The 57671-nt window shown below is 73.2% G+C and carries 27 protein-coding genes (1 of these 27 cut by a window edge); 18 read left to right on the forward strand and 9 right to left on the reverse strand.

Going from position 1 to position 57671, the window contains the following annotated elements; genetic code table 11:
• Positions 1-25: 25 nt before the first annotated feature.
• The 7 genes from ACLVWQ_RS02630 to ACLVWQ_RS02660 all read left to right on the forward strand — a co-directional run bounded on the left by ACLVWQ_RS02630 (position 26) and on the right by ACLVWQ_RS02660 (position 11259).
• Positions 26-1786, forward strand: a complete 1761-nt coding sequence (locus ACLVWQ_RS02630; protein WP_414106494.1) for a discoidin domain-containing protein — start codon at positions 26-28, stop codon at positions 1784-1786.
• Positions 1787-1874: 88 nt separating this feature from the next.
• The gene (locus ACLVWQ_RS02635) at positions 1875-4391 is read left to right on the forward strand and encodes a glycoside hydrolase family 3 C-terminal domain-containing protein (protein ID WP_414106459.1); all 2517 of its coding nucleotides are present in this window, start codon (positions 1875-1877) and stop codon (positions 4389-4391) included.
• Between the two features lie 59 nt (positions 4392-4450).
• The gene (locus tag ACLVWQ_RS02640; protein WP_414106460.1) at positions 4451-5491 is read left to right on the forward strand and encodes a LacI family DNA-binding transcriptional regulator; all 1041 of its coding nucleotides are present in this window, start codon (positions 4451-4453) and stop codon (positions 5489-5491) included.
• 225 nt (positions 5492-5716) lie between these two features.
• Complete coding sequence (locus ACLVWQ_RS02645; RefSeq protein ID WP_414106461.1) at positions 5717-6622, forward strand: glycoside hydrolase family 16 protein; 906 nt, start codon at positions 5717-5719, stop codon at positions 6620-6622.
• Between the two features lie 103 nt (positions 6623-6725).
• Complete coding sequence (locus tag ACLVWQ_RS02650) at positions 6726-7076, forward strand: hypothetical protein (RefSeq protein WP_414106462.1); 351 nt, start codon at positions 6726-6728, stop codon at positions 7074-7076.
• A 59-nt stretch (positions 7077-7135) separates the two neighbouring features.
• Entirely contained in the window at positions 7136-7858 is a 723-nt protein-coding gene (locus ACLVWQ_RS02655) for a vWA domain-containing protein (protein WP_414106463.1), read from the forward strand.
• 938 nt (positions 7859-8796) lie between these two features.
• The gene (locus tag ACLVWQ_RS02660) at positions 8797-11259 is read left to right on the forward strand and encodes an ATP-binding protein (RefSeq protein WP_414106464.1); all 2463 of its coding nucleotides are present in this window, start codon (positions 8797-8799) and stop codon (positions 11257-11259) included.
• Between the two features lie 87 nt (positions 11260-11346).
• Here the strand turns inward: ACLVWQ_RS02660 and ACLVWQ_RS02665 are convergent, their stop codons facing one another.
• Entirely contained in the window at positions 11347-13581 is a 2235-nt protein-coding gene (locus ACLVWQ_RS02665) for a pyridoxal-phosphate dependent enzyme (RefSeq protein WP_414106465.1), read from the reverse strand.
• Between the two features lie 136 nt (positions 13582-13717).
• The gene (locus ACLVWQ_RS02670; protein ID WP_414106466.1) at positions 13718-13933 is read right to left on the reverse strand and encodes an MbtH family protein; all 216 of its coding nucleotides are present in this window, start codon (positions 13931-13933) and stop codon (positions 13718-13720) included.
• A gap of 358 nt (positions 13934-14291) precedes the next feature.
• On the opposite strand from ACLVWQ_RS02670, the gene ACLVWQ_RS02675 reads away from it, so the two are divergent.
• From ACLVWQ_RS02675 to ACLVWQ_RS02685, 3 genes are all read left to right on the forward strand, one after another.
• On the forward strand, positions 14292-14906 hold the full coding sequence (locus ACLVWQ_RS02675) for a TetR/AcrR family transcriptional regulator (RefSeq protein WP_414106467.1): 615 nt from the start codon (positions 14292-14294) through the stop codon (positions 14904-14906).
• A gap of 109 nt (positions 14907-15015) precedes the next feature.
• Positions 15016-17826: an AAA family ATPase gene (locus ACLVWQ_RS02680; protein ID WP_414106468.1), complete on the forward strand. Its 2811-nt coding sequence runs from the start codon at positions 15016-15018 to the stop codon at positions 17824-17826.
• A 225-nt stretch (positions 17827-18051) separates the two neighbouring features.
• The gene (locus tag ACLVWQ_RS02685) at positions 18052-20955 is read left to right on the forward strand and encodes an AAA family ATPase (RefSeq protein ID WP_414106469.1); all 2904 of its coding nucleotides are present in this window, start codon (positions 18052-18054) and stop codon (positions 20953-20955) included.
• Between the two features lie 24 nt (positions 20956-20979).
• Here the strand turns inward: ACLVWQ_RS02685 and ACLVWQ_RS02690 are convergent, their stop codons facing one another.
• Positions 20980-22185 (reverse strand): cytochrome P450, encoded by a 1206-nt coding sequence (locus tag ACLVWQ_RS02690; protein ID WP_414106470.1) that lies wholly within the window; start codon positions 22183-22185, stop codon positions 20980-20982.
• 386 nt (positions 22186-22571) lie between these two features.
• Between ACLVWQ_RS02690 and ACLVWQ_RS02695 the strand changes: the two genes are divergently transcribed.
• Positions 22572-23999, forward strand: a complete 1428-nt coding sequence (locus ACLVWQ_RS02695) for a tryptophan 7-halogenase (RefSeq protein WP_414106471.1) — start codon at positions 22572-22574, stop codon at positions 23997-23999.
• A gap of 55 nt (positions 24000-24054) precedes the next feature.
• On the opposite strand, the gene ACLVWQ_RS02700 is transcribed toward ACLVWQ_RS02695, so the two are convergent.
• From ACLVWQ_RS02700 to ACLVWQ_RS02725, 6 genes are all read right to left on the reverse strand, one after another.
• Positions 24055-24987: a kinase gene (locus ACLVWQ_RS02700; RefSeq protein ID WP_414106472.1), complete on the reverse strand. Its 933-nt coding sequence runs from the start codon at positions 24985-24987 to the stop codon at positions 24055-24057.
• Positions 24984-26471 carry an argininosuccinate lyase gene (locus ACLVWQ_RS02705; RefSeq protein WP_414106473.1) on the reverse strand — a complete coding sequence of 496 codons (1488 nt, stop codon included), beginning with the start codon at positions 26469-26471 and terminating at the stop codon, positions 24984-24986. Before ACLVWQ_RS02705 ends, ACLVWQ_RS02700 begins: the two co-directional genes overlap by 4 nt.
• A complete protein-coding gene (locus tag ACLVWQ_RS02710; RefSeq protein WP_414106474.1) occupies positions 26468-28090 on the reverse strand; it encodes a condensation domain-containing protein in 1623 nt (540 codons plus the stop codon). The genes ACLVWQ_RS02705 and ACLVWQ_RS02710 overlap by 4 nt, the downstream gene beginning before the upstream one ends.
• Positions 28087-31350 carry a non-ribosomal peptide synthetase gene (locus ACLVWQ_RS02715; RefSeq protein WP_414106475.1) on the reverse strand — a complete coding sequence of 1088 codons (3264 nt, stop codon included), beginning with the start codon at positions 31348-31350 and terminating at the stop codon, positions 28087-28089. Before ACLVWQ_RS02715 ends, ACLVWQ_RS02710 begins: the two co-directional genes overlap by 4 nt.
• Before the next feature lie 207 nt (positions 31351-31557).
• Positions 31558-32769: a cytochrome P450 gene (locus ACLVWQ_RS02720; RefSeq protein ID WP_414106476.1), complete on the reverse strand. Its 1212-nt coding sequence runs from the start codon at positions 32767-32769 to the stop codon at positions 31558-31560.
• 70 nt (positions 32770-32839) lie between these two features.
• The gene (locus tag ACLVWQ_RS02725) at positions 32840-51781 is read right to left on the reverse strand and encodes a non-ribosomal peptide synthase/polyketide synthase (protein ID WP_414106477.1); all 18942 of its coding nucleotides are present in this window, start codon (positions 51779-51781) and stop codon (positions 32840-32842) included.
• A 488-nt stretch (positions 51782-52269) separates the two neighbouring features.
• On the opposite strand from ACLVWQ_RS02725, the gene ACLVWQ_RS02730 reads away from it, so the two are divergent.
• From ACLVWQ_RS02730 to ACLVWQ_RS02760, 7 genes are all read left to right on the forward strand, one after another.
• Entirely contained in the window at positions 52270-53256 is a 987-nt protein-coding gene (locus tag ACLVWQ_RS02730; protein ID WP_414106478.1) for a methyltransferase, read from the forward strand.
• A 67-nt stretch (positions 53257-53323) separates the two neighbouring features.
• Positions 53324-54115 (forward strand): 2-keto-4-pentenoate hydratase, encoded by a 792-nt coding sequence (locus ACLVWQ_RS02735; protein ID WP_414106479.1) that lies wholly within the window; start codon positions 53324-53326, stop codon positions 54113-54115.
• A 133-nt stretch (positions 54116-54248) separates the two neighbouring features.
• Positions 54249-55151 (forward strand): acetaldehyde dehydrogenase (acetylating), encoded by a 903-nt coding sequence (locus ACLVWQ_RS02740; RefSeq protein WP_414106481.1) that lies wholly within the window; start codon positions 54249-54251, stop codon positions 55149-55151.
• The gene (dmpG, locus tag ACLVWQ_RS02745) at positions 55148-56239 is read left to right on the forward strand and encodes a 4-hydroxy-2-oxovalerate aldolase (RefSeq protein ID WP_414106482.1); all 1092 of its coding nucleotides are present in this window, start codon (positions 55148-55150) and stop codon (positions 56237-56239) included. Before ACLVWQ_RS02740 ends, dmpG begins: the two co-directional genes overlap by 4 nt.
• Positions 56240-56286: 47 nt before the next feature.
• Positions 56287-56535, forward strand: coding sequence for an acyl carrier protein (locus tag ACLVWQ_RS02750; protein WP_414106483.1), 249 nt, complete (start codon positions 56287-56289; stop codon positions 56533-56535).
• A gap of 41 nt (positions 56536-56576) precedes the next feature.
• Positions 56577-57668: a histidinol-phosphate transaminase gene (locus ACLVWQ_RS02755; RefSeq protein WP_414106484.1), complete on the forward strand. Its 1092-nt coding sequence runs from the start codon at positions 56577-56579 to the stop codon at positions 57666-57668.
• On the forward strand, positions 57665-57671 hold the 5' portion of the coding sequence (locus tag ACLVWQ_RS02760) for an LnmK family bifunctional acyltransferase/decarboxylase (protein ID WP_414106485.1). 980 nt of this gene lie beyond the right edge of the window; the window shows 7 of its 987 coding nt (coding positions 1-7); it begins with the start codon at positions 57665-57667; its stop codon lies off the right edge, out of view. The genes ACLVWQ_RS02755 and ACLVWQ_RS02760 overlap by 4 nt, the downstream gene beginning before the upstream one ends.

Here is a 57671-nt window from a genome sequence, read left to right on the forward strand (position 1 = left end):
CCACCCGCACACCGGAGACCCCCACATGAGCCCGACTCTCACTCGTACGCGTACCCGTACGCGCCGTATCGCGGCGCCCCTCACCGCAGGGCTGCTGGCCGCCGGCGCCCTCTCCCTGCCCGCGCAGCAGGCGCACGCCGCCGGCAGCGTGGTCAGGGTGACCGGCTCCCAGGGCAACTGGCAGCTGACCGTGGACGGCAGTCCGTACCAGGTCAAGGGACTGACCTGGGGCCCCGCCGTGGCCGACGCCGGCCGGTACCTGCCCGACGTCAGATCCATGGGTGCCAACACCATCCGCACCTGGGGCACGGACGCCTCCAGCAAGGCCCTCTTCGACTCCGCGGCGGCCAACGGCATCAAGGTCGTCGCCGGGTTCTGGCTGCAGCCCGGCGGTGGTCCGGGCAGCGGCGGCTGTGTGAACTACCTGACGGACACCGCGTACAAGAACCAGATGCTCGACGAGTTCCCGAAGTGGGTCCAGGAGTACAAGGACCACCCCGGTGTGCTGATGTGGAACGTCGGCAACGAGTCGGTGCTCGGCCTGCAGAACTGCTACAGCGGCGACGAGCTCGAACGGCAGCGCGACGCCTACACCACCTTCGTCAACGACGTCACGAAGAAGATCCACGGGGTCGATCCCGACCATCCGGTGACCTCGACCGACGCGTGGGTCGGCGCGTGGCCCTACTACAAGAGGAACGCGCCCGACCTCGACCTGTACGCCGTCAACGCCTACAACGCGGTGTGCGACATCAGGTCGGCCTGGGAGCAGGGCGGTTACACCAAGCCGTACATCGTCACCGAGACCGGGCCCGCGGGCGAGTGGGAGGTGCCCGACGACGCCAACGGGGTCCCCCAGGAACCCACCGACCGGGCCAAGGCCGAGGGGTACACCAAGGCGTGGGGCTGTGTCACCGGGCACCGGGGGGTCGCGCTCGGCGCCACGATGTTCCACTACGGCACCGAGTACGACTTCGGCGGTATCTGGTTCAACCTGCTGCCCGCGGGACAGAAACGGCTGTCGTACTACGCGGTGAAGCGTGCCTACGGCGCCGACACCTCGCGCGACAACACGCCCCCGGTCGTGAGTACCCTGTCCGTCGAGGGCGACGCGGGCAAGGTGCAGGCGGGGCGCGACCTGACGCTCGCGGTGAGTGCGAGCGACCCGGACGGGGACGCGATCTCGTACGAGGTCCTGGCCAACAGCACGTACATCGACCAGGGCAAGCAGCTGACCACGCTGGCGCACACCGACCTGGGCGGCGGCCGGCTGAAAGTGACCGCGCCCGACCGGCCCGGGGTCTGGAAGATCTACGTCAAGGCCACGGACGGCAGGGGCAACGTCGGCGTCGAGACCCGCTCCGTCCGGGTGGTGCCGCCGGCCGTCGACGGCACCAACCTCGCCCTGGGCAGGCCGGCCACGGCCTCCTCGTACCAGACGGGCGGCGGCGACTGCCCCTGCACCGCCGCGGGCGCCGTGGACGGGAAGAACGACACCCGCTGGGCCAGTGACTGGAGCGACCCGCAGTGGCTGCGGGTCGATCTCGGCACGAGCAGCACGTTCCGGCATGTGCAGCTGGTCTGGGAGACCTCGTACGCCAAGGCGTACACGATCCAGACGTCCGACGACGGCGAGAACTGGCGGACCGTGCGCGAGGTGACCGACGGCAACGGCGGGGTCGACGACTTCGACGTCGCGGGCACCGGACGCTACGTCCGCGTCAACGGCACGGCACGCGGCACCGGATGGGGCTACTCCCTCTACGAGTTCGGCGTCTACAACTGACCCGCCGGCTCCGACCCCGCGGGCGGCCGGCTCCGAGAGCCGGCCGGTCCCGTGGACGTGGACCACAGGAAGGGACGAACGGGCGGGAATGACCGATGACGATCTCGACCGGCTGCTCGACAAGCTGACGCTCCGGGCCAGGGTCCGGCTGCTCAGCGGGGCGAGCACCTGGCGCACCCACGCCGAACCCGCGCTCGGCCTGCGGGAGTTGGTGATGTCGGACGGTCCCGCGGGGGTACGCGGTGAGTCGTGGGACGAGCGGCGCACGGCGCTGCTGCTGCCGTCGGCGTCGGCGCTCGGCGCCACGTGGGACGACGACCTGGTCGAGCGGCTCGGGTCACTCCTCGCCGCTGAGGCGCGGCGCAAGGGCGTGGACGTGGTCCTCGCGCCGAACCTCAATCTGCACCGCAGCCCGCTCGGCGGGCGGCACTTCGAGTGCCTCTCCGAGGATCCCGAGCTCACCGGCCGCCTCGGCGCCGCGCTGATCCGCGGTGTCCAGGCCCGGGGTGTGGCCGCCGCGGCCAAGCACTACGTGGCCAACGACTCCGAGAGCGAGCGCCTCACCGTCGACGTGCGGGTCGGTGAGCGGGCCCTGCGAGAGGTCTATCTCGCCCCGTTCGAAACCGCCGTCGCCGCCGGGGTATCGGTCGTCATGGCCGGTTACAACGCGGTCAACGGCCGTACGATGACGGCGAGCCGGCTGCTGACGGACCCGCTGCGGGACGAGTGGGGCTTCGACGGCGTGGTGGTCTCCGACTGGGGGGCCGTACGCACCATGCCCGACACCGCTCGGGCCGGTCTCGACCTGGTGATGCCGGGACCGGAGAGTCTCTGGGGCGAGGCGCTCGTACGGGCCGTGGAGGACGGCGGCGTGCCGCAGACGGCCGTCGACGACAAGGTGCGGCATCTGCTGCGGCTCGCGGCGAGGGTCGGGGCGCTCGGTGAGCCGGACGGGCGCGGCCCTGACGAGCGGGGACTGCACGGACACGCACCGCGGGAACGGGGAGCGGCTGAACGCGGTCCGGCCGGCCGGCGTCCCCGTCCTACGACCGGGTCCCGCCCGCGTGACGACCGGGCCCAGCTGCGCCGCACGGTCGCCGCCGGTACGGTCCTGCTGGCCAACCGGGGTGTTCTCCCGCTGGGGCCCGAGCTGCGGACCGTCGCCCTGGTCGGCGCGCACGCCGCGCACACCCGTACGCAGGGCGGAGGCAGTGCCGGTGTCTTCCCGCGGCACGAGGTGTCCGTGCTGGAGGGACTGCGGTCCCTGCTGCGCGGGCGGGCCGAGGTCGTCCACGTACCCGGGCCGGCGTCCGGGGGGCCCGCTCCGGCGCTGGGCACGGACCTGTGCGCGGATCCGCGCTCCGGCCTGCCCGGGGTCCTGCTGCGCGTACTCGACGCGTCCGGGTGCGAGCTGTACGCCGAACGCCGGTCAACCGGACGGCAGTTGGAGCCGCCTCTCCGCGCGGGCGCCCATACCGTCGAGATCCGGGCCCGGTTGCGGCCGCGGGTGACGGGCCGCTGGACGCTGGGTATCGCGGGCTTCGGGCGCATGCGGCTCAGCCTGGACGAACACGTCCTGCTGGACGAGGAGTTCAGCAGGCGGACGGACGATCCGGCGCTCGTCCATGTGACTCCGCCGGCGCACCACGTCGTCGCGCACCTCACGGCGGGGCAGGACGCGCTGCTCGTGGCGCGGCGCCGGCTCGCGCCCGGCACCGGCAGGGCGACGATCGTGAGCGCGGCCCCGCCGCGGGCCGACGGCCGGCGGTCGATCGCCGCCGCGGCCCGTGCCGCCGGTGCGGCGGACGCGGCCGTCGTGGTGGTGGGGACCACGGAGCACAGCGAGTCGGAGGGGTACGACCGCCGCGACCTCGCGCTGGGGGACGCCCAGGACGCCCTGGTCCGTGCGGTGGCCGCCGCCAATCCCCGGACGGTGGCCGTCGTCAACAGCGGCGGGCCGGTCGAACTCCCCTGGCGCGAGGAGGTCGGCGCCCTGCTGCTGGCCTGGTTCCCGGGGCAGGAGGGCGGCGGCGGTCTGGCCGACGTGCTCCTGGGACGGGCCGAACCGGGCGGGCGGCTGCCCACCACCTGGCCGGTCACACTCGCCGACGCGCCGGTCAGCCGTACGCAACCGGTCGGGGGCCGGCTCGACTACGACGAGGGCCTCCACGTCGGCTACCGCGCGTGGCTCCGGCACGAGCGCGCCCCCGCCTACTGGTTCGGCCACGGACTCGGCTACACGAGTTGGGCCTACGAGAAGCTGACGGGGCCTCACGAGGTCGCCGCCGGGGCGCCGTTCACCGTGCGGGTCAGCGTGCGCAACACCGGGGCGCGGGCCGGGCGCGAGGTCGTCCAGGTCTATCTGGCGCGGGCCGGGGCCGAGGTGGAGTACCCGCGCCGGTGGCTCGCGGGATACACGGCGGTACGCGCCGGGCCCGGTGAGACGGTGACCGCGTCGGTGTGCGTCCCGGCCAGGGCGCTGCGCCACTGGTGCGCCGAGGACGGCGCGTGGCGTACGGAACCGGGGCCGTGCCAGGTGCTGGCGGGACGCTCCGCGGGGGACCTACCGCTGACCCTCGGGGTGGAGGTGCGGGTGAGGGAGTGATCCGGTGCTCCGGGAGAGCGCTCTATGCCGTCCATGACCTGTGCCGTTAGGGTGCGGGCATGAGCAGACAGGCCCCGACCCTGGAGGATGTGGCCCGGGAGGCGGGTGTCTCCCGGGCGACCGTGTCCCGCGTCATCAACGGGGTCCGCAACGTCGACCCCGCCATCCAGGAGACGGTCCGGCGGGCGATCAGCAGGACGGGTTACGCGCCCAACCAGGCCGCCAGATCGCTGGTGACCCGGCGTACCGAGACCGTGGCGCTCGTGGTGTCCGGCGCCGGTGAGGTCTCGGACGAGGAGCAGAACGCGTTCGCCGCGCGGGCGTTGGCGGATCCGTTCTTCGGCCGGGTGGTGAGCGGGGTCGTCGGTCATCTGCGTCCGCGGTCGATGCATCCGGTGCTCATGTTCGCCGAGACCGCCGAGGCGCGGCAGGAGGTCGTGACGTATCTGCGGCAGGGCAGTGCGGACGGGGCCCTCGTGGTCTCGACACACGCCGACGATCCGCTGCCCGCGCTGCTGGCCGGTGCCGGGCTGCCCGCCGTGCTGTTCGCCCGGCCCTCCCGGCCGGTCGCGCTCAGCTATGTCGATCTCGCCCACCGGGACGGCGGGCGGCTCGCGGCCGAGCATCTGCTCGGCCGGGGCTGCCGGCGGATCGTCACCGTGTCCGGGCCGCTGGCCGTGCTCGCGAGCCAGGAGCGGCTGGCCGGGTTCCGCGACGCGATGGCCCGGCACGGGCACGCGTACGTTCCGCTCGCGCAGGGGGGCTTCACCGTCGACAGCGGCATGGCCGCGATGACGGAACTGCTCGCCGAACACCCGGACGTGGACGGGGTGTTCGCGGCCAACGATCTGATGGCTCAGGGGATCTGCCAGGTGCTGCGGGAGCGGGGGCGCCGGGTGCCGCACGACGTCGCGGTCGTCGGGTTCGACGATTCGAGCGTGGCGGTCACCTGCCGGCCACCGCTGACCACCGTCCGCCAGCCGGTCGAGGACATGGCGGCGGCGATGGCCCGGCTGCTCGCCGAGCACATCAGAGGTGTCCGCACCGAGCCGACCTCGATCATCTTCGACCCTGAACTGGTGGTCCGGGAGTCGGCGTAGGGCCGTCCGCGAGGGCGGTCCGCGCAGGGCCGTCCGACCAGCGTGTCCGGCCGGATCCTTGTGGTGCGGCCGCGTTCGGGGCGGTACCGGGGATGGCGCCGGCCGGTCAAACCGGCGAGGATGTCCTCTCGTGACGCGGCGTCCTCCCGGGCGGCCCCAGGCGTTCGACGGCCGGCCCCGCACGCGGGTGGACACCTCCGGTGGTCCGGACGCGAGGAGTCTGTGATGGGTTCGCACGCAGCGCCGCACCGCGCACGGCCGGTCCTCCTGGTGTCCGCAGTGGTCGTGCTCGTGGCCGCGCTCCTGTGGCTCCCCCGCGCCGACGGCGCGCCCGCGCCGGGCGACGCCTGCGGCTCCCCGGCGGTACGTCTGCCCCGTGGTGACTGCGGCCCCTTCTGGCAGGTCCTCGCGGAGGACTTCGACGGCGACCGCGTACCGCTCGGTTCGTTCAGCGACTGCGACCACCGTGTCGACACCTCCGCCGCCCACTGCGGAGGGCTGCGCGGCGCGTTCCGCGACAACTGGTGGGCCTACCCCACCGGTTGGCCCGACACCGCCGAGAGCCGGGGCCGTGACGTGGTGGGTGTGCACCACCCCGAGGACACCGTGAGTGTGGGGCCCGCGTCCGACGGCGACGGGCGGATGTTCATCCGGATGTGGCGGCCCGCCGACGGCGGCCCGGTCCACTCCGCGGCGGTGGTGCCCCGCGCGACGATGGAGATGGCCTACGGCAAGTACTCGGCCCGCATCAAGGTGACGAGGGCGGAGCCCGGGTACAAGTCCGCCTGGCTGCACTACGGCGGAGGATGCGAGATGGACCATCCCGAGGGCGAGTGGACCGGTACGCTCTCGGCCTTCCACCATCCGTGCGGGGGCGGCGAGCAGGGGTACTTCCCGGGCGCCGACAGCTGGACCGAGTGGCACACCGTGTCCACGGAATGGACGCCCGGCCTGGTGAGGTTCTTCGTCGACGGCCGTGAGACCGGGCACGACACCCGCGGGGTGCCCGACGGCCCGCTCTCCTGGGTGCTCCAGAACGAGAGCGCCCTGGAAGGTCCGGGGGCTGCGCCCGGCAGCAGCGCGCAGCTCGACATCACGTGGATCGCGGCGTACGCGTACGGCTGGAAGTAGCCCGCGGACCGGCGCGGTGGCGGCCCCCGTCTGAGTACGTCGGCCGAACCGGCTGAGTAGGTGCTCCGATGCCCGAGGTCCCGGCGGCTGCTGAACTGTCGTCATGGTCAAGGACATCCCGCGAGATCGCCCCCTGCGCACCGCCACCGGCACGGCGGTCGCGACCGGTTCGGCTCTCGCGGTCGTGCTGGTCCCCCTGGTGGTGGGGGCGCTGGCCTCGCGGGCGGTCGGGGGCGACCCCATGGCGTCGGTCAACGCCATGATCACGGGCGGTGGACAACGCGCCCGGCTCTCCCGCGGACAGTTGCGCACCTACCGCGGCGAGGCGCTCAGCACGGCGCGGCACGCGTGGGACCGGTCGGCCCAGTGGACGAGCAGGAGGCCGTTCCGCACCCGCGGCGCCGCCCGTGCCCACACAATGGTGGGCGCACCCCTCACCGAACGGCGGCCATGACCCGAGCGACCGAAGCACCCACAGCGGATGACGCCACCGCGGCGATCAGCCTGTCCACGATGCGGACCAGAGCCCCGGAGCTCGTGAGCCTCTACAAGGCGGCCGGCTCCGGCCTGCGCGCGCACGGCCTCGAAGGGGTGCGCGCCGCGGTGTACCTGGTCCTCGACCGGTCCGGGTCGATGCGGCCCTACTACAAGGACGGCACCATGCAGCACCTGGGCGAACAGGTGCTCTCCCTGTCGGCCCACCTCGACGACGACGGCACCGTACCCGTGGTGTTCTTCTCCACCGACGTCGACGGGTCCACCGACCTGCGCCTCGGCAATCATCCGGGCCGCATCGACAAGCTGCACGAGAACCTCGGCCACATGGGACGCACGAACTACCACTGGGCGATGGACGAGGTCATCGACCACTATCTCGACTCCGGCAGCACCGATCCCGCCCTGGTGATCTTCCAGACGGACGGCGGGCCCACCAGCGGGCCCGCCGCCGAACGCTTCCTGTGCAAAGCCGCCCGCCTGCCGCTGTTCTGGCAGTTCATCGGCTTCGGCGACCCCGACGACAGCGAGTTCGCCTTCCTGCACCGCCTCGACACCCTCGACGTGCCCGCGCGCCGCATCGTCGACAACGCCGGCTTCTTCCACGCGGGCCGCGACCCCCGCACGGTGGACGACGGTCTGCTGTACGACCGGCTGCTGCGGGAGTTCCCCCGCTGGCTGTCCGCCGCTCGCGCCGCGCAGGTCATCGGGCCCCCGGGTGGCACACGCTCCGGGGAATAAATCCAATTGCTGTTGAATATTTCGCGACGTTTTCAAAACGGGCTCGAACCGGGCTCGTCCGACAAGGAAACGGGCGCTCCGCAACCGAACCTCCGAACCACAGTCTTTTGACACTGTGCAAAACATTGCTTGACCCGCCGACAACACCATTCCTAGGGTCGAAGTAATCGCACGGGAGCGGGACAGCGGCCCCGCATCGTCACCATTCGCTCCACGGTGACGATCCCCCACATCTCAGTGCAGAAAGACGGTATCCAGTAGTGACCGACCCCATTGCAGATACCCCGCACACCGACCGCCCGGCCTTCGGGCGGTCCGCGTACGTGTCGCCCTGCGCGCCCAGGTTCCGTGCGTCCAGAGCCCCCGTCCGGGCGGCTCTGGTCCCCCGCGGCCACTCCATGGGGACTACGCCGGTGGGCCGCCGGCCACCACGGATGCGACCCAAGGCCGTCAAGTAGCCCTCGGGCCGCCCACCCTGACGCCTCGCCGGAGCACCGGCCCCGCAGCAGGCGGCGCGCCCCCTCCCGGCCCGGCCGTAGTCGTACCGGGCCGAATCCGTCACTCTCACCGCGGGCATGTGAACCACAGCCCCTGAATTGACGCGCACTGGAAAGTTTCTTACCGATTACGCTAAACCCCTTGGCCGTGCTTCACCCGGTACAGGTATCCGGTGCGTGACACTGAAATTGGCCAAGGATTCCTCTGGTTCACCGGGAGATTTCGCTCTCCCGGATGCGGCGGGGTACGGATTCGGCAGGCCCTCGCGTCGCCGTTCCCCGTGAACGACCCCGCCACACGTTCAACAGGTCACAGCCGAACGTGTTCCCGCGCGGCCGACTCCGGGTCGCCCACCACCGTCCGTACCGAACGGAGTGGACCCCCGTCTGTCGGGTTGCCTCGCGCCGCTGTCCCTGTCGACACCACGAAAGGTGTGTGCCATGTCCACCCCCACGACTGCCACGTGCGACACCTGCGACGAACCACTGACCCGTCCGAAACAGACCCGTACCTCGCCACCCCGGGCCCGCTACTGCTCCAACGCCTGCCGCCAACGGTCCTACCGGCTGCGTCAGCAGTCCGGGGGCGTGGAGGCCGCGCTGGGCGGCGGGCCGCTCACCCAGCTCAGCAGCTTCGTCGGGCGCACCGACGAACTGGTGGAACTGACAAGGCTGTTGCACGAGGTGCGGCTGCTGACGCTGACCGGCCCCGCCGGGGTCGGCAAGTCCCGCCTCGCGTTGGAGCTGGCCGGCCAGGAGGCGCGCAGCCGGCGCTGCGAGGTCTCGGTGGTGAAGCTCGGCGGGACCACCGAGTCCGGTGAGATACGCCGGCGGATCCTGGCCGCGCTCGACGAGGTGCGGGACGCCGGCGACGGGGTGGGGGCCTCCGACCGGAACAGACTGCTCGTCCTCGACGACTGCGAGCACGTCCTGGACAGCTGCGGAGCGCTGCTGAGCGAACTGCTGCCCGGACGGCCCCGGCTCAGGGTGCTGGCGACCAGCAGGGAGCCGCTGCGCCTGCCGGGCGAGTCGGTGTTCTCCGTCACCGGTCTGGCGCTGAGCGACCCGGAGTCCGGCAGCACGCTCGCCGACTGTCTGCGCTCGGACGCGGTCGCCCTGTTCATGGACCGGGCCCGGGCCGTCGCCCCCGACTTCCAGCTCGACGGGGACAACGCGGCGCACGTGGACGAGATCTGCGTGCGGCTGGACGGGCTGCCGCTGCCCATCGAGATGGCCGCCCGGCTGATCCGGGTCTTCCCGCCGGCGGAGATCCGCTCGCGGCTGCACGACCGCTTGGCGCTTCTGACGAACGGGTGGCGGCTCGCCGACGACCGCCACCAGAGTCTGCGCGCCTCCCTGGAGTGGGGTTACGGTCTGCTGAGCCCGGTGGAACAGGCGTTGCTGCGCCGGTTGTCGGTGCTGCCGGGCGGCTTCGGACCGGCCGCCGCCGCGGCGGTCACCGCCGACGTGCCGGAGGCCGCGGCCGTCCTGCCGGAGCTCCTCGTCGCCCTGGAGTCGAAGTCCGTCATCACCCCGCTGGCCCGCACCGGCGGTCCGACCCGGTTCGGACTGCTGGAGTCCATGCAGTGCTTCGGACAGGAACGGCTCGTCGCCGAGGAGGAGGACACCGGGACGTACGAGCGGCTGGTCGCCTGGTTGACATCGATGTCCTTGCCCCTGCACGGCGAGGCGGTGGTGTCGGTCGCGACGCTGGAGACCCTGGAGGTGGAGCGCGTCAATCTCGCGCACGCCGTGCGCCGGCTCGGATCGGGCTCCGACGAGCGCCAGTTGCTGCTGGCGGGGGCGCTGGCCGCGGTGGAGGTGGCGCGGGGACAGGGCGCGGGGGTGGCGGGGCTCGTGGAACACGCCCTGGAACGCACCGCGCCGGACTCGGTCTACCGCTCCGTCGCACTGGAGGCGATGGCCCTGGCGATCCGGGACACCGAACCCGAGCGGGCGGCACTGTACGCCGACGAGGCGGTACGGGTGGAACGCGGGCGGGGCTCGTCGGCGCTGCTGGGCCGGCTGCTGCTGGTGCGCGGCACGATCCGCCAGACACGGGACGAACGGGAGGCCTCGCTCAACGATCTGGAGGAGTCGCTGGAGACCGGGCTGCGGCTGCGGCACGACATCCTGACGGCGTTGAGCCTCGGTGTGATCGCCCGGCACCAGGTGGAGAACGGCGAACTGGGCAGTGCGGAGCGGGAGATCGGGCGGGTGCTTCCGGTGCTGCGCCGGCGGGTGGCGCCTCGGTGGCTGAGCTCGGTCCTGGTCACCGCCGGGGCGCTGGCCCTGGAGAAGGACGACCTGGTGCGGGCCGAGGAGTGTTTCGCCGAGTCGCTGCGCGGTCAGTCGGAGCCGCACGCGGACGCCGCGCGGGCGCTCGAGGGCCTGGCGCTGGTCGCGGCGCGCGGCTACGGGTTCGACCGGGGGCTGCGGCTGCTCGGCGCGGCGGAGCGGGTCTGCGGCGGCGGGCAGCGGGGCAGCGCGTGGTGGCGGCAGCGGGTCCTGGCGACGCGTGAGGCCGCGCTGCGGGCGCTGCCCGCCGGCCGTGCCGAGGCGTGGCTGGAGGCCGGCCGTGCCATGCCGTGGCGGCAGGCGCTGTCGTTCTCGCTCGGCGACGACACGGCGGGGCCCCGGGACGAGGGGGCCGCGCATCCGCTGAGCCGGCGGGAGCGGGACGTGGCCGCGCTGGTCGTGGAGGGGCTGACCAACCGTCAGATTGCGGCTCGGATCCATGTGTCGGTGCGCACGGTGGAGACGCACATCCGGCACATCCGCACCACGCTGGGGCTGCGGTCCCGGGCCCACATCGCGGCGTGGGCGGCGCGGGAGCGGCCGGGCTCCGCGGCGGCCCCCGGACCCGGCGAATTCGAGTGGCCCCTGCAGCGCGTGGTCGGCTGACCGGGCAGCGTGCGCAGGCGCTCGGCCGGGGTTCCCGGCCGAGCGCCTGCGCGTGGGCGGCTGTACGTGGGCGGCTGTCGGGCCGTCTCACCGGGCGGGGGCGGTCTCCACGCGGAGCAGGCCCATCGCGGTGTCGAGTGCGGCCTCGACCTCCCGCGGCGTGGCGGCGACGGCGACGACATGGCCGAGACGGTCGTACGCGTCCTGGGGCGGGCGGACCGTGCGGCCCGGGGTGCCGGTGACGACGACGGCCTCGACGCCGGGGACGCGGGCGGCCTCGGCGGTCCCGCTGACGCCGGTCAGCCGGCCGGAGTCCGCGGCGGTGAGGAACCGTAGTCCGGCGTGGCGGGCACGGTCGGCGGTGAGCCTGAGGGGGCGCCCGGTGGCGGCCCGCACCTGCTGGTCGAGCAGGTCGATCCCGGTGGCGGCGCGGACCAGTTCGGGAATCATCCCGCCGGCGAGGCGCCCGTTGATCTCGATGACGGCGGGGCCCGCCGGTGTCAGCCGGGCCTCGATGTGGGCCGGTCCCCGTTCGAATCCGATGGCCTTGAGCGCCTGCCGTGCGGTCTCGGCGAGCTCCGCCCGCGCCGTGGCGGGCAGTTCGGCCGGGAAGAGGTGTCCGGTCTCGACGAAGTACGGCAGCGCCGTGGTGGTCCGTTGGGTGACGCCCACGCACACGGCCTCGCCGTCGGCGCAGAACATCTCCACGCTGTACTCCGGTCCGTCGACAAACTCCTCGACGAGCACCTTCCCGGCGCGGGCCTGACCGCGCGCGTTCTCGGTGCCCGCGAGGATGTGCGCCGCCTGCGCGAGGGCGGTGGCGCCGTCGGCGCACCAGCGCACGTCCTGCGAGCCGGAGCCGTCGGCCGGTTTGACCACACAGGGCAGTCCGACACGGGCGACGGCCGCGGCGACACCGTCGACGGAGCCGACCACCGCGTGCGCGGGCTGTGGCACGCCCGCGTCACGCAGGGCGGCGCGGGTCAGGGACTTGTCGCGGCAGGCGGCGGCGGTGTCCGGAGCGTGTCCGGGGACGCCGAGCCCCCGGGCCAGGCGTGCGGTGTGCGCCAGGTAGAAATCGCTGGTCGTGGTGGCCCCGGCGATGGTGCGTCCGGCGGCCGCCGAAAGCGCCGCGGCGCGCACGGCGGTGTCGTCCTCGGTGTCGCAGACGACGGCCGGGCAGCCGGTGGCGTCCAGACCCTGGTAGCGGCCGGGGTCCTTGGCGAGCAGGACCGGGGCGAAGCCGAGCCGGGTCGCGGTGTGCAGCGCGAGCATGCCGGTGCCGGTGGTGTTGGACTCCACGAACACGAGGACGGGGCGGTCGGCGCGGGGCAGCGTCGCGTAGGACCAGCTGTCGACGGTCGTGCCGAAGGGCACCTCGGCGGGGGTGGTGGCGACCGGTCCCGACGCCTCGTGCCGGTAGACGGTGTCGGCGTACCGGTCCCCGCGGTCCGGCATGATGCCGACGAGCCGGGTGCCCGGGGCCGCGTGGGCGGCGAGGTGGGTGAGGACGCGGTAGACGGAGCCCGAGGTGTTGCCGGCGAAGATCTTCTGTTCGCGGGCGAGGCTCCGCGTCGCGTCGAACGCCTCGTCGTCGGAGAGCCAGTGCACCTCGTCGAAGAGCCGGTAGTCGATGTTCTCGGGGTAGAGGCTGTTGCCGAGTCCGCTCTGTTTGCGGGTGGCGACGTCGGGCTGGCCGAACAGGACGCTGCCCACGCAGTCGACACCCACCACCCTCAGGTCCGGCAGGTGTTCCAGGAGCGCGGCCGAGGTGCCGCAGAGCGAGCCGCCGCTGCCGACCGAGCCGACCAGGACGTCCACGGTGCCCAGGTCGTCGACGAGTTCGGTGGCGAGGGTGCGGTAGGCGGCGGGGTTGTCCGGGTTGCTGTACTGCTGCGGCCACCAGGCTCCGGGCAGGTCCCGCATGAGGTCGGCGAGGCGTTCGAGGCGGGCGCTCTGCCAGCCCTGCGCGGTCATCGACTCCACGACGTGCACGCTGCAGCCCATCGCCTCCAGCTTGGCGAGGGTGACGGGGTCGATGCGGGGGTCGGTGACGATGTGCACGGGATGCCCGAGATAGGTGCCGACGAGGGCGACACCGAGGGCCATGGTCCCCGAGGAGCTCTCCACGATCGGCGCGCCCTCGCGCAGCACACCGGTGCGGCGGGCTTCGAGGATGATGCGGCGGGCGACGCGGTCCTTCATGGCGTACGGGTTGAGCAGTTCGAGTTTGGCGTAGACCTCGACGTCGTCGGGGGCGTCCACGCGCAGTCGGACGACCGGGGTGTTGCCGATGGCGTCGACGAGGGTGTCATGGCGCATGAGCGCTCCCTGGGGCTGTGCCGCGGCGGTTCGGCGGGCGTTCGACGGGCGGGGACGGCGCCGGGCGGCCGCGCACGGCGGGCCGGGGCGGCTGGGGGTGAACGGGGGCCCGGCCGGGCGGGAACGGGGTGGCCGGTCAGCCTTCCATGGCCTCGACCAGGCTCCTGGGCCGCAGATCGGTCCAGTTCTCCTCGATGTAGGCCATGCAGGCCGCGCGGCTGTCCTCGTCGTGCGCGACGGTCCAGCCGTCCGGAACGTCCGCGAACGCGGGCCACAACGAGTGCTGTCCCTCGTCGTTGACGAGGACCTGGAACCTGGCGTCCGGATCGTCGAACGGATTCACCTGGCGCACCGCCCATCTCTGCTCTTCGCGCGGTGGCCGGCCCACCGCCGCGCCGTCATCCTCATGTCACCGAGCCGTACGGTCGTCGGTGTGATCCACCGTTACGGCAGGACATCGCGCGCGGCCTCGCGGCGCCGTAGAGAAACCAGGTGGATCTCGCAAGTTTCTCCCCGATACGCCTGTCCGGACCAGGTCGGGGCAGGCACAGTAGCGGGAATCCCCAGTACAGCGAAGAACACGCGGCGGTGGCGTGACCGCACGCCGGCACCGTCGGGACACCAGAGCTGAGGGACAGGCCGACGGCCGCCCGGGACCAGGAAAAGAACGTGACCCTGTTATCACTCTTGAGGACATGAGGTAGAGGGAATTGCCGTCCCATCCTGTGCATGGCCGCACCTTCACCCAGGACGCGCGAAGGGCTCAGATCGTCGAGGCGACGATCGAGACTCTGGCCGAGATCGGCTACACGAAGACGTCCTTCACCGCGATCTGCAGACATGCCAATCTGAGCAGTACCGGCCTGATCACTTACCACTTCACGGGAAAGCCGCAACTCCTGCGGGAGGTCACGCGGACCATCGTCGAAAAGGCCCGTGAAGCGCGGACGCGGCGCATCGCGCAGGAGACGACCTACCGGGGGAAGCTCAACGCCTACATCACGTCGCACTTCGACTTCATGTCCTGCTACCCGGCGCACGCCCGGGCGCTGACCGAGATCGTCGAGCTGGTCCGTGAACGCCGGGCCCTGGGGCTGGACGACGTCGCCCGCAGCGCGCTGTCCGTCGAGAGCCTGGTCGTCCTGCTGGAGGAGGGGTGCCGTGCGGGTGAGTTCCGGATACCGGATCCGCCGGTGATGGCCCTGGCCGTCCAGGGAGCCATCGACAATGTCGTCCGTCACCACCAGTTGTTCTCCGTGGCCGATCTCAGCGGCCGGGCAAGGGAGTTGACGGACATCTTCGACCGCTGCACCCAGCCCGCGTAGCGCCCCGCCCGTACATGTCCCGGGCCGAAGGTGCAGTACCCCTGGCTGGAAGCCGAGGCGGTGGACAGCTGGATGGTTTCCCGGGGCTCTTCGGTCCGAGGATGGGTACATGTACGGACGGCGGGGGCCGCTGGATCTCATGTGGAACGGGACGGCATCGGTGCTACTGGAACGCGAGACGGAACTGGCCGACGCGACTGCCGATCTGCGGCGGACCATGACGGGAAGCGGATCCCTGCTCGTCGTCGAAGGCGCGCTCGGGACCGGCAGGTCGTCGTTCCTTGAGGCCCTCTCCCACCGTGCGCGGTGCGAACGGGTCCGCGTTCTCAGGGCCCAGGCGTCCTTGTCCGGGCGGGGTGTCGCGCTGGGTGTGGTGAACCAGCTGGTGGAGTCCGCCTGCTGCGACGTGGTCGCGGCGGCGGCCCGGGGCGGGCAGGTGGTGGGTGCGTCCGGCGGGGGCCGGCTGCCCGAAGGACCGGGTGACAGGCCGCCCGACCTGTCGTCCCTCCTGGACACCGTGTCCCGCGACAGCGCCCTGCTCGTGCTGGTCGACGACCTGCAGTGGGCGGACGCCGAATCCCTGCTGGCGCTCTCGCGGAGCGTCACCGGGCGGCACGGGCGCCGGATCCTCTTCGCCGTCTCGCTGCCTTCGGGGCTCGCGGCCGCCCGGGGCTCCCTCCTGGAGGAGCTGACGCAGGCGGCGGACCGCACGGTGCGGTTGGGCCCGCTCGGCCCCGCGGCCGTACGCCGGCTGGTCGAGGACGCCTTCGGCAGCGAGCCCGACGACGAGTTCGTGGACGCCGTGCGGGTACGCTCCGCCGGCAATCCGCTGCTGCTGCGCTCCTTGCTGGACGAGGCGTACGCCCGCGGCCTGAGTCCGAAGGCGGAGCACGGCGACCTCGCCCGTACGCTGCGCCCCGACCCCCTGTGCCACTACCTGGCCGGGTTCCTGCGCTCCCAGCCCGACCCCGTGCGGCGCACCGTACGCGCGCTGTGCGTCCTGGGTGAGACCTCGGACCCGTCGCTCGCGGCCGAACTCGCCGGCCTCGACGCGGCCCGGTACTCCGCAGCAGTCGCCGTACTGGACCGCACGGGCCTGGGCAGGTCACAGGGCCGGTGGGAGGGCACGGTCCTGTGGGAGTCGCTGACGGACGGCATCCCGGCGGAAGAGCTCACCGTCCTGCGCAACAGGGCCGCGGTCCTGCTGCACCGCGCCGGGCACCCGGCGGAGACCGCGGCCGGGCAGCTCATGTCCGTGCACAGCCTGCAGGCCCCGCAGGCCGTGCCGATCCTGCGCTCCGCCGCCGCCGGCGCGCTGGCCCGGGGCGCGCCTCGGGACGCCGCCCGCTATCTGCGCCAGGCCCTGCTGGACAGCTCGTGCACCGGCTCCGTACGCGCGCGGGTGCTGGCGGACCTGGCCACGGCGGAACGCGGATTCGCGACCGTCGCCGCGCTGCGTCACGTCGTCGAGGCCCTTCCGCTGTTCGGCTCGTCCCGTGAACGCGCCTCCGCCGTGGCCCAGTTGGGGCCGCTTCTCTTCCACCCGTCGGAGTCCGGCATCCTCGCGCTCACCGACGAGGTGGCCGGCGAGCTGCGCGGTTCGGACCCGGACGACGCCGCGGCGGGCGAACTGGCCCTGCGGCTGGAGGCCCGCCGGTACGCGCTGGGCTCCCAGGAGCCCGCGCTCTTCCCGGCGGCCCTGCGCCGGCTGGCGCAGCTGGGGCCACGGCCGTCGGTCCGCACGGCGGGCGAGCGGGAACTGCTCGCCTCGCTGATGCACATCGCATACGTCACCAACAGCATGCCGGCCGAGCGGGCGGCGGACCTGGGGGACCTGCTGCTGGGGCACGAGCCGCCCGACCCGCGGCACGCGCACACCTCGCTGCCGTTGGCCGTGAACGTCCTGGCCGCCGCGGAGCGGACCGGGGAGGCGGCTCGCTGGCTGCTCGCGACCGGCCAGGGCGTCCGTGACGAGGGCGCGGACGTGGAGGAGGCCATCCTGCGGGCCGAACGTGCCATGGTGGCCCTCGCCCACGGCGACGTCGCCGAGGCCAAGCAGACGATCCTGCGGGCCGACATCATGGCGGGCCCGCAGGCCAGTGGTCTGCCGACCGTGTGCACCGCCATCCTCGCCATCGTCGCGCTGCACAGCGACGAGCCCGAGCTGGCCGAGGAGTTCCTGACCCGCAACCTGCTCAGTCACGAGGACCAGTACCTCGCCGCCCTGCTGCACATGGCCCGTGGTCTGCTCGCCGCCCGACGCGGTCAGGACCGCATCGCCCTGCACCACTTCCGCACCGCGGGCGAGCGGCTGGAGCGGATCGGCTGGTCCAATCCCATGCTGCTGCCGTGGTCCTCCTGCGCCGCCCTGATGCACCATCGGCTCGGCGAGCAGGACCAGGCGCTGGCCGCCGCCCGGCTGGAGGTGGAGCGGGCCCGCCGGTGGGGCTCCCCCGCCGTGGAGGGCCGGGCCCTCGTGGCCCTGGGCCGCGTCACTCCCGGGCGGCGGGGCACGGAGCTGCTGGCACAGGCCGTGTCCGTACTGGAGAAGAGCACCAACCGGCATGAACTGTGCCGTGCCCTGTACGCCTTGGGCAGCCGCAAGGGGACCAACGGCAGACGGGCCGCGGAGATCCTCGACCGGGCGTACGCCCTGTCCGTGGAGTGCGGAGCCGACTGGGTGGCGCAGAAGGTCCGGGCGAGGCTGAGCAGAAGCCCCGCCGTCGCCGCGCCGCTGCCCGGACTGACCCCGTCCGAGTTGCGGGTCGCCCGGCTGGCGGCCGCCGGCCTGCGCAACACGGACATCGCACGGCACCTCAACGTGTCGACCCGGATGGTCGAGAGGTATCTGACGAACTCCTACCGAAAGCTCGACATACCAGGACGTCACGCCCTTCCGCCGGACATCGGCGAGGTGTGACGTTCCGACCGAACCCCCGGACCACAGTGTTTTCACACCGGGCAAAGGATTGCTTGACCGGACAAGACCGTGCTTCCTAAGGTCGAGGAGACTCGATCATGAAGAGGCCGCACGACCGTACGAGCCGCACGCGCACCGTGAGCGCGGGGCGACGCACGCCCGGAAGGAACCGGAAGGTACACGTTCCACGCCGAGCACTCCATCGCCACCTGAAAAGGGGATGCGGTGAACATCGTCACTTCGGGCGACTCCGCTCTGAAAGACATGCCGGCCGGACAGACGTACCCCCAGCTGGTGGAACGCGACCACGAGCTCGCCGTGCTGCGCGACCTGGTCCGGCGGACCGCGGCGGGTCACTGCGGCCTCGTCGTCGTGCAGGGCCAGGGCGGCGTCGGCAGGACCGCGCTCCTCGACAGCCTCGCCGCCGAGGCACGGAGTCGTGGTCTGCGCGTCGTGGAGACGGCGGGCCCGTACCGGCGACTGCCCCGCTTCGACGCGCTGACCGCGCTGTTCGACGCGCTGGCCGCCGACGACGACGGCCGGACCGCCGCACGGCCGCGGCAGGCCGACGGGCATCGCGCGCGCACCGAGCGGGTACGCCTGCCGTCGCTCCCTCTGCCCGGCGTCCCCGCCCCGCCGCGCGGTGGGCCTCTCCTCGCATGGCGCAGAGCGGTGAGTTCCGCCGCGACGGCACGCCCGCTGCTTCTGACGGTCGACGACGCCGACGAGGCCGACCCCGAGTCGGTCCGTCTCCTCACCCACGCCCTGCGCTCCACCCGCGACCTGCCCGTCCTGCTGGCCCTCGGCTGGCGCGACGGCGACGAGCCGGCCCCGCTGGACGCATGGGCGACACGGTCGGTGCTCCAGGTCCTGCGGCCCCGCCCGCTCACCGGGCAGGGCATCGATCTGGTCGCGCGCCGGCTCACCGGCGGCGCCGTCGAGGCCCGGTTCCAGGAACGCGCCCTGGCCGCGACGAACGGAAATCCCTCGCTGGTGACCGGGCTGCTCGCCGGGCTGCGGGAGCTGGGCCTGCCGTTGACGACCGCGGGCCTGGACGCGGCGGGTGAGGGCGACATCCCCGTCTTCGGTCCCCGGACCAGGCGCCTGCTGCGCCGGCAGCCCTCGCTCACGGTACGGACCGCCCAGGCCCTGGCCGTCCTCGGTGACCACGCGCACGTCACGACCGGCTCGGGGCTGGCGCGGGTCGAGACGACCGCCTTCACGCGGTCGCTGCGCAGACTGGAGACGATCGGACTGGTCCGGCCGGCCGGGGAACCCGGCCTGTGGTCGTTCGCCGACCCCGCCGTCAGGAACGCGGTCCTGACGGACACTCCGCCCCGGACGCGGACGGACCTGCACGGCCGTGCGGCGCGCCTGCTGCACGACCGTGGAGCGCCGGCCCCGGACATCGCCGGGCATCTGCTCCAGGACCCGGCCGTCGCACGGCAGCCGTGGGCGCGGGCCGTACTGCGCGAGGCGGCCCGCAAGGCGATGCTGCACGGGGCGGCCGCCGACGCGGTGGAACTGCTCAGGCCCTGTGTGCCGCACGGCGCCGAGGACACCTGCGACCCGGCCCTGGTCATGGAACTGGGCCTCGCGGAGAGCCGGGTGGACCCGGAGGCCAGCGTCGGGCACCTGGCGGCGGTCCTGGACCGGGTGGGCGGCGGCGAGCCGCGGATCGCGGTGCTCAGCGCGTTGATCGGCGGCCTGACCCGCACGGGCCGGGTGGGCCGTGCCACCGAGCTGCTGACCGCGGAGGCCGCCGCAGGGCCGGGCTCCGGTGCCGCGCTCCTCCACCGTCTGGAGGCGCAGATGCTGATGGCCGGGACCGACAACCGCGACGCGTACACGGAGCTCCTGGACACGGTCTCCTTCCGCCTGGACCTGCCCGGCGACACCCCGGAGGAACGTGCGCTGCTCGCCTGCCGGGCCTTCGTCTCGGTGGCCCGCACGGAACATCTGCCGCAGGCCCTCGCCGCGGCGAACAGGGTGCTGCTGAAGGGCGGTCCGATCACCGACTCGCCCGCCTGCCTCGCCATGGCGGCCTCCACGCTGATGTACGCGGACCGCCCGCAGGAGGCGGCAGCCGTGTACCAGCAGCTCATCGAGGGCACCGACGCGGTCCCCGACCACCTGTACGTCCAACTGCTGGCGCTCGACGGGGAGGCCGGTGCGCGGCTCGGACGCCTCGACCGGGCGCTCCTGTCCACGGCCACGGCGCTGGAGGGGGCCCCCGTCGAGCGGGCCACCCGCCACCAGGCACTGGCGCTGGCGGTCCGGCTGCACGCGCTGCTCGACCGGGGCGACGTCGCGGCCGCCGACGCCCTGGCCGGCGCGGTGCCGCAGGACAGGATCGACGACGCCTGGCAGTGGAACGAGTTCCTCTGTGCCCGGGGGCGCCTGCGGCTGGCGCGGGACGAGCCCTCGGCCGCCCTGCTGGATCTGATGGAGTGCGGCCGCAGACAGCAGGCGTGGCACCGGACGAATCCCGCCGCCTCGTCCTGGTGGTACTGGGCGGGACACGCCCGTCTCGCTCTCGGTGACCGCGCGGCGGCCACCGCCCTGGGCACCCGGGCCGTCGGCGCGGCACGCGCGGCCGGCCTCCCCGGCGCCCTGGGCACGGGACTCGAACTGCTGGCCGCGGCGGCGGCCGACGACCCCGAACGGCTGGTACTGCTCGAGGAGGCCGAGTCCGTGCTGGCGCGGACGGGCTCCGCGTTGTCTCTGGCGCGGGTCCGGGTGGCCCGCGGCCGTGCGCTGCTACAGGCCGGGCACGTCGGGACGGCCCGGACGGTACTGCGTCAGGGGTGGGAGGAGTCCCGGACGATCGGGGCCCGTTCCCTGCACGAGGAAGCCCATGGTCTGCTGCTGAAGACGGGAGCCCGGCCACGGGCCGCCGCGTCCCGCAGGTCCGGCGAGCTCACCCGGAGCGAGGCCAAGGTCGCCCGGCTGGCGGCGGCCGGGCGGACGAACCTGCAGATCGCTCAGGCGCTCTTCGTGACCCGCCGCACGGTGGAGGTCCATCTGACCTCGGTCTACCGCAAGTTCGGCCTGTCGGGACGCAAGGAACTGCGGGGCACGCTGGGGCCCGCCGCCGCGGAGTCCGCGCCTCCCGGACCCGCTGCCTGAGCCCGGCCACGCACACGTCACGGGTCACACGTCCCAGGCGACCGGCAGGCTCTTCACGCCGTGGATGTCGGCGATCTCCGGGCGCAGCACGATCTCCTCGTCCGGTACGGCCAGGCGCAGGGTGGGGAAGCGGTTGAGCAGCGCCGGGAACGCCACCCGCATCTCGACGCGGGCCAGTTGCTGCCCCAGGCACTGGTGGATGCCGTGCCCGAACGCCAGATGACCGCCGCCCTTGCGGTGCAGGTCCAGCACCTGGGGGTCCGTGAAGCGCTCGGGATCGCGGTTGGCGGTGTTGTACGACATGATCAGCGGCTGGCCGGCCTTGATGGTCTGCCCGGCGAGTTCGACGTCCTCCAGCGCCGTCCGCATGAACGTCTTGCCGACGCTGAGGTACCGCAGGAGTTCCTCCACCGCCTGGTCGGTGAGCTCGGGATCGTCGCGCAGCGCGGCCAGTTGATCCGGGTTGCGCAGCAGCGCGAAGGTGCCGAGGGACAGCATGTTCGTGGTGGTGTCGAGTCCGGCCGCGAGCAGGATCAGAGCGATCCCCACCAGTTCCTCGTCGCTCAGATCGCTGCTGGTGAGGTCGCTGAGCACGTCGTCGGTGGGGTGCGCGCGTTTGGCGGCGACCAGTTCGGCGAGGTGTTCCTGGGTCGCGGTGTAGGCGGCCAGCAGGTCCAGGTCGTCCCCGTCCCCGTTCATGAACGCGTCGACCTGCTCCTGGAAGGTGTCCCGGTCCCGGTGCGGCACGCCCAGCAGTTCGCAGATCATGGTGGCGGGGATGGGCTTGGCGAACGCAGACACCAGGTCCACCGGGGGCCCGGCCTTCTCCATGGCGTCCAGGTGGTCGGTGGTGACCTGTTCGACGCGCTCGGCGAGCAGCCGCATCCGCCGTACGGTGAACTTGCCCATCAGCGGCTTCCGGTAGCGGCTGTGCCGGGGGTCGTCCATGAGGAGGAACTCGCCGGGCGGCGCCGGGGGGATCTGTATCCCCCCGTAGTCGACGAGCGGGTGGACCATGAGCTCCTTGCGGGAGCTGAACCGCGGGTCGGCCAGGATCGTCCTCGCCAGGTCGTACCCGGTGACCAGCCAGCCGGCTTTCCCGCCGGGGAAGGCGTAGCGGCTGATGGGGCCGTGCCGGCGGGCTTCGAGCAGCTCCGCCGGCGGGTCGAAGGGGCAGCCGGGCCGACGTGCCGTCGGCAGCGTCTTGACGGTGTGCAGGGGTTCACCCACGGCCATTCCTCATCTCGCGATGGTTACGGGTTCGGCGGCGACCGGAAATCTCGGCAATCTCGGCAATTCCCGGGTTCATGGCGGAATATGGACGCTGCGACGCGTGGTCCGATTTCCTTGCGTACCGCGACGGACGTCGTCCCGGGCGGCCGGGAAACATCGTCGACGGGCAAGTGAGCGCACAGCATACGTCGCTCGTCGCGGACGCACCACCGAACCCCGGAACCACAGTGTTTTGGAATCGTGCGGAGAATTGCGTAACACGTAACGGTGGCTCACACCGATGTTCCGCGGGGCGCGGGGCGCGACCATTCCGTACGGCGGCAGCGTCGATGTTGCCCACGGCCGGTGACGCCGGCCGGATCCCTCGGTCGGAAGGCCCTCCCATGACCATTGCCGGCGATTCGGAATCGGCGAAGTCGTTCGACGTCATAGTCGTCGGAGGCGGCCCCGCCGGGTCGTCGGTGGCGACGTTCGTCGCGATGCAGGGCCACCGCGTCCTGCTGCTGGAGAAAGAGGAGTTTCCCCGGCATCAGATCGGTGAATCCCTGCTGCCGTCCACGGTGCACGGGATATGCGGACTTCTCGGAGTCACCGAGGAACTGGAAAGCGCCGGTTTCATGAAGAAGCGCGGCGGCACCTTCCGCTGGGGCTCCAACAGCAAACCGTGGTCGTTCGACTTCGCGCTCTCGGAGAAGTTCGCGGGCCCGACGTCGTACGCCTATCAGGTCGAGCGGATGAAGTTCGACAAACTGCTCCTCGACAATGCGCGGCGCAAGGGCGTCGAGGTGCGTGAGCGCTGTGCGGTCCGTGACGTCCTGGAGGACGACGGCCGGGTGTGCGGGGTGCGGTACGAGGACGAGGCCGGTGTCGAGCACGAGACACGGGCCCGGTTCGTCGTCGACGCCTCCGGCAACCAGAGCCGGCTGCAGGGGCGCATCGGCGGTCAGCGCCGGTACTCGGAGTTCTTCCAGAACATCGCGCTCTACGGCTACTTCGAGGGCGGCAAGCGGCTGCCGGCGCCGTCGAGCGGCAACATCACGTGTGTGGCCTTCGACGCGGGCTGGTTCTGGTACATCCCGCTGACCGACACGCTCACCTCGGTCGGTGCCGTGGTGCGCAAGGAGTGCGCGGACCGGGTGCGGGGCGACCGCGTCGAGGCGCTGGCCTCGATGATCGCGGACTGTGACGTGGTCTCCGACTACCTCTCCGAGGCCCGGCGGGTGACCAGCGGACCGTACGGCGAGGTCCGCGTGCGCAAGGACTACTCCTATCTGCACGACAACTTCTGGCGGCCGGGCATGACCCTGGTGGGCGACTCCGTGGGCTTCATCGACCCGCTGTTCTCCTCGGGCGTCCACATGGCCACCTTCAGTTCCCTGCTGGCCGCCCGCTCCCTCAACACCGCGCTGCGCGGCGACCTGGAGGAGCGGGAGTGCTTCGCGGAGTACGAGGCCCGGTACCGCAAGGAGTACCAGACCTTCCACGACTTCCTCGTCACCTTCTACGACGTCAACCGGGACGAGCAGGAGTACTTCAACGAGGCCCGGCGCGTCACCCGGGACACCGCGCCCGGCGCGGCGGCGTTCGTCGGGCTGGTCGGCGGCGGGGCCTCCGACGATGTGGCGGTGCTGACCTCCGAGCCGTACCGGGACCAGCGCAAGAAGGATCTGCTGGAGCAGTCCCGGGGCATTCACTGGGAGGGCCACCGCATCCAGTTGCAGGCGGCCTTCGGTGAGGCGCTCGACGAGGCTCCGGTCGTCGCGGACGGCCTGATCGTCAGCCAGGACGGCATGCACTGGAAGAAGATGTGACGTCCCGGGGTGTGCCGTCCCGGGACGCCGGTCCCGGGACGGCATGTCCTGGGGGTCACGGCACCCGCGTACTTCCTGACGGGCTGTCCGACGGGGCCGCGGACCGGTAGACGGAGAGCGTGCCGGGCAGTCGCGCGCAGGCGGCCCGCGCGGCGCCGAGCATCTCGTCGTGGTCGGGTGCGGTGGCGTCCAGCAGGAGGCCGAGCATGGTGCCGCTGTGCGCGCACACCACGCCCGGTGCGCCGAGGCGCCCGGCGATACGGGTCAGGGCGTCGAGATTGCGTTTGGGCAGCCACCGCTGGTTGAGGGCCGCGCTGCGGGTGGTGACGGCGCCGACGCCCGTCAGGTCGGCCCCGGCGACCGCGGCGGCCAGGTCGTCGACGAGCCGCGCGTACTCGGCGGCCAGCGCGCCCGGCACGTGCCGGGTGCGGCGGTTGAAGGCGACGGTGTCCAGGTGCCCTCCCTCGTCGACGGCGACGACGGTGACGGGCGGCAGGGTGCCGAGGCGGGCCCGGAGCCGGACCGCGCGGTGTTCGAAGACGACGATGCCGGGATGCATGACCCCGTCGGTGGGTTCGATGGGGCGCAGCCAGTCCTCGACGGCGGCCGGTGAGGTGTCCAGGTCGAGTACGGTGCCGACGCTGCGGGCGGTGGCGACGAGATCGGCGGAGGAGCTGGCGAGGCCCTTGCCGATGAGCAGGTCGCTGTCCAGGACGAGGGAGCCGCCGCCGCCCGGCCCGCGGGAGTCGAGCATGGTCCGTGCCAGTACGAGCGACTTGGTCTTGTGCGCGGGGTAGACGCGCAGCGGGCCGTGCCGGTCGTGGCGGAACCAGGCGCGGGTGCCCAGGGTGATGGGGAACGTGACGAGGAAGGCCGTGCCGTCGGGCAGTACGCCCTGCAGCAGTTCGCCGAAGGTGCCGCAGGCGGCGCCGGTTCCCTCGTCCAGGTCCACGCCCACGCGGCGGGCCGCGGACGACACTTCGCTCATGTGCGGTCCGGTTCGGCGAGCAGGGTGTCGAGGCTCGAGGCCGCCGCCGCCCGGCGTTCGGCTTTGCGGGTGAACTCGCCTTCGAGCCGGTCGAGTTCACCGTCCTCGTCGGCGAGCAGTTCTTTGACGCGGTCGGGGTGCGCGGAACCCTGCGAGCTCTTGGCGCGCAGTCCGCGGTCGATGTCGAAGGACTCGGTGAGCAGTTCCCCGGCCGGCTCGGCCGCGTACCCGGCCTCGGCGGCGCAGCTCCGCAGCAGTTCGGCGTCGGGCCGGTCGGCGCGCAGCCCCCGGTCGACGGCGTGCTTGACGTAGCGACCGGCGACGACCTGGGCGGTGCGCCAGGGGATGCCGCAGTCGAGGGTGAGGCGGTTGGCGAGGGTGAAGCCGCCCAGGTGGTCCTCGGCGCAGGCGGCGCGCATCCGGTCGGTGCGGAAGGTGGCGCCGTTGACGACGGCGTGGGCCAGGCGCAGCACGGAGCGCATGGCGCCGGTCTGGACGTGCAGGTGGGCGCCGGTCTCCTTGGACACCTCGACGGTGTTGGTGTAGGGGGTGTTGCGCTGTCCGGCGGTGATGTCGGCGGAGCGGCCCACGACATGGGCGCAGCGGCCCCGGATGCGTTCCAGGACGGGGAAGTTGCGCTTCTGCGGCATGGCGGCGGAGATGCCCGCCAGTTCGTCGGGCAGGTCGAGGAAGCCGAAGCCGCTGCCGCTCCAGGTCATGAGGTCGGTGGTGAAGCGGCTCAGGACGGCGGCGTAGCCGGCGAGGTCGGCGGCGACGGAGGTGGTCCAGGTGCGGGAGGCCACGCCGACCAGGGCGTGCGGCTGGGGGCGGGCGAAGCCGAGCAGGCGGGCCAGCCGGGCGCGGTCCCAGGGCAGTTCCTGTCCGGCCATGGCGCCGGAGCCCAGGGGGCAGGCGTCGGTCTCGTCGTAGGTGTGCAGCATGCGGCGCAGTGCGGCGGTCGTCTCGGCGGCGAGGGCGGCGAGGTGGTAGCCGGGGGTGATGATCTGCGCGGCCTGGCCGTGGGTGTGGCCGGGCATCGGGGTGTCGGTGTAGCGGGCGGCGAGCGCGGTGACGGCCCGGCCGAGGACGACCAGGTCCAGGGCGACGGCGTTGAAGTTCTCGCGGGCCGCCATCAGCTGGGCGCAGACCTGGAGGTCGTTGCGGCTGCGGTCGACGTGCCAGGACGCGAAGGGCGGGGTGGCACCGGACTGCACATGGCGTTCGACCGCGAAGGAGATGTCGGAGAGGTTCTCCTCGGGTTCGGCTCGTATGACGTCGGCGGCGAGCGTGTCGAGGCGGGCGGCGACGGACGCCGCACCGGAGGCGTCCACCAGGCCCATCCGCAGGTATTCGAGGAGGAGCGCCTTCTCGATGGCGAGATAGCGGGGCAGCAGGTGCTCGGCCTCGTAGGCGAACTGCGGGGCGAGCACCTCCTCGTGCCACACGTCGCTGGGGACGCCGTCGATCCGGCCGGTCACCGTCATGCCGTTCTCCCGGGGTGGGTGCGGTCGAGTGCGGTGGCGAGCCCGGCCACCGTCGGGTCGGCGAAGAAGGTCCGGAGTGTGATCTCCGTGCGGTGCTCCGCGGTGAGGCGGGCGAGCAGGCGCAGGGCCTGGAGCGAGTGGCCGCCGGCGCTGAAGAAGTCCTGGTGGACGTCGACGGCGTCGGTGCCGAGCAGCTCCCGCCAGACGGCGGCCACCCGTGCCTCGGCCGTGTCGCGCGGGGCGGTCGCGGCGGGCGCCGGCTCGGCGGCGGGCTCCGGTGCGCGGCGCGGGCGGCGGGCGGGGCGGAATGCGGAGAGCCGGGCGCCGGGCGCCTCCAGGACGGTGGCGAGCAGTCGGAGGTAGTCGGCGAGCAGGAGGTCGGCGGTGGCCCGGTCGAAGAGGGCGACGTCGTAGACGACGCGTACGGTGCCGTCGGCGACGTCCAGCAGCAGGTCCTCCTCGCAGGAGGAGACGGGGGCGCCGAGCGGGCCGGTCGGCACGTGGTTGAAGGCCAGCTGGTACAGGGGCGGTACGCCGGGCAGGCGCCGGGCCGGCAGGAGTTCGACGAGGGTCTGGAGGGGGATGTCGTGCCGCTCCCCCTCACGGACGGCGGCGGTGGTGCGGCGGACGTGCTCGGTGACGTCCGGGTCGCCGGTGAGGTCGGCGCGCAGGACGCGCATGTTGACGAAGGTGCCGACCATGGAGCGGGTCCCGGGCTCGGTGCGGCCCGCCACGGGCAGGCCCACGGCGAGGTCGTCGGCCCCGGAGTGGTGGTGCAGCAGGGCGGTCCAGGCGGCGAGGAACAGCATCACGGGACGGGTGCCGTGGTGGCGGGCGGCGGCGGTCAGGGCGGCGGTGACGCCGACGGGCAGGGCGGTGCGCACCTCGGCGCCGCGGAAGGTGCGGGCCGGCGGCCGGGGCCGGTCCAGCGGCAGCGTGTGCACGGGCGGCAGTCCGTGCAGGCGGGCGCGCCAGTGCGTGGCGAGCGCGCCGCGCCTGTCAGGGGTGAGCCGTGCGCGTTCGCGCCGGGCGTACTCCCCGTAGCCGACCGGCAGTCGGGGCAGGCGCGCGGCCCGGCCCTCCTCGGCCGCGGCGCAGAGTTCGGTGAGTTCGGCGTGGACGTTGAACCGGGAGGCGGTGTCGTAGACGGTGTGGTGGGCGGCGAAGAGCACCGACCAGGACCCCTCCCCCAGTTCCAGGACCGCGGCGCGCCACAGGGGGAACCGCTGGTCGAACGGGCGTCGGGCCATTCTGGCCCGCAGCGACCGGAGTTCCTCGCTCTGTGCGGCGTGGTCGTACGCGCTCAGGTCGAGCCGTTCGACGTCCGGTGCCGGCCGGGGGTGCACCTCCTGGGTGAGCCGCCCGTCCACGGAGCGCAGTACGGTGCGCAGCGGTTCGTGGCGTTCCATCAGTACCGCGAGGGCGTCGACCAGGTCGTTCCCGGTGATGCCCGCGTGCACGGGGAACTCGTCGACCGCGCAGTACGTCGGCGGGTCGTGGGTGAGGCGGGACGCGAGCCAGGCGCGTTCCTGTGCGTACGACGCCGGTGCGATGGTGACCGGCCCGCCGGTGCGCTCGGGCGGGTCGTCGGCGACCGCGGCGGGGCGGGGTCTCGTCACGGAAGCTCGCCGTCGCTCAGCGGCAGGACGTGGCCGGGCAGTTCGACGGGGTCGCCGAGGACGACGGCGATCTCCCGGGTGCCCTCGTACGGTTCGCGGGCGTGTGCGGTGCGGATGTTGTCGACGAGGAGCACGTCGCCCGTCTGCCAGGGTTCTCCGACGGTGAACCGGTCGTAGACGGCGTTGATCTGCTCGACCGTGTCCGCCGTGACGGGGGTGCCGTCGCCGGCCGCGGTGTCGAACGGCAGACCGTCGGGGCCGTAGACGTCGGTGAGGTACTCGCGGACCGCGGGGTCCATGGTGAGGCCGTTGAGGAAGGCGATCTGGTTGAACCAGCCGGGCACTCCGGTGCGGGGGTGGCGTACCACGGCGGCCCGGCGCTGGCGGGTCAGCAGCCGGTCGTCGGGGAGCCAGGTGTGCTCGATGCCTGCTGTGGCGCAGTAGGCGTCGACCTCTGCGCGGTCGGCGCTGCCGAACGCGTCGGGCCAGGCGACCCCGACGTCGTGGTACATGCGGCGCAGCAGCCAGCCGTGCTCCTCGAGCGGGCCGGTCAGGTCGGACGGCAGAGCGGCCAGGACCTGCTGGGAGTCTGCGACGGTGGTGCGGCCGCCGCTGCCGGGCGCGGTGAGGCAGGCGAAGAGCAGGGTGCCGGGAACGGTGGCGGCGTGGCTCAGCTCGTGGTGCATGCACATGGGGTCCTCGGCGGGCCAGTGGCTGCCGGAGTGGACGCCTGGCGCGAGGGCGGTGCGGGGGGCGAAGCCCTCGCGCTCCGTCAGCGGTTCGATGCCGAGTGCGGCGGCGGTGTCGGCGGTGTCGGCGGCGGTGCGGACTTCGAGGCCGCGCAGCATGACGGCGCCGGACTCGGCGAGCGCGGCCAGGGCCGCGGCGCGGTGCGCGGTGGCGCGGGCGACGGGGCCGGCGCCGCCGGTGCGGACGTCGAGGACGCGCAGCGGGGCGGGGCCGGTGGCGGGTCGGGCCGTGACGCTGTGCGGGCGGTGCGGTGCGGGGGCCGGCACGGTGGCGGCCTTGCGGTCGAGCAGGGCCGCGACGTCGGCGACGGTGGGGGTGTCCCGGAGTTCCGCGACACTCACCTGCCGGTCGAGTTCGATCGCGAGGCGGATCGCGGACAGCGAGGTGCCGCCGAGGTCAGTGAACCGGGTGTCGCTCCCGATGCGCCGCTCCGGCACCCGCAGCAGCCGCGACCACACGGCGGCGACCCGGCGTTCGGTGTCGGTGGCGGTCGAGGCGGCCGGGCGCGCGGTGTCCGTACCGCCGGTGTCGCGGGCGCGCGCGGTGAGGGCGAGCCGGTCGATCTTCCCGTTGCCGGACAGCGGGAGTTCGCGGGCGCGGTACAGGCGCGGCGGCACCATGTAGTGGGGCAGGGCGGCGCCCAGGGCGCGGGCGACGCCCTCGCCGTCCGGTGCGTCCTCGCCCGTGTAGTAGCCGACGAGCTGGGCCTCGTCGTCCGTGCCGGCGACGACCACGGCGCCGTCGCGGACGCCGGGGACCTGGAGCAGCCGGTCCTCGATCTCGCCGAGTTCGATACGGAAGCCGCTGATCTTCACCTGGGCGTCGCGCCGGCCGAGGTACTCCAGCTCGCCGGAGAGCAGCCGTCGGCCGAAGTCGCCTGAGCGGTAGAGGCGTTCGGCCGGCCGGTGGGGGTCGTCGCCGTAGACGGCGGCGGTGCGGTCGGGGTCGTTGACGTAGCCGCGGCCGACGCACACCCCGGCGATGACGATCTCGCCGGGCGCGCCGTCGGGCACGAGGTGGAGCTGTTCGTCCATGACGTAGACGCGGCAGTTGCGGATGGTGTCGCCGAGCGGCACGGAGCGGTGGCCGGGCAGGGCGTGCATGACGCCGTGGTGGGAGTCGTCGCTCACCTCGGTCAGCCCGTAGCAGTTGACGAGGGGGACGCCGGGGAACGTCTCGAACCAGCGGCGCACCAGTTCCTTCTTCAGGGCCTCCCCCGTCACCGCCATGACCCGCAGGTGCGGCAGGGCGGCGCGGCCGTCGGCGGCCTCGGCCAGCAGGAGTTCGAGGTAGGTCGGCACCAACTGGGCGACCTGGGCGCCGTGGTGGTTCATGAGGTCGACGAACCGGCCCACGTCGAGCAGGGCCTCCTGCTCGACCAGCAGGGCGCGGCCGCCGACGAGGAGGGGGGAGACCAGCTGCCACAGGGAGATGTCGAAGCACTGCGGCGCGGTCTGCGCGACGGTGTCGCCCTCCTCGATGCCGAGGTCCTCGATCTTGGCGTAGAGGTGGTTGAGGAAGCCGTCGTGCTCGCACATCGCGCCCTTGGGCTCACCGGTGGAGCCCGAGGTGAAGTACACGTACGCCAACTGGTCCCCGGCGACCGGGACGGCGGGGTCGTGGGTGGGCCCGTCGCCGCGGACCAGGTCCTGGACGGACATCCGGCGGACGGTGTCACGGCCGGCGTCATGGGTGGCGTCAGCGGTGGCGTCATGACTGAGGCCAGGGCCTCGCAGGGCCTCGTCGAGCGGTGGTACGTCGGGGTCGGCGAGGACCCAGCGGCACTCGCTCCGGGTGAGGGACCTGGCCATGCGCGAGGCGGGGAAGCCCGGCTCCAGCGGCAGGTAGCAGCCGCCGGCCTTGAACACGGCAAGCACGGCGGCCGGCCACCGCTCGTGGCGCTCGGTCACGACCGCCACCACGTCCTCGGGGGCGAGCCCCTCCTGGAGCAGCGCCCAGGCGACCCGGTTGGCCTGCTCGTTGAGCTCACGGTAGGTCAGGGTGGTCGTGCCGTGGACGACGGCGACGGCGTCGGGGTGCCGGCGGACGCGCTCCTCGAAGAGTTCGTGGAAGCGCCGGCCGGGCAGCGGCCGTACGGGGCCCGCGCCGCCGGCGATGACGGCTTCGGTCTCCTCCGGCGAGAGCACGCCGTGTGCCGTGTGCGGCTCGTCGGGGGCCGCGGTCATCAGGTCCAGGACGCGCAGGGCGTAGCGGTCGAGGCGGTCGGCCTCCGGGTCCGCCGGGGCCGGCTGTGCCCGTGCGTCGTCCCAGGCCTCCTCCGCCTCCTTGCGCCCGTCCGCGGTGCCCACGTGGTGCACCAGGTCGCGCCAGGTGGCGTCGGGCGCCAGGGAGGGCACGCCCAGCATCACCGAGGCGACCTTCAGCCGCGCGGCCAGCCGTACCGTACCGGCGTCCGTTCCGCACGACCGGGCCGGCGCGGTGACGGCGTCCTTCGGCCCCGCGGGCGCCGTCGGTCGCCCGTCGGCCCGGTGGGGGGCTGCTTCCTGCATGGAGACGCTCCTGTTGATCGAGGTATCGACACGAGGTCGGCTTCCCTGGACAGGTCCTGGCGGCCGCGCGGCGGTCCGGGCCGGCTCCCCGTGCGCCGTTGCGATGGTGCTGACAGGCACCGGCTGCCGGCATCGGTGGGAGCCACCGTTACGACCACCGCCGACGCCCGTGTCCCGCGTGCCGGCGGTTCCCTGGAACCTCCGGGGTCATGTGTCCCAGGCGACCGGCAGGCTCTTCACGCCGTGGACGTCGGCGATGTCCACCTCGGGGCGCAGGACGATCTCCTCGGCCGGTACGGCCAGGCGCAGGGTGGGAAAGCGGTTGAGCAGCGCGGGGAACGCGATCCGCATCTGGACGCGGGCGAGTTGCTGCCCCAGGCACTGGTGGATGCCGTGCCCGAACGCCATGTGCCCGCCGCCCTTGCGGTGGAGGTCCAGCACGTGAGGGTCGGCGAAGCGCTCGGGGTCACGGTTGGCGGTGTTGTAGGAGAGGATCAGCGGCTGGCCGGCCCGGACGGTCCGGCCGCCGAGTTCGACGTCCTCCAGCGCCGTCCGCATGAACGTCTTGCCGACGCTCAGATAGCGCAGCAACTCCTCCACGGCCTGGTCGGTGAGCTCGGGATCGTCGCGCAGCGCGGCCAGTTGATCGGGGTTGCGCAGCAGCGCGAAGGTGCCGAGGCCCAGCATGTGCATGGTGGTGTCGAAGCCGGCCGCGAGCAGGATCAGGGCGACCCCCACCAGTTCCTCGTCGGTCAGATCGCTGCCGGTGAGGTCGCTGAGCACGTCGTCCGTGGGGCGGGCCCGCTTGGCGACGACCAGTTCGGCGAGGTGTTCCTGGGTCGCGGTGTAGGCCGCCATCAGGTCGTCGCGGGGCGCCCCCACGTTCCTGAACGCGTCGACCAGGTCCTGGAAGGTGTCCCGGTCCTCGTGCGGAACCCCGAGGATCTCGCACATCGTGATGGCGGGAATGCGTTTGGCGAATGCGGTCACCAGGTCCACGGGAGGCCCGGCCTTCTCCATGGCGTCCAGCTGGTCCTCGGTGATCTCCTCGATGCGCGCGGCGAGCAGCCGCATCCGCCGTACGGTGAACTTGCCCATCAGCGGCTTCCGGTAGCGGCCGTGCCGTGGCTCGTCCATGAAGAGGAACTCGCCGGGCGGCGCCGGGGAGAACTCGACGTCCCCGTAGTCGATGGTCGGGTGGAGCATGAGCTCCTTGCGTGCGCTGAACCGCGGGTCGGCCAGCACCGACCTGATCAGGTCGTACCCGGTGACCAGCCAGCCAGGTTTCCCCCCGGGGAAGGTGTAGTGGCTGAGGGGCCCGTGCCGGCGGGCTTCGAGCAGTTCCGCCGGCGGGTCGAAGGGGCAGCCGGGCCGGCGCACCGTCGGCAACGTGGTGACCGTGTGCAAGGACTCAGCCATGCCCCATCCTCATCTCGCGAACGTACGTGGGTTGCGCAGGTGACAGAACTCGGAACTCGGGCGCGAAGGGTCAGTCGCTCAGTCCCAGCTCCCCCGACGCGATGTCCCAGATCTGCCGGACCACGTCCGGGTCGAGGAGCATCTCGCGGTGCGTGCAGTCGAGCGTGTGCTCCCGCACCTCGCCGGAGACCAGCGGACGCCACAGACCGGCCTTCTCCTCCGAGTCGGCGGAGATCAGCAGCAGCGTGCCGGACGTCTTCCGCGTCTGGTGCGCCAGCAGGATCCTGGTGTTGTTGCGCACGATCCTGATGTACGCCTCGTGCTCCGCGCCGGTGAGCGCCCCGGCGACCGTCTCCTCCTGTTCGGCGAAGCCCGCCTGCTGTTCCGCCGTGGCGGGGCCGTTCACCGGGCTCGAGTCCAGCACGACCAGGGCCGCGACCTCCTCGCCCGCGTCCTGGAGCTGGGCGGCCATCTCCTGGACGACGTTCCCGCCGAAGGACCAGCCGAGCAGGTGGTACGGGCCGGTGGGCTGCACGGTGCGGATCTGCTCGACATAGTCCGCGGCCATCCGGGACAGCGAGTCGGGCAGTTCGGCCTCGCCGTCGTCCATGCCCCGGGGGCGCAGGGCGTAGAGCGGCTGTCCCTCGGGCACGGAGTCGGCGAGCCAGCCGTACTCCCAGCCGAGTCCCAGCACGGTGTGGGCGCAGAAGAAGGGAGCGCGGTCGCCGCCCGACCGCATGGGCACCAGGACGTCCGGGTTCTTCCGCTGCCCGTCCCGGGTGATCTTGGCCAGCAGGCCGGCCACGGTAGGTGTCCCGAACAGCGTCCGTATCGGGACCTCCGCGTCCAGGACCGCCCGGATGCGGTTGACCAGGCGTACGGCGAGCAGGGAGTGCCCGCCCAGTTCGAAGAAGCTCTCGTCGACGCCGACCGGCGACACACCGAGCACCTGCTCGAAGACCGAGCACAGCAACTGCTCCCGCAGCGTGACCGGCCGGCGGCCGCCCGTGCGGGGGCCCGCGGAGTGGTCCGGCGCGGGCAGTGCCGCCCGGTCCAGTTTGCCGTTCAAGGTCAGCGGCAGTGTCTCCAGGACCACCACGGCCGACGGCACCATGTGCTCCGGGAGCCGGTTCGCCACGAACTCCCGTACGTCCGCGGCGAGCCGGGCCCCGCCGTCGCCGGTGTCCGTGCCGGTCTCCGGGACCACATAGGCCACCAGGCCCAGGTCGCCGGCCGGGTTCTCCCGGGTGACGACGGCCGCCTGCACCACCTGCCGGTGGCCGGCCAGCGCCGCCTCGATCTCGCCCGGCTCGATCCTGAATCCGCGGATCTTCACCTGGTCGTCCGTGCGGCCGACGAACTCCAGGAGGCCCTCGGCGTCCCAGCGCACGACGTCGCCGGTCCGGTACATCCGCTCGCCGGCCGGCCCGAACGGGCAGGCCACGAAGCGTTCGGCGGTCAGCTCCGGGCGGCCGAGATAGCCGCGGGCCAGCCCGTCGCCTGCCACGTACAGCTCACCGGCCATGCCCGGCGGCACGGGCAGCAGGCCGTCGTCGAGCACGTACGCCCTGGTGTTCCGGACGGGACGGCCGATCGGCACCGTCGCGCCGTCCTGTGCCGGGTCGCACCGCCAGGAGGTGACCGCGATCGAGGCTTCGGTGGGGCCGTAGAGGTTGTACAGCGGTACGGGGAGCGCCGCCCGGAAGCGGTCGCGGACCACCGCCGGGAGCGCCTCCCCGATGCACAGGACCGCCCGCAGGCCGGCGCAGCGTCGTACGTCGCCGCCGTCCAGGAACGTCCGCAGCATGGAGGGGACGAACTGGACGACGCTCACCTGTTCCCGGTCGATCAGCTCGGTCAGGTACTCCGGGTCCCGGTGGCCGCCGGGACGGGCCAGGACCATTCCCGCGCCGTGCAGCAGCGGCCAGAACAGCTCCCACACCGAGACGTCGAACCCGAACGAGGTCTTCTGCAGGACCCGGTCCGCCGGCTCCAGGGAGAACTCCTCCTGCATCCAGTCCAGTTGGTTGACCACCCCGTGGTGCGGGACGGCGACTCCCTTCGGGGTTCCGGTGGACCCGGAGGTGTACATCACGTAGGCGGGATGAGCCGGCCGCAGAGGTGTGCTCCGGTCGGCGTCGGTCACCGCCCGGGGGGACTGCGCCGCCACCGCCGCCCGCACCGCCGGTTCGTCGAGCCCGATCCACCGGACCGCCCCGGCCGAGGGGGACCGGTCGGCGCCTGCGGTGTCCCGGAGCCGGGCGGTGATCTCCGCCGTGCTCAGCACGGCCACCGGGGAGGCGTCGGCGAGCATCAGGTCGATGCGCCGCGGTGGCTGGTCGGGGTCGATCGGCAGATAGGCGGCGCCGCTCTTGACGACGGCCAGCAGCGCGACGACCTGTTCCACCGAGCGGTCGAGGACCACGCCGACCAGGGCCTCGGGTCCCGCCCCGCGGTCGATCAGATGGCGGGCCAGCCGGTTGGACCGCGCTTCCAGTTCGGCGTAGGAGACCTGCTCTCCCGCACCGACCAGTGCGACGGCGTCCGGGGTGCGCAGGGCCTGCCGGTGGAACAGTTCGGCGAGGGTCGTGTCCGGTGCGGGGCGGGCGGTGTCGTTCCACTCCTTGAGCATCCGCCGCCGCTCCGCGTCCTCCAGCACGTCGATGCGGGCCACCGGCCGGGTGGGTTCGGCGGTGACCGACTCCAGGACCCGTACCAGCCGGGCCACCAGCGTCTCCACGGTGGACCGGTCGAAGAGTTCGGCCGCGAACATGATCCCGCCGTCGAGCCCGGCCGGTCCGCCCGTCTCGTCGAAGCACTCCTGGACCTCGATGTCCAGGTCGAACCTGGCCGAGAGCGATCCGGCCGGATGCTCGGTCACCCGTACCCCGGGCAGCTTCAGCGTGGACCTGCGGTGGTTCTGCACGGCGAGCAGGACCTGGAACAGCGGGTTCCTGGCCATCGAGCGGGCCGGGGCCAGCTCCTCCACCAGCCGTTCGAAGGGCACGTCCTGGTACTCGAAGGCCTCCAGGCTGGCCGCGCGCACCCGGTCGAGCAGGGCCACGAAGTCCGGGTCGCCCGACAGGTCGGTGCGCAGCACCAGGGTGTTGGCGAAGAAGCCGATCAGATCGTCCAGGGACTGGTCCGTCCGCCCGGCCACCGGGCTGCCCATCACGATGTCCCGTCCGGCGCCGCTCTTCGACAACAGCACCGCGACCGCGGCGTGGAGCAGCATGAACATCGTCACGCCCTGCCCGAGCGCCAGCTCGGCCAGGCGCGCGTGCAGCCGTGCCGGCACCCGCAGCGGCACCCAGCCGGCACTGTGGCCGGCCACCGCGGGCCGCGCCCGGTCGAACGGGAGGGCCAGCTCCTGGGGCGCGCCCTGGAGCCGGTCCTTCCAGTAGGACACCTGCCGGGCCAGCACGCTCTCCGGGTCGTCCATGTCCCCGAGGAACTCGCGCTGCCACAGGGTGTGGTCGGCGTACTGGACCGGCAGCGGCTCCCAGTGCGGCGCGTGACCCGCGCGGCGCGCCCCGTACGCCTGCGACAGGTCCCGCCACAGCGGATCCATCGACCAGCCGTCACCCGCGATGTGGTGGACGACGACCGAGAGCACCCACTCCCCGCGGCCGGGTGACCCTCCGTCAGCCAGCTCGGTCAGGTCGAACAGGTCGGCCTTGAGCGGCAGTTCGGAGGCCAGGTCGAAGGCGTGGACGGCCAGCCGGTCGAGACGCTCCTGCAGTTCCGCCTCCCCGACGGCGGTGACCGGCAGCTCGACGGCCACCTCGTCGACGGGCCTGACGTGCTGGGAGGGCCGGTCGGCGACCAGGGGGAAGGTGGTGCGCAGGCTCTCGTGCCGGGCCACCACGTCGGCCAGGGCCGCGCGCAGCGCCGCGATGTCCAGCTCGCCGGACAGCCGCAGCACCAGGCAGATGTTGTAGAGGTGGTTGGGGCCTTCGAGCCGGTCCACGAACCACAGCCGGCTCTGCCCGTAGGACACCGGCAGCACGGCGGGGCGGGGCATCGGCCGCACCGCGGGCCGGGCCGGGCGGCCGCCGGCCCGCGCCAGCCGCCGGGCCAGACCCGCGACGGTCGGCGCCTCGAACACGGCTCCCACGGAGATCTCCGCGCCGAGCACCGCCCGGATCCGGCTGACCAGTCGTACCGCGAGCAGGGAGTGGCCGCCGAGCGCGAAGAAGTCGTCGTCCACGCCGGCCCGCGGCACGCCCAGCACATCGGCGAAGATCGTGCAGAGCAGTTCCTCGCGCAGGTTCGCCGGGGCGCGTCCGGTGCCGGTCGCGGTCGTGAGGTCGGGGGCGGGCAGGGCGGCCCGGTCGACCTTGCCGTTGACGGTGAGCGGCAGCCGCTCCAGGACCGACACGTAGGAGGGCACCAGGTGGTCCGGTAGCCGGCTGCCGACGAACTCCCGTATCCGGGAGACCAGTTCGCGGCCGGTCACGGCGGGGTCCGCCGGTGCCACGTAGGCGGCGAGGCGTTTGTCGCCGGGGGTGTCCTCGCGGACCACGACCGCGCCCTGGGCCACGTCGGGGTGCGCGGACAGGGCGGCCTCGACCTCACCGGGTTCGACGCGGAAGCCGCCGATCTTGGCCTGGTCGTCGACCCGGCCGACGAACTCCAGCACCCCGTCCGCCCGCCACCGCACCACGTCGCCGGTACGGTACATGCGCGCGCCCGGCGCCTCGAACGGGCAGGCCACGAAGCGCTCGGCGGTCGCTCCCGGCCGCCGGGCGTACCCGCGTGCCAGTCCGTCCCCCGCGAGGTACAGCTCACCGGGCACGCCGACGGGTGCCGGGTGCAGGGAGGCATCGAGGACGTAGGCCCGGGTGCGGGCCAGCGGAAGGCCGATGGGGATCGGCCGGCCACTGTCGACGTCCGTGCGGGTGACCGGGTGGCTGTGGGTGTAGGTGGTGCTCTCGGTGGGCCCGTAGCCGTTGATCAGCGTGGTGCCGGGCAGTGCGTCGAGCAGGGTGCGGCAGTGTTCGACGGAGAGCGCGTCACCGCCGGTCAGCAGGGAGCGGACACCGCGCAGGGCCTCGACGTCGAGGTCGATCACCTGGTGCAGCAGTCCGGTGGGCAGCACGGCGACGGTGACGCGGTGCTCGGCCAGGAAGGTCCGCAGCACGGCCACCGAGGGGGTGCCCGCCGGGCCGACGGCCAGGGTGGCGCCGTTGAGCAGGGTGATCCAGAGCTCGAAGGTGGTGCAGTCGAACGACACCGACGCCAGATGTGCGACGACGTCGCCGGCACGCACGTCCGCGTAGTCGGCGGGGCGGACCAGGCGGTCGATGGCGCGGTGGGTGACGGCGACGCCCTTGGGGGTGCCGGCGGAGCCGGAGGTGTAGACGGTGTAGGCGGCGCCGTCGAGGTGCGGGCGCGCGGCCGGCGGGGCGGCGTCCTCGGCGGCCACCGCCGCCCGGGTCCGCGGGTCGTCCAGGACGACGCGGACCGGTGCGGCCGCCGTCTGCGGCAACCGGGGCGCGATGTCGCTCGTGGTGAGGAGTGCCACGGGGTCGGCGTCGCCCAGCATCAGTTCGATGCGGGCGGCCGGGTAGGCGACGTCGACGGGCAGGTAGGCGCTGCCGGACTTCAGTACGGCGAGGAGGGCGACGACCATCTCCGGCGAGCGGGTCATGGCGACGGCGACGAGGCGTTCGGGTCCCGCGCCGTGCCCGGCGAGGTACCGGGCGAGCCGGTCGGAGGCCGCGTCGAGTTCGGCGTACGTCATGCGGGTGCCGTCGGCGACCAGGGCGAGGGCGTCGGGGGTGCGGGCGGCCTGGGCCCGGAAGCGGTCGGGCACCGTGGCGGCCGGTTCGGTCCGTTCGGTGGCGTTCCACTCGACGAGGACGCGCCGGCGTTCGGGTTCGCCGAGCAGGCCGATGTCGCGGACGGGCCGGTCGGGGTCGGCGACGACGGCACGCAGGACGTGCAGGAGGCGGTCGGCGAGCGCCTCGGCCGTGGCACGGTCGAAGAGGTCGGCCGAGTAGGTGAGGCCGCCGTCGACGCCGACGGGCCGGCCCTCGTCGTCGAACCGCTCGGCGACCTGGAAGTCGAGGTCGAACTTGGCGCGGGTCACCTCGGTGTGCAGGCCCTCGACGGCCAGGCCCGGCAGGTCGACGGAGGCGGGGGGCACGTTCTGGACGGCGAGCATGACCTGGAAGAGGGGGTGGCGGGCCAGCGACCGGGCCGGTGCCAGCTCCTCGACGAGCCGTTCGAACGGCACCTCCTGGTGCCCGAGGGCGTCCAGCGCCGACGCCCGTACCCGGGCGAGGAGTTCGGTGAAGGTCGGCTCGCCGGAGAGGTCGGTGCGCAGCACGAGGGTGTTGACGAAGAACCCGACCAGGTCGTCGACGGCCTCGTCGGTCCGGCCCGCGACGGGGCTGCCGATCACGATGTCCTGGCCGGCGCCGAGCCGGGAGAGCAGCACGGCGAGGGCGGCCTGCCACACCATGAAGGTGGTGGCGCCCTGGGCGACGGCGAGTTCGGCGAGCTGTTCGTGCAGTCCGGCCGGTGCGGTGAGGGGCACCCAGCCGCCGTCCCGGCTCGCCGTGGCGGGCCGGGGCCGGTCCGTGGGGAGGGCCAGTTCCTCCGGGCTGTCGCGCAGCGCGTCCTTCCAGAAGGCGACCTGCCGGCCGAGGAGGCTGTCGGGGTCGTCGCCGTCGCCGAGCAGTTCGCGCTGCCACAGGGTGTGGTCGGCGTACTGCACGGGCAGCGGCTCCCAGCCCGGGGCCCGGCCGGTCCGGCGGGCGGCGTAGGCGGTGGACAGGTCGCGCAGCAGCGGGCCCATGGACCAGCCGTCGGCGACGATGTGATGGGTGACGAGGACCAGGACCGCCTCGTCCGCGTCCCCACCGCCCGTGTCAGGGGCGTCCGACTCGGGGCCGCGTACGTCGAACAGCGTGGCCCTGACGGGCAGTTCACCGGCGAGGTCGAAGGCGTATCCGGCGGCCTCGGCGATCCGCTCGTCGAGTTCCCTGCGGTCGACGGGCACCACGTCCAGGTCCAGGTGGAACGCGTCGGCGGGTACGACGTCCTGGTAGGGGTCGCCCTCGTCCTGCGGGAACCGGGTGCGCAGGCTCTCCTGCCGGGCGACCAGGTCGGTGAGGGCGGCGTGCAGCGCGCCGGTGTCGAGCGTGCCGGTCAGACGCAGTACGAGCGGGATGTTGTAGAGGGAGCCCGCGCCCTCCAGACGGTCCACGAACCACAGCCGGCGCTGGGCGTACGACAGGGGCAGCCGCTCGGGCCGGGGGCCGGGGGTGACGGCGGGCCGGGCCGCGACAGCGCCGGCCGCCTCGACGGTGGCGGCGAGTCCGGCGACGGTGGACGCCTCGAAGACGGCGTGCACGGGGATCTCGACGCCGAGCACGGTGCGGATCCGGCTGACGAGGCGCACGGCGAGCAGGGAGTGGCCGCCGAGCGCGAAGAAGTCGTCGTCCACGCCGACCCGCGGCACGCGCAGGATCTGGGCGAAGACGGAGCACAGGAGTTCCTCGCGCAGGGAGGGCGGCCTGCGCAGCGCGCCGGCGGTGACCGCTTCGGGCGCGGGCAGCGCGGCGCGGTCCACCTTGCCGTTGGCGGTCAGGGGCAGCCGGTCCAGGGCCACCACGGCGGTCGGCACCAGGTACTCGGGCAGCCGCCCGGCGACGAACTCGCGGACGTCGAGGGCCGGTTCGCCGGGTACCGAGGTCACGTAGGCGACCAGGCGCTTGTCCCCGGGGGTGTCCTCGCGGACGGTGACGACGGCCTGGGCGATCGCGGGGTGGTCGGCGAGCAGCGACTCGACCTCGCCTGGCTCCACCCGGAATCCGCGGATCTTCACCTGGTCGTCGACGCGGGCCACGAACTCCAGCACGCCGTCGCCGCGCCGCCGCACCACGTCGCCGGTACGGTACATGCGCGCGCCCGCGCCTTCGAACGGGCAGGCCACGAAGCGTTCCGCGGTCAGCCCGGCCCGTCCGACATAGCCGCGGGCGAGTCCGGCGCCCGCGATGTACAGCTCGCCCGTGGCGCCCACCGGGACGGGGGCGAGGGCGGTGTCGAGGACGTACACCCCGGTGTTGTCCAGCGGGCGGCCGATGGGGACGCTCTCGCCGAGGCCGTCGGGGTCGGTCAGGGGGATCTGGGTGGCGATGACGGTCGCCTCGGTCGGCCCGTAGCTGCTGCGGATGATGATGCCGGGGACCGCCTGCATGATCCGGCGGACCGCGTTCCTGGGCACCACGTCGGCGCCGGTGAGCACGTCGTGGACGCCGGTGAAGGCGCCGGGGTCCTCCTCGGCGATGACCCGGAAGAGCCCGGCGGTCAGGTGGACGTGGGTCAGTCCGTAGGTGGCGACCAGGGTGCGCAGCCGGGCGGCGTCGATCCGGCCGGGCGGGGTGACGACGATCTCGCCGCCGTTGAGCAGCCGTACCCACAGTTCGACGGTGGACCCGTCGAAGGTGTGGGGCGCGGCGAACCAGCCGCGGGCGGTGCCGGGGAACTGCCAGCAGCGGTCGCCCGCGAGGTCGACGACATCGCGGTGGGTGGCTCCGATGCCCTTGGGCTCTCCGGTGGAGCCGGAGGTGAACATGATGTAGGCGAGCTGGTCGGGCAGGCTGCGCCCGGTGACGGCTGTGGCGGGGCGCTCCGCCCAGTCCGCGTCGCCCGCGTCGGCGACGACGACGGTGCCGACGTGGGGGCGCACCAGGTCGGTGTGACGGCCGTCGGCCAGGCACACGTCGACTCCGGCGCGCTGGAGCGTCTCGGCGGTGCGGAAGGCCGGCTGGGCGGGGTCGAGGGTGACGTAGGTGCCGCCCGCCTTGAGGACGGCGAGCAGGGTGGTCACCACGTCGAGGGAGCGGTCCATGACGACGCCGACCGGGGTCTCCGGGCCGACGCCGAGGTGGACGAGGTGGTGGGCGAGCCGGTTGGAACGGGCGTCGAGTTCGCCGTAGGTGACCTGCTCGGTGTCGGAGACGAGGGCGAGTGCCTTCGGGGCGCGGGACGCGCGGATGCTGAACAGTTCGGGGACGGTGAGTGCCAGGGTGTCGCTGCGGGCGCCGTTCGACTCGGTGAGCAGGCGCTGCCGCTCGGCGTGGTCGAGGAGGTCGATACGGGCGACGGGCCGGGCGGGGTCGGCGGTGACGGCGTCCAGGACGCGCAGCAGCCGGCTGACGAGGGTCTCGGCGGTGGTGTGGTCGAAGAGGTCGGTGGCGTAGGTGAGGCCGCCGATCATGCCGCCGGGCGCGTCGGCCTCGTCGGGGAGTTCGACGACCTGGAAGTCGAGGTCGACCTTGGCCGTGTTCGGCTCCCCGGGGCGGGCGTCCACGACGAGGCCGGGCAGCGTGACGTCCGCCTGGGGGACGTTCTGCACGGCCATCATGACCTGGAAGAAGGGGGCGCGGTCGGTGTAGCGGGCGGGTGCCAGTTCTTCCACGAGCCGGTCGAAGGGGACTTCCTGGTGGTCGAGGGCGTCCAGCGCGGCGGTGCGCACCCGGGCGAGCACGTCGGTGAAGGTCGGGTCGCCGGACAGGTCGGTGCGCAGCACCAGGGTGTTCACGAAGAACCCGACCAGGTCCTCCAGCGATTCGTCGGTGCGCCCTGCGACCGGGCTGCCCAGCGGGATGTCCTCACCGGCGCCCAGCCGGGACAGCAGCACCGCCACCGCGGCCTGCCACACCATGAACATGGTCACGCCCTCGGCCCGCGCCAGCTCCGCAAGCCGCCCGTGCAACTCCCCGGACACGTCGATGCCGGCCCAGCCGCCACCGCGTCCGGGCACCGCCGGGCGGGGGCGGTCGAAGGGGAGGGCGAGTTCCTGGGGGATGCCGTCGAGCGCGGTCCTCCAGTGCTCGACCTCGGCGGTGAGGAGGCTGTCGGGGGTGTCCCGGTCGCCGAACAGCCGTTGCTGCCAGAGGGCGTAGTCGGCGTACTGCACCGGAAGCGGTACGAAGTCCGGGGCCCTGTCCTCCCGCCGGGCCGCGTAGGCCGTGGACACGTCGCGCCACAACGGCGCCATCGACCAGCCGTCACCGGCAATGTGGTGCACCACCAGGACCAGCACGAACGTCTCGGCATCCTGCTCCAACAACGTCGCCCGGACAGGAAGTTCACCGGCCAGATCGAAGACATGCGCACACGCCTCCTCGATCCGCCCCTCCACCTCCCCGCCCGACACCGCCACCACCGGAAGCTCCACCACCGCGTCCGCCACCGGCACGATCACCTGATACGGCTCACCGTCCACCTGCCCGAACCGCGTCCGCAACGCCTCATGACGCGCCACCACATCACCCAGCGCCCCACGCAACGCCCCCACGTCCACCGCACCGGACAACCGCACCACCAACGGAATGTTGTACAGCGCGCTCGCACCCTCCAACCGGTCCACGAACCACAACCGGCGCTGCGCGTACGACAACGGCAACCGCTCCGGCCGCTCCCCCACCAGCACCGCGCCCCTCGCCCCCGCACCCGCCATACCGTCCAACCGGGCAGCCAGCCCCGCCACCGTCGGCGTCTCGAAGAGGGCGCGGAGGCTGAGTTCGACACCGAGGACGGCGCGGATACGGCTGGCCAGGCGGACCGCCTGCAGCGAGTGGCCGCCCAGCGCGAAGAAGTCGTCGTCCACACCGACCCGCGGCACCCCCAGAACCTGCGCGAAGACCGAGCACAGCAGCTCCTCGCGCAGGCGGGTGCCTCGTCGGCTGACCGTGCTGCCGGTGGTGCCCTCCCGCTCCGCGTCCGCTTCGGATCCGGTCCGCGGCTCCATCTCTGTCCCCATCCCCGTTCCCGTATCGGTGTCGGTGTCGGCCCTGGTGCCTGTGCCTGTGCCTGTGTCCGTGTCTGTGTCGAGCAGTTCCAGCCGGCCCTGGGAGTCCCAGCGGGCGCGGGTGCCGGTGGGGCGCATGAGGGCCTCGTCCTCGGTGAACGGGCAGGGCACGGAGTCGTGCCGGGGTTCACCGCCGGTGACGTACAGCTGACCGGGGACGCCGTGCGGGACGGGGGTGAGAGCGGCGTCGAGCACGTATACGCGCTCGTCGGGGCCCGCGATCTGCGGCTGGCGGCGGGACCACTCCCCCACCAGCCGCTGCCGCTCGGCCGGGTCGAGGACGTCGACGGTCCGGACGGCGCGCTCGGGGCCGGTGGTGACGGCGTCCAGGACGCGCAGCAACCGGGTGGTCAGGGCCTCGGCGGTGGAGTGGTCGAAGAGGTCGGCGGCGTAGACGACCACGCCGTCCATGCCGGTGGGGCCGCCTTCGTCGTCGTAACGCTCCGCGATCTGGAGGTCGAGGTCGAACTTGGCGTCGCGGGTCGCGTAGGGCAGCGCCTCGACGTCCACGCCGACGAGTTCGGGGGTGAGGAGGGGTGTGGACTGCACTTCCAGGACGAACTGGAAGAGGGGGTGGCGGCCCGTCGACCGGGCGGGTGCCAGTTCTTCCACGAGCCGGTCGAAGGGGACTTCCTGGTGGTCGAGGGCGTCCAGCGCCGCGGTGCGCACCCGGGCGAGTACCTCGGTGAAGGTCGGGTCGCCGGACAGGTCGGTGCGCAGCACCAGGGTGTTGACGAAGCATCCGACCAGGTCGTCCACGGTCTCGTCGGTGCGGCCCGCGACCGGGCTGCCCAGCGGGATGTCCTCACCGGCGCCCAGCCGGGACAGCAGCACCGCCACCGCCGCCTGCCACACCATGAACATCGTCACGCCCTCGGCCCGCGCCAGCTCCGCAAGCCGCCCGTGCAACTCCCCTGGCACCCGCACGGGCACGACACCGCCGCGGTGACTCTCGACAGCGGGGCGCGGCCGGTCGGCGGGCACGGCGAGTTCCTCGGGGGCACCGGACAGTGCCGTACGCCAGTGGGCGAGTTGGTCCGCGAGCCGGCTGTCGGGGTCGTCGGCGTCGCCGAGCAGGGCGCGCTGCCAGAGGGCGTAGTCGGCGTACTGGACCGGAAGCGGTACGAAGTCCGGTGCCCTGCCCTCCCTGCGGGCCGCGTAGGCCGTGGAGACGTCGCGCCACAACGGCGCCATCGACCAGCCGTCACCCGCGATGTGATGCACCACCAGGACCAGCACGAACGTCTCGGCATCCTGCTCCAACAACGTCGCCCGGACAGGAAGTTCACCGGCCAGATCGAAGACATGCGCACACGCCTCCTCGATCCGCCCCTCCACCTCCCCGCCCGACACCGCCACCACCGGAAGCTCCACCACCGCGTCCGCCACCGGCACGATCACCTGATACGGCTCACCGTCCACCTGCCCGAACCGCGTCCGCAACGCCTCATGACGCGCCACCACATCACCCAGCGCCCCACGCAACGCCTCCACGTCCACCGCGCCGGACAACCGCACCACCAACGGAATGTTGTACAGCGCGCTCGCGCCCTCCAGCCGGTCCACGAACCACAACCGGCGCTGCGCGTACGACAACGGCAACCGCTCCGGCCGCTCCCCGACCAGCACCGCGCCCCTCGCCCCCGCACCCGCCATACCGTCCAACCGGGCAGCCAGCCCCGCCACCGTCGGCGTCTCGAAGACGGCGTGCACGGGGGTCTCGACGCCGAGAACGGCGCGGATGCGGTTGACGAGGCGGACCGCCTGCAGCGAGTGGCCGCCCAGCGCGAAGAAGTCGTCGTCCACACCGACCCGCGGCACCCCCAGAACCTGCGCGAAGACCGAGCACAGCAGCTCCTCGCGCAGACCGGTCGGGCGGGCTCCGGAGCCGCCTGTGCGGTCCGGAGCGGGCAGCGCGGCGCGGTCGAGCTTGCCGTTCACCGACAGCGGCAGCCGGTCCAGGGTGACGAACGCGCCCGGCACCAGGTGGGCGGGCAGCAGGGCGCCGAGGTGGGCGCGCAGCGTGCGGGGCAGCGCCTCGGGCAGGTCCGAAGCGCCGGACCCGGCCGGCACCACGTAGGCGACGAGGCGTTTGTCGCCGGGGGTGTCCTCGCGGACGACGACCGCGGTCTGGTCGACCAGTTCGTGTTCCGTGAGCCTGGCCTCCACCTCGCCCGGCTCGATGCGGAAGCCGCGGATCTTGACCTGGTCGTCGGCGCGGCCGGTGTAGAGGAGCCGGCCGTCGGCGGTGCGGCGCACGATGTCACCGGTGCGGTACATCCGGGCGCCGCCGGTGCCGAACGGGTCGGCCACGAAGCGTTCGGCGGTGAGGCCGAGCCGGTCGAGGTAGCCGCGGGCGACGCCCGCCCCGGTGACGTACAGGTCGCCGTCGACACCGTCGGGTACGGGGCGAAGGCGGGCGTCGAGGACGTACAGGCGGACGCCGGGCAGGGGGCGGCCGATGGTGGGGGCGTCGCCGGGGCGCAACGGCCCGTCGGCGGCGGCGATGACGGTGATCTCGGTCGGGCCGTAGGCGTTGCCGAACCAGCGGTCGGCACCCCACCGGTCGACGAGTGCGGCGCCGAGGGCCTCGCCCGCGACCAGCAGGGTGCGCACGGAGGCGAGGCGGTGGTCGTCCTCGACCATGCCGAGGACGGTGGGCGGGAGTTGCAGATGCGTGACGCCGTACCGCTCGATGACGTCCTCCAGGCCGGCGCGGGGCAGCAGCCGGGCGGCGGGGGCGACGACGAGGCACGCTCCGGCGGCGAACGCCGTCATGATTTCCCAGGTCGCGACGTCGAAGCCGATCGAGGCGAACTGGAGCAGCCGGCTGTCGGCGGTCAGGCCCGGCCACTCGAAGGCGAGGAGGTTGACGGCGCCGGAGTGCGGGACGACGACGCCCTTGGGGGTGCCGGTGGAGCCCGAGGTGTAGATGACGTACGCCGGGTGGCCGGGGAGCAGCGGGGAGGTGCGTTCGTCCTGGGTGAGCGGGCCCGGGGGGTGCGCGGCGACGGCGGAGCGGACCGCCGGGTCGTCGACGGCGATCGGGGCCGGTCCCGGGGCGGGCGCCGACGGTGCGGTGACGAGGGTGGTGAGCACGGCGACCGGGGCGGCGTCGGCGCACAGCCGGGCGATGCGTTCGGCGGGCTGGTCCGGGTCGACGGGCACGTACGCGCCGCCGGCCTTCAGGACCGCGAGTAGCGCGACGACGAGGTCGGGTGAGCGGTCCATGAGGAGCACGACGCGTCCCTCGGGCCCGACGCCCCGGCCGATCAGGTGGCGGGCCAGCCGGTTGGCGCGGGCGTCGAGTTCCGCGTAGTCGAGGTGTTCGCCGTGTTCGTCGCGTTCATCGCGTTCATCGCGTTCATCGCGTTCACCGGCGAAGGTGAGGGCTCGGGCGTGGGGCGAGGCGGCGACGCGGGCGGCGAACAGGTCGGCGAGTGTGGGCGCCAGGTCGGGGTGTCCGGTGTCGTTCCACTCGGTGAGGATGCGGTGCCGGTCCTCGGCGGGCAGCACGTCGAGCTGGGCGAGCGGGGTGTCCGGGGCCTGTTCGAGGGCGGTGACGACGTGGTCGGTGGTGGCGAGCAGCAGCCGGGTGACGAGGTCGGGGTCGAGCGCGGCGGCGGCCTGGACGGCGAACGCGAACGCCTGGCCGTCGTCGTCCACGGAGACGACCAGCGGGTAGTTGGTCCGTTCCCGGAAGGTGAGGACCTCGGTGCCGGCGGGCAGGACGGTCCCGGGGTCACCGGCGGAGTTGTGCCGGTAGTTGAGCACGGCGGTGAACAGCGGTGCTGGCGCGCGGACACCGCTGGCGCGCTGCGCGGCGGCGAGCGAGGCGTGTTCGTGGACCATCAGGTCGGCGAGCTGGGTGTGCATGGCCCGGACCGCACCCGCCACGTCGGTGTCGGCGGTACGGGCGCGGACGGGAAGGGTGTTGATGAACATGCCGGGCACCCGGTTGGAGCCGCTGCCGGCCTGCATCCGGCCGAGGAGCAGGGTGCCGAAGACGACGTCGTCGCGTCCGGAGACGGCGGCGAGGACCCGTGACCACACGACGTGCAGGAGGGTGGCGGCGCTCACTCCGGCCCGCCGGGCCTGCTCGCGCAGCCGGGCGGCCAGCAGCGGGTCGAGGGAGGTGCGGCGTTCGGCGACGTCGCGTCCGTCGCCGCGCACCTGGGGCACGCCGAAGGGCGCGGTGGGTTCGGTGACGTCGCCCAGGACCCGCGTGAAGTGCGCGGTGTGTTCCTCGGCCGACATGCCCAGCAGGGCCTGGCCGACGAAGGCGCGGTAGGACAGCGGGTCGGGCAGGTCGTCGCCGTGTCCGTCGAGCACGGCGGTGACCTCGCGGAGCACCAGTTCGAGGGTGGTGTGGTCCTGGGTGATGTGGTGCATGCGGACGACGAGCAGCCAGCGGTCGGTGCCGGGTTCGGCGGCGATCCGGAGGTCCATCAGGGGGGCGCGGCGCAGGTCCATGGGGTCGTCGCTGCGGGCCAGCAGCTGTTCGACGGGGTCCGGTGCGACGTCGGAGCGGGAGTCGGAGTCGGAAAGTCCGTCCGCGAGGTCGACCTCGGTGACGGGCAGGTCGGCGTGGCGGTGCACGACCTGCACGGCGTGCGGCAGGTCCGCCCAGGCCAGGGAGGTACGCAGGACCTCGTGCCGGTCGATGACGTGCGGCCAGGCCGCGAGGAAGGAGTCGAGCAGGCGGCGGGAGTCGAACCGCAGGGCGTAGCGCACCACGTAGGGGTCGACGCCGTCGGTGTCGCTCTCGTTCTCGCTGTGCAGCCGGTGGTGGAAGAACAGGCCTTCCTGGAGCGGTCCGAGCGGGTAGACGTCGGCGATGTTCGCCGCGCCGCCGGGGACCGTGTCGGTGACGGTGCGCAGTTCGGCCTCTGTGAGACCGGCCAGCGGCACCATCTGGGGGGTGATGCGGGTGGTGCCGGGCGGCACGGAGCCCTCGGGGACCTCGACGGGTTCGCGGCCTGCGACGGCGGCGAGCCGGGCGGGCGTGGGGGCGGTGAACAGGGTCCGCATGTCGACCCAGACGCCGCGCGCCCGCAGTTGCTCCAGCATCTGCACGGCGAGCAGGGAGTGTCCGCCGAGCACGAAGAAGTTGTCGTCGGCCCCGACCGTGGGCACACCGAGGACGTCGGCGAAGACCGCGCAGAGGATCTCCTCACGCACGGTGGCGGGTCCCCGTCCGCCGGCCGGGTCGTCTCCGTGGCCGGGTGCGGGCAGCGCGGCACGGTCGAGTTTGCCGTTGACGGTGAGCGGGAGCCGCTCCAGCGGTACGCAGACCGCGGGCACCATGTGGGCGGGCAGCAGCCCCGTGGCGTGTTCGAGCACCGCGCGGGCCAGGGCGGCGCCGGTCTCCCCGGTGGCGTCGGCCGGGTGGTGGGGCACCAGGTAGCCGACGAGGCGGTGGTCGCCGGGGGTGTCCTCGCGGACCACGACGGCCGACTGGGCGACCTGCGCGTGGCTGAGGAGGGCGGCCTCCACCTCGCCGGGTTCGATGCGGAAGCCGCGCAGTTTGACCTGGCTGTCGGCGCGGCCCAGGTAGTGGAGGGTGCCGTCGGCGGCGCGGCGGGCGACGTCGCCGGTGCGGTACATCCGGGTGCCGGGTTCGAAGGGGCAGGCCACGAACCGGCCGGCGGTCAGGCCGGGGCGGTCCAGGTAGCCGCGGGCCACTCCGGAGCCGGTGACGTACATCTCGCCGGCCACGCCGGGGGGCACGGGCCGCAGGGCGTCGTCGAGGACGTACACGCGGGTGTGGTCCAGGGGGCCGCCGATGGGGCTGGTGCCGTGCGGCCCGGTCTCCTCGTCCGCGTCGAGGGCGAGGTCGAGGTGGGTGACGTGCACGGTCGTCTCGGTGATGCCGTACATGTTGACCAGGCGCGGGCCGTCGGCGCCGTGGCGGGCCCGCCAGTCGGTGAGCCGTGCGGGGTCCAGAGCCTCGCCGCCGAACACCACGAGCCGCAGCCGGCGGCCGAGGTCGGCGGCACGCTCCTGGGCGTCGGCGTGCGCGAGCTGGTGGAAGGCGGTTGGGGTCTGGCTGAGGACGGTGACCTCTTCGCGGACCAGCAGGTCCCGGAAGTCCCGCGGGGAGCGGGAGGTGTCGTGGTCGACGACGACGAGCCGGCCGCCGGTGAGCAGCGCTCCCCACAGCTCCCACACCGAGAAGTCGAACGCGAAGGAGTGGAACCAGCTCCAGACGTCGTCGGTGCCGAAGCCGTACCGGCCGGCGGCGGACCGCAGCAGTGCGGTTACCTGGGCGTGGGTGACGACGACGCCCTTCGGGGCGCCGGTGGAGCCCGAGGTGTGGATGACGTAGGCGGGGTGGCCGGGGAGCAGCGGGCCCGTGAGCTCGTCCTGGGTGAGCGGCTCCGGGGCACGGTCGGCGAGGGCGGAGCGGACGGCCGGGTCGTCGAGCACGACGCGGGGCATGTCCGTGTCGCCGATGCCGCGTGCGGCGATGTCGGTGGTGGTGAGCAGCACGGCGGGGGTGGCGTCGGCCAGGACCGCGGCGATCCGGGCGTCCGGGTACGCGGGGTCAACCGGCAGATAGGCGGCGCCCGCCTTCATGACCGCGAGCAGCGCGGTGACCAGGTCGGGGGTGCGGTCCATGGCGACAGCGACCCGGGTCTCGGGGCCCGCGCCGAGCGTGACGAGATGGCGGGCCAGCCGGTTGGCGTCGGCGTCGAGTTCGGCGTACGTCAGTGCGCTCGCCCCGGCCGTGACGGCCACCGACTCCGGGTGGGCGGCGGCCCGGTCGGCGAACAGACCGGGCACGGTCGCCCCGGGCGGCGGGGGCTCGATGGCGGCCGTGGCGGCGCGCAGCCCCTCGTGCTCGGCGGGGGTGAGTATGTCGACGGTGTGCAGCGGGCCGTGCGGGGCGTGGACGGCGTGCCGCAGGACCCGCAGCAGCCGGTCGGCGAACGACACGGCGGTGGCGTGGTCGAACAGGTCGGCGGAGTAGTGGAGTTCGACGTGCTGACCGGCGGGCCCACCCTGCTCGTCGAACCGTTCCACGACCTGGAAGTCGAGGTCGAACTTGACCAGCGGCAGTTCCGCCATCTGCGCGACGGCCGTCAGGCCGGGCAGGTCGAGCGGGATCTGCGGGACGTTGTGCAGGGTGAGGTTGACCTGGAAGAGGGGGTGCCGGGTCAGTGAGCGGGCCGGGGCGAGTTCCTCCACGAGCCGCTCGAAGGGCACGTCCTGGTGGTCCAGGGCCCGCACGGCGGTGCGGCGTACCCGCTGGAGGATCTCGGTGAAGGCGGGGTCGCCGGTCAGGTCCGTGCGCAGGACCAGGGTGTTGACGAAGAACCCGACGAGGTCCTCCAGGTCGGCCTCGTTGCGTCCGGCGAAGGGGCTGCCGACCGGGATGTCGTCGCCGGCCCCGAGCTTGGCGAGCAGCACGGCGACCGCGGCGTGCCAGACCATGAACATGGTGGCGTCCTCGGCCCGCGCCAGCTCGGCGAGTTCGGCGTGCAGGCCGGCCGGGACGTCGAGGCGTACGGTGCCTCCGTCGTGCGCGGAGAGAGCCGGCCGCGGCCGGTCGACGGGCAGCGCGAGTTCCTCGGGGGCGCCGGCCAGCGCCGAGCGCCAGTAGGCGAGTTGCTCGGCGAGGAGGCTGCCCGGGTCGTCGGCGTCGCCGAGCAGCTCGCGCTGCCACAGGGTGTAGTCGGCGTACTGCACCGGCAGCGGCGCGAGGTCGGGCTCGCTGCCGGACAGGCGCGCGGAGTAGGCGGCGGAGAGGTCACGCCAGAGCGGGCCCGCCGACCAGCCGTCGGCGGCGATGTGGTGCAGGGCGAGCACGAGCACCGACGTCCGGTCGTCGACGGTCAGCAGCCGGGCGTGGCAGGGGATGCCGGAGGTCAGGTCGAAGACGTGCAGTGCGGTGCGGGCGATCTCGGCTTCCAGCTCGTCGGGCCGTACGGCGTCGACGGTCAGCAGGTCGGGGAGGGCGCCGGCCGGTACGACGTCCTGCACGGGTTCGCCGTCCACCTGGGGGAACCTCGTCCGCAGTGCCTCATGACGGGTCACCACGTCCGTCAGCGCGGCGCGCAGGGCGGGCACGTCCAGCGCACCGGACAGCCGCAGTACCAGCGGGACGGTGTAGAGCGCGCTCGCTCCTTCCAGCTGGTCCACGAGCCACAGCCGACGTTGCGCATACGACGCAGGAATCACGTGCACTCCTCAAAGCGGGCGGGGCCGACTGTGCGAGCGCCTTCCGGCTCGATGTGGGCGTTTGCGATGCTGCTGAGAACGACCGGACCGCGGCATCGGTGGGAGCCACAGTTACGACCACCGGCGGCTCCGGCCCCCGGGGACACCGGGTTCCGCGGGTCCGGCGGCGGTCTGCCGGGAGAGGGCGACGGACGGCGCGAGGAGGGGCCGGGCGCCGCGTCCGGGGGGTCCCGGGAGGGCGTTCGGCGACCGTAACGGCGGGGCTCGCGGATACCGCCCGCGCCCCGGCCGCTCCATCCTGGCGCTGGAGGAACCGGGCGCCGGTGCCGGTCGTCCGGCCCGGCGCACCAGCCTGGCCGGTGACGCGGCTCCCCGTGTGACGGCCTCGTCCACCAGCCGTGCACGACCCCGCCCTCCACCATGACCCGCACACCTGCACGCATGTACGTACGCCTGCACGTATGCCCCTTCGCCCTCGGGAGTGACGCATGACCGGGACCGACTCCGCGGAGGCCGCCGCCGATCTCGCGGCCGATGCGGCTCTGCTCGAAATCGCCGAGGAACTGGGACTGTCCGACCTGCTGGACCGCGGCGAGCCCTTCACGCTGGCCGAGGCCGCCGGCCTGGCCGCCGTACCCGAGGAGGGCGCCGAACGCTATCTGCGCGCCCTGGTCTCGGCGGGGCTCATCAGCAGTGAAGGCGACACCGGACCGTACCGCCCCGGTGCCGACCTCGCCGACCGCCGTTACCAGGCCGGCTATCTGTCCTGGGCGCTGAACGCCAACCGCCCCTACATCGACCACGCGGCGCTGTTCCTGCGCGACCCGAAGGCGGCCGGCGCCACGTACGCGCGGGACGGCCGCCGGGTCGCGGTGTCCTCCCGGTGGATCGGCTCGCACGGCTTCTACCCCGGGGTGCTCGAGGAGATCGCCTCGGGCGCGCCGCGCCACATCGTCGACCTCGGGGCGGGCGCGGGCGGGCTGCTGCTCAAGCTGCTCGGCCGCCTGCCCGACAGCACGGGGCTGGCCCTGGACCTGAGCGGCGCCGCGTGCGAGGAGGCGCGGCGGGCCGCGCGCCTGGCGGGGCTCGCCGACCGCCTCGACGTGGTGAACCGCTCGATCGAGTCGCTGGCCGCCGACCCGGCTCCGCTCAGCGGCGCCGACGTGGTGCACGCCGGGTTCGTCCTGCACGACGTGGTGGGCAGCCCCGAGGTCCTCGACGGAGTGCTGCGCGCCTGCCGGGCCTCCCTCAGGGAGGGCGGCCGCATGGTGGTGACGGACGCGGTGCCGTACGTGGCGGAGCCCCGGGAGCGTGGTTTCAGCGCGCTGTTCAGCTATCTGCACGCCTCGTCGATGGACGTGAACCTGCCGCCGAAGGACGTGTGGCACGAGGCGTTCCGCCGCGCCGGGTTCACCGACGTGTCGAGCACCCCCCTGCGGATGCCCGGCAGCCGGGTGTTCGTGGCCGCCGGTTAGCCGGCCCCCGTGGCCGGCACCGGCGTGGCGGCCGCTCGACGCACGCATGGACAGGAGCAGCTTCACGATGCCGGACCAGGACATCGCTTCCCGCGCACTGGCGCTGTACGAGGCGCGCGCCCAGGGCGTGCCGGTGGCGCCCTTCACCGACACCGACCCCACGCTCGGCATGGACGACGGCTACGCCGTGCAGCAGGAGCTGGTGCGGCTGCTGCTGGCGGACGGCGATCACGTCGTCGGCTACAAGGCGGGGCTGACGTCCGCGCCGATGCAGGAGATGTTCGGCGTCGACACCCCGGACTACGGGCCCGTGCTGGCCTCCACGGTGTACGAGACCGGGGCGCGGGTGTCACCGGGGTCGTTCATCAGCCCGAAGGTCGAGGCGGAGATCGTGTTCCGGCTCGGGGCCCCGCTGAAGGGGCCGGGGGTGACGGTGGCCCAGGCCCGCGAGGCGGTCTCGGAGGTGCTGGCGGGTCTTGAGATCGTCGACTCGCGGATCGTGGACTGGCGGATCGGGCTCGCCGACACCATCGCCGACCTCGCCTCCAACGGCGCGGTGGTCCTCGGCGCGCCGCTGGCCCCGCCGGCCGGTGTCGATCTGCGGCTGACCGGGATGGTGTTCTGGCGCGACGGCGACCTGGTGGCGACCGGCGCGGGAGCCGCGGCGCTGGGCGACCCGTACGCCGTGGTGGCCTGGCTGGCGAACACGCTGGGGGCGCGCGGAGTGGCGCTCGAAGCCGGCCAGTTGGTGATGACCGGCGCGCTGCACGCGGCGGTCCCGATGCGGGCGGGCGACTCCTTCGTCGCCGAGTTCGACCGGCTGGGCAGCGTCACGCTGCACGTGGACGGCGCCTCCTGAGCACCGGCCACGCCCTGGACGTACCGACGGACGACGTCGGGGTGAGACCGGATCCGCCGGAACGCCGTCCGCGTACTCCACACGCCGTGCACTCCAGCCGAGGCGGAGCGTGCGACGGGAAAGGCGACAAGCCATGAATCGAAGCAGACGGCTGTCCGTGGCCGTGCTGGGCGCGGGGCTCATCGGGATCGACCTGGCCGCGAAGGCGGTACGGTCGGACGTCCTGGAGAACCCGCTGGTCGTGGCGCGTGCCACGGACACCCCGGGGCTGCGGCAGGCGAAGGCGATGGGGCTGGCCACGGCCACCGACGGCGTCCGCTCCCTGCTGACGGCGGACGAGCCCGTCGACGTGGTGTTCGACGCGACGAACGCGATGGCGCACGCCGAACACGCCGCGCTGCTCGCCGCGTCAGGAACGGTCCTGATCGATCTGACGCCGAGCCGCGTCGGGCACATGGTGGTACCGGCGGTCAACGGCGCGGAGGCGGCCGGGCAGCGGGACATGAGCATGGTCAGCTGCGGCGGCCAGGCGTCGGTCCCGCTGCTGCACGCCATCACCCGTCGGCACCGCGTCGACCACGTGGAGGTGGTGACGACGGCCGCCAGTCCGAGCGTGGGACGGGGCACGCGACTCAACCTCGACGAGTACGTGGCGACCACCCAGGACGCGGTGCGTGACTTCACGGGGGTCAAGGACGTCAAGGCGATCCTCAACGTCTCCCCCGCCCGGCCGCCGGCGATGTTCCGTGTCGCGATGTCGCTGCTGGGCGAGGACCTCACCCGGGAGTCGGTGGCGGCCGCCGTCGAGGAGGCCGCCTGCCGCGTGCGGGAGTACGCGGCCGGGTTCGAGGTGACGGCGTGCGTGGCCGAGGGCGACCGGGCCTTCGTCGCCGTACAGGTCACCGCGAGCGGTGACCGTGTCCCGCGCTACGCGGGCAATCTCGACATCATCAACTCCGCCGCGCTGCGGGTGGCGGAACTGCACGCCGCCGCCCGGGTCCGCTCCGCCGCCGCCGTCCCCACGGAGAGGTCATGAACCAGCAGACAACGGACCGGGACGACACCGGCCGCGGGCACGTCCTCATCCACGACCCGACGCTGCGCGACGGCCACCACGCCGTCCGCCACCAGCTGACGGCACCCCAGCTGCGGGCCTACGCCGCGGCGGCGGACGCGGCAGGCGTGCCGGTCGTCGAGGTCGGGCACGGCAACGGACTGGGAGCGTCCTCGCTCCAGGCGGGCCGGGCCCTGCTGAGCGACGACGAGATGCTGTCGGTGGTGCGTGAGGCCCTGCCGAACAGCCGGATGGGGGTGTTCATGCTGCCCGGCTGGGGCACCCTGCACGATCTGCGGCGCGCGGTCACGCACGGCGCGGACATGGTGCGCATCGGCACCCACTGCACCGAGGCCGACCTCGCCGAGCGCCACCTCGGGATGCTGCGCGAGCGGGGCGTCGAGGCGCACGGCGTGCTGCTGATGAGCCATATGGCCTCGCCCGCCCAACTGGGCGAACAATGTGCCCAGTTGGTCGAGTACGGCGCGCAGGGGGTCGGCATCATGGACTCCGCGGGCCACTACCTTCCCGGGGACGTGACCGACCGGATCGCGGCGATGCGGGCCGCGGTCGACGTGCCGATCATGTTCCACGGCCACAACAACCTGGGGATGGCCGTCGCCAACTCGCTCGCCGCCGTCGAGGCGGGCGCGGACATCCTGGACGCCTGCGCCCGGGGGTTCGGCGCCGGAGCGGGCAACACCCAGCTGGAGGTGCTGGTGCCGGTCCTGGAACGGGTCGGCTGGCGCACCGGCATCGACCTGTACGCGCTGCTCGACGCGGCGGACATCGCCGAGCGCGAGCTGATGCCGAGGCCGCCGACCATCGACTCGGTGGGCATCGTCAGCGGTCTCGCGGGGGTGTTCTCCGGCTTCAAGAACCGCGTCCTGGACGTGTCCGGGCGGCAGGGCGTCGATCCGCGCGACGTGTTCTTCGAACTCGGCCGGCGCCAGGCCGTAGCAGGCCAGGAAGACCTGATCATGGACGTCGCCTTCGCCCTCCGGGCGGGTTCCGGCACGTCCGACGCGTCCGGCACGGCACCGGCCGACAGCTCGGCCGGCGTCGGCTGAGCGAGGGCCGGGAGCCGGGAACTCAGAGACGAGAAGGGCTTAGACACGTGTACGAGGAACTCAAGGGCATCCTGGTCGACGACCTCCAGGTCCGTGCCGAGGACGTGACGCCGACGGCGAGCCGCGCGGAGGTCGGTCTCGACTCGCTGGCCGTGCTGGAGCTGGTGACGCTGCTGAACGGCCGGTACGGCATCGAGGTCCAGGACTACGAGGTGCTGGAGGCCGGCACGGTCGGGGACGTCGCCGACCTGATGGCCCGACGGCGTGCCGCCGCGGGCGCCGGCGGGCCGTCCTGATCCGCCGCGCGGTAGCCCCGTTCCACCTCCCTGGGAGCCTCATGACCCTGCCCCGGCTCAGCCCCTTCCTCGACGAACTCTCCGCCTACCGGCCGTCCGAGGGCGTCCACGCCGCGACACGCACGCTGCCGCTGTCGGCCAACGAGTCGCCGCACACCCCGCTGCCGGGCATCGCCGCGGCCGTCGCCGCCGCGGGACAGGACGTCAACCGCTACCCGGACCCGGAGTGCCGGGACCTGACCCGTGTCCTGGCCGGGCACCTGGGCGTGGACCCCGACCGGATCGTGGTGGGCGCCGGTTCGGTGGCCCTCCTGCAGACGCTGTTCCAGGCGGTCGCCGGGCCCGGCGCCGAAGCGGTGTACGGCTGGCGGTCGTTCGAGGTGTACCCGGTACTCGCCGGTCTCGCCGGCGTGCGGTCGGTCCAGGTGCCGCTGACCGGCGAGGCGCACGACCTCACCGCCATGGCGGACCGGATCACGGACGCCACCCGCCTGGTGATCGTGTGCAACCCGAACAACCCGACGGGGACCGTCGTCTCCCACGACGACCTGACGGCGTTCCTCGCGCGCGTTCCCCCGACCTGCCTGGTCGCCCTCGACGAGGCCTACGCCGAATACGTACGCGACCCACGGTCCGCCGACGGTCTGGCGGTGGCCGCGCACCACCCGAACGTCGTCGTCCTGCGCACCTTCTCCAAGGCCTACGGACTGGCCGCGCTGCGCGTCGGCTACCTGGTGGGCGACCCGCGGGTGGTGGCGCTGCTGCGCCGGGCCTGTCTGGTGTACGCGGTGAACTCGGCCGCGCAGACGTCCGCGGTGGCCGCGCTGGGCCTGCGCGACGCGCTGCTGGAACGGGTGGAGAGCACGGTCACGGAGCGCGTCCGGGTACGGGCCGCGCTCCTCGCCCAGGGTGAGCGGGTCCCGGACAGCCAGGCCAACTTCCTGTGGCTGCGGCTCGGCGCGCGGGCCGCCGCGTTCGGCACGTGGTGCGCGGACCACGGCATCTCGGTGCGGGTCTTCCCCGGCGAGGGGGTACGGGTCTCGGTGGGCTCGCCCGACGACAACGACGCCTTCGTGAGGGTGGCGGGCGGATTCCGCGCCCGCGGCCGCGCCGTGGCGCCGAGCGGCGCATGAGCG

This window comes from Streptomyces sp. CWNU-52B (assembly GCF_047444975.1).
Taxonomy (GTDB): domain Bacteria; phylum Actinomycetota; class Actinomycetes; order Streptomycetales; family Streptomycetaceae; genus Streptomyces.

Excerpts from the sequence above, each read along its gene's own strand:
- ACLVWQ_RS02630 (WP_414106494.1), top strand. The coding sequence starts at position 26 with ATGAGCCCGACTCTCACTCGTACGCGTACCCGTACGCGCCGTATCGCG.
- ACLVWQ_RS02715 (WP_414106475.1), bottom strand. The coding sequence starts at position 31,350 with ATGCAGGAAGCAGCCCCCCACCGGGCCGACGGGCGACCGACGGCGCCC.
- ACLVWQ_RS02730 (WP_414106478.1), top strand. The coding sequence starts at position 52,270 with ATGACCGGGACCGACTCCGCGGAGGCCGCCGCCGATCTCGCGGCCGAT.
- dmpG (WP_414106482.1), top strand. The coding sequence starts at position 55,148 with ATGAACCAGCAGACAACGGACCGGGACGACACCGGCCGCGGGCACGTC.
- ACLVWQ_RS02755 (WP_414106484.1), top strand. The coding sequence starts at position 56,577 with ATGACCCTGCCCCGGCTCAGCCCCTTCCTCGACGAACTCTCCGCCTAC.
- ACLVWQ_RS02640 (WP_414106460.1), top strand. The coding sequence starts at position 4,451 with ATGAGCAGACAGGCCCCGACCCTGGAGGATGTGGCCCGGGAGGCGGGT.
- ACLVWQ_RS02695 (WP_414106471.1), top strand. The coding sequence starts at position 22,572 with ATGACCATTGCCGGCGATTCGGAATCGGCGAAGTCGTTCGACGTCATA.
- ACLVWQ_RS02645 (WP_414106461.1), top strand. The coding sequence starts at position 5,717 with ATGGGTTCGCACGCAGCGCCGCACCGCGCACGGCCGGTCCTCCTGGTG.
- ACLVWQ_RS02665 (WP_414106465.1), bottom strand. The coding sequence starts at position 13,581 with ATGCGCCATGACACCCTCGTCGACGCCATCGGCAACACCCCGGTCGTC.
- ACLVWQ_RS02635 (WP_414106459.1), top strand. The coding sequence starts at position 1,875 with ATGACCGATGACGATCTCGACCGGCTGCTCGACAAGCTGACGCTCCGG.
- ACLVWQ_RS02655 (WP_414106463.1), top strand. The coding sequence starts at position 7,136 with ATGCGGACCAGAGCCCCGGAGCTCGTGAGCCTCTACAAGGCGGCCGGC.
- ACLVWQ_RS02660 (WP_414106464.1), top strand. The coding sequence starts at position 8,797 with ATGTCCACCCCCACGACTGCCACGTGCGACACCTGCGACGAACCACTG.
- ACLVWQ_RS02700 (WP_414106472.1), bottom strand. The coding sequence starts at position 24,987 with ATGAGCGAAGTGTCGTCCGCGGCCCGCCGCGTGGGCGTGGACCTGGAC.
- ACLVWQ_RS02680 (WP_414106468.1), top strand. The coding sequence starts at position 15,016 with ATGTACGGACGGCGGGGGCCGCTGGATCTCATGTGGAACGGGACGGCA.
- ACLVWQ_RS02735 (WP_414106479.1), top strand. The coding sequence starts at position 53,324 with ATGCCGGACCAGGACATCGCTTCCCGCGCACTGGCGCTGTACGAGGCG.
- ACLVWQ_RS02705 (WP_414106473.1), bottom strand. The coding sequence starts at position 26,471 with ATGACGGTGACCGGCCGGATCGACGGCGTCCCCAGCGACGTGTGGCAC.
- ACLVWQ_RS02740 (WP_414106481.1), top strand. The coding sequence starts at position 54,249 with ATGAATCGAAGCAGACGGCTGTCCGTGGCCGTGCTGGGCGCGGGGCTC.
- ACLVWQ_RS02720 (WP_414106476.1), bottom strand. The coding sequence starts at position 32,769 with ATGGCTGAGTCCTTGCACACGGTCACCACGTTGCCGACGGTGCGCCGG.
- ACLVWQ_RS02650 (WP_414106462.1), top strand. The coding sequence starts at position 6,726 with ATGGTCAAGGACATCCCGCGAGATCGCCCCCTGCGCACCGCCACCGGC.